The sequence below is a fragment of the Kitasatospora sp. NPDC023120 genome, assembly GCF_055560835.1.
The window spans coordinates 112,305-169,975 of record NZ_JBVHHY010000019.1 but is presented as its reverse complement, the minus strand read 5'-3'; the positions used below and the strand labels follow the sequence as shown (position 1 = coordinate 169,975).

The 57,671-nt window shown below is 73.5% G+C and carries 41 protein-coding genes, 1 pseudogene and 1 riboswitch (2 of these 43 cut by a window edge); of the genes and pseudogenes, 13 read left to right on the top strand and 29 right to left on the bottom strand.

All coding sequences use genetic code 11. The features are described from left to right. Together ACZ3TI_RS26965 and ACZ3TI_RS26960 are read right to left on the bottom strand one after the other, a co-directional pair. Positions 1–1,535, bottom strand: partial view of an MDR family MFS transporter gene (locus tag ACZ3TI_RS26965; protein WP_465730478.1) — the 5' portion only. It extends 43 nt beyond the left edge of the window; 1,535 of the gene's 1,578 nt are visible here — the first part of the coding sequence; the start codon lies at positions 1,533–1,535; the stop codon falls past the left edge of the window. A 190-nt stretch (positions 1,536–1,725) separates the two neighbouring features. Beyond that, positions 1,726–2,319: a TetR/AcrR family transcriptional regulator gene (locus ACZ3TI_RS26960; protein ID WP_465730476.1), complete on the bottom strand. Its 594-nt coding sequence runs from the start codon at positions 2,317–2,319 to the stop codon at positions 1,726–1,728. A gap of 405 nt (positions 2,320–2,724) precedes the next feature. Between ACZ3TI_RS26960 and ACZ3TI_RS26955 the strand changes: the two genes are divergently transcribed. Together ACZ3TI_RS26955 and ACZ3TI_RS26950 are read left to right on the top strand one after the other, a co-directional pair. Then, positions 2,725–3,852, top strand: coding sequence for an agmatine deiminase family protein (locus tag ACZ3TI_RS26955; RefSeq protein ID WP_465730474.1), 1,128 nt, complete (start codon positions 2,725–2,727; stop codon positions 3,850–3,852). Next, positions 3,849–4,739 carry a DUF4436 family protein gene (locus ACZ3TI_RS26950; RefSeq protein WP_465730472.1) on the top strand — a complete coding sequence of 297 codons (891 nt, stop codon included), beginning with the start codon at positions 3,849–3,851 and terminating at the stop codon, positions 4,737–4,739. The genes ACZ3TI_RS26955 and ACZ3TI_RS26950 overlap by 4 nt, the downstream gene beginning before the upstream one ends. Before the next feature lie 384 nt (positions 4,740–5,123). On the opposite strand, the gene ACZ3TI_RS26945 is transcribed toward ACZ3TI_RS26950, so the two are convergent. Further along, on the bottom strand, positions 5,124–5,702 hold the full coding sequence (locus tag ACZ3TI_RS26945) for a TetR/AcrR family transcriptional regulator (RefSeq protein ID WP_465730470.1): 579 nt from the start codon (positions 5,700–5,702) through the stop codon (positions 5,124–5,126). A 123-nt stretch (positions 5,703–5,825) separates the two neighbouring features. Here ACZ3TI_RS26945 and ACZ3TI_RS26940 point away from each other — a divergent pair, with 123 nt between their 5' ends. Continuing rightward, positions 5,826–6,809, top strand: a complete 984-nt coding sequence (locus ACZ3TI_RS26940) for an aldo/keto reductase (protein WP_465730468.1) — start codon at positions 5,826–5,828, stop codon at positions 6,807–6,809. Positions 6,810–6,865: 56 nt separating this feature from the next. On the opposite strand, the gene ACZ3TI_RS26935 is transcribed toward ACZ3TI_RS26940, so the two are convergent. Genes ACZ3TI_RS26935 through ACZ3TI_RS26925 form a run of 3 tightly spaced genes read right to left on the bottom strand, consistent with a single transcriptional unit; the run spans position 6,866 to position 12,113 of the window. Next, positions 6,866–8,281: a patatin-like phospholipase family protein gene (locus tag ACZ3TI_RS26935; RefSeq protein ID WP_465730466.1), complete on the bottom strand. Its 1,416-nt coding sequence runs from the start codon at positions 8,279–8,281 to the stop codon at positions 6,866–6,868. A 2-nt stretch (positions 8,282–8,283) separates the two neighbouring features. After that, complete coding sequence (locus ACZ3TI_RS26930; RefSeq protein ID WP_465730464.1) at positions 8,284–9,378, bottom strand: ComEC/Rec2 family competence protein; 1,095 nt, start codon at positions 9,376–9,378, stop codon at positions 8,284–8,286. Next, entirely contained in the window at positions 9,375–12,113 is a 2,739-nt protein-coding gene (locus tag ACZ3TI_RS26925) for a hypothetical protein (RefSeq protein ID WP_465730462.1), read from the bottom strand. The genes ACZ3TI_RS26930 and ACZ3TI_RS26925 overlap by 4 nt, the downstream gene beginning before the upstream one ends. 228 nt (positions 12,114–12,341) lie before the next feature. Here ACZ3TI_RS26925 and ACZ3TI_RS26920 point away from each other — a divergent pair, with 228 nt between their 5' ends. After that, positions 12,342–13,223 carry a hypothetical protein gene (locus tag ACZ3TI_RS26920; RefSeq protein ID WP_465730460.1) on the top strand — a complete coding sequence of 294 codons (882 nt, stop codon included), beginning with the start codon at positions 12,342–12,344 and terminating at the stop codon, positions 13,221–13,223. 19 nt (positions 13,224–13,242) lie between these two features. On the opposite strand, the gene ACZ3TI_RS26915 is transcribed toward ACZ3TI_RS26920, so the two are convergent. From ACZ3TI_RS26915 to ACZ3TI_RS26905, 3 genes are all read right to left on the bottom strand, one after another. Beyond that, positions 13,243–15,969, bottom strand: coding sequence for a winged helix-turn-helix domain-containing protein (locus ACZ3TI_RS26915; protein ID WP_465730458.1), 2,727 nt, complete (start codon positions 15,967–15,969; stop codon positions 13,243–13,245). A 121-nt stretch (positions 15,970–16,090) separates the two neighbouring features. Further along, positions 16,091–16,981, bottom strand: a complete 891-nt coding sequence (locus ACZ3TI_RS26910; protein WP_465730456.1) for a YhjD/YihY/BrkB family envelope integrity protein — start codon at positions 16,979–16,981, stop codon at positions 16,091–16,093. A 108-nt stretch (positions 16,982–17,089) separates the two neighbouring features. Next, the gene (locus ACZ3TI_RS26905; RefSeq protein WP_465730454.1) at positions 17,090–17,332 is read right to left on the bottom strand and encodes a hypothetical protein; all 243 of its coding nucleotides are present in this window, start codon (positions 17,330–17,332) and stop codon (positions 17,090–17,092) included. Between the two features lie 215 nt (positions 17,333–17,547). On the opposite strand from ACZ3TI_RS26905, the gene ACZ3TI_RS26900 reads away from it, so the two are divergent. Beyond that, positions 17,548–19,113, top strand: coding sequence for an MFS transporter (locus ACZ3TI_RS26900; protein ID WP_465730452.1), 1,566 nt, complete (start codon positions 17,548–17,550; stop codon positions 19,111–19,113). 63 nt (positions 19,114–19,176) lie between these two features. On the opposite strand, the gene ACZ3TI_RS26895 is transcribed toward ACZ3TI_RS26900, so the two are convergent. From ACZ3TI_RS26895 to ACZ3TI_RS26875, 5 genes are all read right to left on the bottom strand, one after another. Beyond that, positions 19,177–20,523 carry a DUF2252 domain-containing protein gene (locus tag ACZ3TI_RS26895; RefSeq protein WP_465730450.1) on the bottom strand — a complete coding sequence of 449 codons (1,347 nt, stop codon included), beginning with the start codon at positions 20,521–20,523 and terminating at the stop codon, positions 19,177–19,179. After that, on the bottom strand, positions 20,520–20,870 hold the full coding sequence (locus ACZ3TI_RS26890) for a hypothetical protein (protein WP_465730448.1): 351 nt from the start codon (positions 20,868–20,870) through the stop codon (positions 20,520–20,522). Before ACZ3TI_RS26890 ends, ACZ3TI_RS26895 begins: the two co-directional genes overlap by 4 nt. 62 nt (positions 20,871–20,932) lie before the next feature. Then, positions 20,933–22,348 (bottom strand): MFS transporter, encoded by a 1,416-nt coding sequence (locus tag ACZ3TI_RS26885; protein ID WP_465730446.1) that lies wholly within the window; start codon positions 22,346–22,348, stop codon positions 20,933–20,935. Next, on the bottom strand, positions 22,345–22,755 hold the full coding sequence (locus ACZ3TI_RS26880; protein WP_465730444.1) for a DUF7144 family membrane protein: 411 nt from the start codon (positions 22,753–22,755) through the stop codon (positions 22,345–22,347). Before ACZ3TI_RS26880 ends, ACZ3TI_RS26885 begins: the two co-directional genes overlap by 4 nt. A gap of 52 nt (positions 22,756–22,807) precedes the next feature. Further along, positions 22,808–24,637, bottom strand: coding sequence for a glycoside hydrolase family 15 protein (locus tag ACZ3TI_RS26875; protein WP_465730442.1), 1,830 nt, complete (start codon positions 24,635–24,637; stop codon positions 22,808–22,810). A 260-nt stretch (positions 24,638–24,897) separates the two neighbouring features. Between ACZ3TI_RS26875 and ACZ3TI_RS26870 the strand changes: the two genes are divergently transcribed. Beyond that, positions 24,898–25,419 carry a hypothetical protein gene (locus ACZ3TI_RS26870; protein WP_465730440.1) on the top strand — a complete coding sequence of 174 codons (522 nt, stop codon included), beginning with the start codon at positions 24,898–24,900 and terminating at the stop codon, positions 25,417–25,419. A 156-nt stretch (positions 25,420–25,575) separates the two neighbouring features. After that, entirely contained in the window at positions 25,576–26,019 is a 444-nt protein-coding gene (locus tag ACZ3TI_RS26865) for a DUF7144 family membrane protein (RefSeq protein WP_465730438.1), read from the top strand. Positions 26,020–26,095: 76 nt separating this feature from the next. Here ACZ3TI_RS26865 and ACZ3TI_RS26860 read toward each other — a convergent pair whose 3' ends face one another. Together ACZ3TI_RS26860 and ACZ3TI_RS26855 are read right to left on the bottom strand one after the other, a co-directional pair. Beyond that, positions 26,096–26,374 carry an SHOCT domain-containing protein gene (locus ACZ3TI_RS26860; protein WP_465730436.1) on the bottom strand — a complete coding sequence of 93 codons (279 nt, stop codon included), beginning with the start codon at positions 26,372–26,374 and terminating at the stop codon, positions 26,096–26,098. Positions 26,375–26,420: 46 nt separating this feature from the next. Further along, the gene (locus tag ACZ3TI_RS26855) at positions 26,421–26,900 is read right to left on the bottom strand and encodes a DUF6325 family protein (RefSeq protein WP_465730434.1); all 480 of its coding nucleotides are present in this window, start codon (positions 26,898–26,900) and stop codon (positions 26,421–26,423) included. 314 nt (positions 26,901–27,214) lie between these two features. Between ACZ3TI_RS26855 and ACZ3TI_RS26850 the strand changes: the two genes are divergently transcribed. From ACZ3TI_RS26850 to ACZ3TI_RS26835, 4 genes are all read left to right on the top strand, one after another. Then, a complete protein-coding gene (locus ACZ3TI_RS26850; RefSeq protein ID WP_465730432.1) occupies positions 27,215–28,453 on the top strand; it encodes a hypothetical protein in 1,239 nt (412 codons plus the stop codon). A gap of 175 nt (positions 28,454–28,628) precedes the next feature. After that, the gene (locus ACZ3TI_RS26845) at positions 28,629–29,030 is read left to right on the top strand and encodes an STAS domain-containing protein (protein WP_465730520.1); all 402 of its coding nucleotides are present in this window, start codon (positions 28,629–28,631) and stop codon (positions 29,028–29,030) included. Positions 29,031–29,066: 36 nt separating this feature from the next. Further along, positions 29,067–29,495, top strand: a complete 429-nt coding sequence (locus ACZ3TI_RS26840) for a DUF7144 family membrane protein (protein WP_465730430.1) — start codon at positions 29,067–29,069, stop codon at positions 29,493–29,495. A 141-nt stretch (positions 29,496–29,636) separates the two neighbouring features. Next, a riboswitch (SAM riboswitch) is annotated at positions 29,637–29,779 on the top strand. Between the two features lie 197 nt (positions 29,780–29,976). Further along, positions 29,977–30,690 (top strand): IclR family transcriptional regulator, encoded by a 714-nt coding sequence (locus tag ACZ3TI_RS26835; RefSeq protein WP_465730428.1) that lies wholly within the window; start codon positions 29,977–29,979, stop codon positions 30,688–30,690. A 30-nt stretch (positions 30,691–30,720) separates the two neighbouring features. On the opposite strand, the gene ACZ3TI_RS26830 is transcribed toward ACZ3TI_RS26835, so the two are convergent. From ACZ3TI_RS26830 to ACZ3TI_RS26820, 3 genes are all read right to left on the bottom strand, one after another. Then, complete coding sequence (locus tag ACZ3TI_RS26830; protein ID WP_465730426.1) at positions 30,721–31,008, bottom strand: hypothetical protein; 288 nt, start codon at positions 31,006–31,008, stop codon at positions 30,721–30,723. A 65-nt stretch (positions 31,009–31,073) separates the two neighbouring features. Then, positions 31,074–32,108 (bottom strand): NAD-dependent epimerase/dehydratase family protein, encoded by a 1,035-nt coding sequence (locus ACZ3TI_RS26825; RefSeq protein ID WP_465730424.1) that lies wholly within the window; start codon positions 32,106–32,108, stop codon positions 31,074–31,076. Between the two features lie 245 nt (positions 32,109–32,353). After that, the gene (locus ACZ3TI_RS26820) at positions 32,354–32,737 is read right to left on the bottom strand and encodes a hypothetical protein (protein WP_465730422.1); all 384 of its coding nucleotides are present in this window, start codon (positions 32,735–32,737) and stop codon (positions 32,354–32,356) included. A gap of 82 nt (positions 32,738–32,819) precedes the next feature. Here ACZ3TI_RS26820 and ACZ3TI_RS26815 point away from each other — a divergent pair. Beyond that, a pseudogene (locus ACZ3TI_RS26815) lies at positions 32,820–33,161 on the top strand (AMP-binding enzyme); the annotation flags it as partial. 45 nt (positions 33,162–33,206) lie between these two features. On the opposite strand, the gene ACZ3TI_RS26810 reads toward ACZ3TI_RS26815, so the two are convergent. Genes ACZ3TI_RS26810 through ACZ3TI_RS26790 form a run of 5 tightly spaced genes read right to left on the bottom strand, consistent with a single transcriptional unit; the run spans position 33,207 to position 44,837 of the window. After that, positions 33,207–33,902, bottom strand: coding sequence for a formyltransferase family protein (locus ACZ3TI_RS26810; RefSeq protein ID WP_465730420.1), 696 nt, complete (start codon positions 33,900–33,902; stop codon positions 33,207–33,209). After that, positions 33,899–35,137: a cytochrome P450 gene (locus ACZ3TI_RS26805; RefSeq protein WP_465730418.1), complete on the bottom strand. Its 1,239-nt coding sequence runs from the start codon at positions 35,135–35,137 to the stop codon at positions 33,899–33,901. The genes ACZ3TI_RS26810 and ACZ3TI_RS26805 overlap by 4 nt, the downstream gene beginning before the upstream one ends. Further along, complete coding sequence (locus tag ACZ3TI_RS26800) at positions 35,134–36,915, bottom strand: beta-ketoacyl synthase N-terminal-like domain-containing protein (RefSeq protein ID WP_465730416.1); 1,782 nt, start codon at positions 36,913–36,915, stop codon at positions 35,134–35,136. The genes ACZ3TI_RS26805 and ACZ3TI_RS26800 overlap by 4 nt, the downstream gene beginning before the upstream one ends. A 60-nt stretch (positions 36,916–36,975) precedes the next feature. After that, positions 36,976–38,805, bottom strand: a complete 1,830-nt coding sequence (locus ACZ3TI_RS26795; protein ID WP_465730414.1) for a non-ribosomal peptide synthetase — start codon at positions 38,803–38,805, stop codon at positions 36,976–36,978. Further along, on the bottom strand, positions 38,802–44,837 hold the full coding sequence (locus tag ACZ3TI_RS26790; protein ID WP_465730412.1) for an acyltransferase domain-containing protein: 6,036 nt from the start codon (positions 44,835–44,837) through the stop codon (positions 38,802–38,804). Before ACZ3TI_RS26790 ends, ACZ3TI_RS26795 begins: the two co-directional genes overlap by 4 nt. Before the next feature lie 682 nt (positions 44,838–45,519). Between ACZ3TI_RS26790 and ACZ3TI_RS26785 the strand changes: the two genes are divergently transcribed. Continuing rightward, entirely contained in the window at positions 45,520–46,887 is a 1,368-nt protein-coding gene (locus ACZ3TI_RS26785) for an MFS transporter (RefSeq protein WP_465730410.1), read from the top strand. A gap of 57 nt (positions 46,888–46,944) precedes the next feature. Here the strand turns inward: ACZ3TI_RS26785 and ACZ3TI_RS26780 are convergent, their stop codons facing one another. The 5 genes in view from ACZ3TI_RS26780 to ACZ3TI_RS26760 are tightly spaced (at most 29 nt apart) and all read right to left on the bottom strand, a layout consistent with a single transcriptional unit that may run on beyond the window. Further along, on the bottom strand, positions 46,945–48,366 hold the full coding sequence (locus tag ACZ3TI_RS26780) for a DUF6519 domain-containing protein (protein WP_465730408.1): 1,422 nt from the start codon (positions 48,364–48,366) through the stop codon (positions 46,945–46,947). Between the two features lie 29 nt (positions 48,367–48,395). Continuing rightward, positions 48,396–50,615, bottom strand: coding sequence for a hypothetical protein (locus ACZ3TI_RS26775; RefSeq protein WP_465730406.1), 2,220 nt, complete (start codon positions 50,613–50,615; stop codon positions 48,396–48,398). Then, a complete protein-coding gene (locus ACZ3TI_RS26770; protein ID WP_465730404.1) occupies positions 50,612–54,391 on the bottom strand; it encodes a putative baseplate assembly protein in 3,780 nt (1,259 codons plus the stop codon). The genes ACZ3TI_RS26775 and ACZ3TI_RS26770 overlap by 4 nt, the downstream gene beginning before the upstream one ends. Continuing rightward, the gene (locus ACZ3TI_RS26765) at positions 54,388–57,615 is read right to left on the bottom strand and encodes a putative baseplate assembly protein (RefSeq protein ID WP_465730402.1); all 3,228 of its coding nucleotides are present in this window, start codon (positions 57,613–57,615) and stop codon (positions 54,388–54,390) included. The genes ACZ3TI_RS26770 and ACZ3TI_RS26765 overlap by 4 nt, the downstream gene beginning before the upstream one ends. Further along, positions 57,612–57,671, bottom strand: partial view of a GPW/gp25 family protein gene (locus ACZ3TI_RS26760; RefSeq protein ID WP_465730400.1) — the 3' end only. It continues 336 nt past the right edge of the window; the window shows 60 of its 396 coding nt (coding positions 337–396); the start codon falls outside the window, past its right edge; it ends in the stop codon at positions 57,612–57,614. The genes ACZ3TI_RS26765 and ACZ3TI_RS26760 overlap by 4 nt, the downstream gene beginning before the upstream one ends.

Here is a 57,671-nt window from a genome sequence, read left to right as displayed (position 1 = left end):
TGGGCGAACTCGCCCAGCGGGACGCTCTGGTCGAGGTGGACGTTCCTGAGGAAGGCGGAGAGGATCAGCACCCCCACCATCACCGGGGTGAGCCAGAAGAAGACGTCGGTCAGGGCGTCGCTGAAGGCCGGCCGCAGCCCGTCCCGGACCGCCGGGGGCAGGGCGTCGACCACGGTCGGCGACACCGAGCCGTCGGAGGGGACGGCCGCGGCCTGGGCGGCGGACAGGTGCTCGGTGAGGCCCTTCTCGTACTGGTGGCTGAACAGGGCGCCGAGCGCGGCGAGGCCGATCGCGCCGCCGATGCGCTGGGAGAACGCCGCGGTCGCGGTGCCGACGCCGAGGTCGCGACGTTCGACGGTGACCTGGACGGCGATCACCAGGGGCTGCATCATCAGGCCGAGGCCTGCGCCGAGGACGGTGACGTAGACGGCGAGCAGCCACCAGCCGGTGTTCTCGTCCATCGTGGAGAGCAGGAACATGGTGAGCGCGCCGATCACGGCACCCACCATCGGGGACCACTTGTAGCGCTCGGTTCTGGTGATCAGGTTGCCGCCGACCACGGAGGAGAACATCAGGCCGACCATCAGCGGCAGGGTGAGCAGCCCGGTGTTGGTCGCGGTGATGCCGGTGACCAGCTGGAGGAACATCGGGATGAAGGTGGCCAGGCCGTTGACGCAGGTGAAGACCAGCATGCTGGCCAGGCAGGCGAGCACCACCGTGCGGACGGTGAACAGCCGCAGCGGGATCAACGGGTCGGTGGCGTACCGCTCCGCGACGACGAAGGCGGCGACGAAGACCGCCATGCCCGCGAACAGTCCGAGGACGGTGGTGGAGGACCACGCGTACCTGGTGCCGCCCCAGGAGGTGGCCAGCACCAGGCAGGTGAGCGCGCCGGCCAGCATGACGAACCCGGCGTAGTCGATCCTCCCTCCGCGGCTGCGCACCGGCAGCTTGAGCGCGCTCCCGGCCACGGCGAGCGCGACCAGGCCCAGCGGAAGGTTGATGTAGAAGACCCAGCGCCAGGTGGTGTGGTCGACGAAGTAGCCGCCGATCAGCGGGCCGGCCACCGAGGACAGGCCGAGGACGGCGCCGTACAGGCCCATGTACCTGCCGCGCTCACGGGTGGGCACGATGTCGGCGATGATCGTCAGGGTCAGCACCAAGAGCCCGCCGGCGCCCACGCCCTGGATCGCCCGGAAGGCGATCAGCTGGAAGATCGACTGGGCGGCGCCCGCCAGGGCCGAGCCGGTCAGGAACGCGACCAGGGCGAACAGGTAGAGCTTGCGCCGCCCGTAGAGGTCGGCGAGCTTCCCGTACATGGGCGTGGAAATGCCCGACGCGAGGATGTAGGCGGTGAACAGCCACGAGGTGTACTTCAGGCCGTGCAGGTCCCCGACGATCGCGGGCAGCGCGGTGGCGACCACCGTCTGGTCCAGCGCGCCGAGGGACATGGACAGCAGCAGGGTCGACATGACGACGGCCAGTCGGCGGCGGCTCAGCGTGCTCCGGGCGGCGTCGCCGGTGGTTGGTGGCACGGGTGGCTCCTTGATGCGGCTGGTCACGAGGACGGATGGTCGTGGGTGGTGCCGACAAACAGGGGGGAGCGGTGCAACGGTGCAGCGGTGGGGCGCTGGTCCGGCGGGAGCAACTGGTCTGGCGGGTACGGCGGGTCTGGCGGGTACGGCGGGTTGAGCGGGTCGAGCGCGGCGAGTGGGCCTTGCGGGTTCAGAGGCCCCGTTCGAGCAGGTCGAAGGCCTCGTCGATGAGGTCGGCCGTGGTCCGGTCGTCCTCGTTGATCCAGGAGAAGCGGACCGCCCACTGGATCACCGAGAACGCCGAGGTGACCACGACACTCGGGTAGCTGTCCGTCATCGGGTCGACGCCCGTCCGCTCGGCGACCGCCAGGATGAGGCTCCGGAAGATCTCCTCCTCGTCGCCCGAGCCGCGCTTGGCCAGGAGTTCGGGGTGCCGGCGCCACAGTTCGCGCCAGAGCTCGGACTCCTCGCGCGCGGGGACGAACGAGTCGGCGATCTCCTGGGCCACCACGCGCATCGAGCGGAACACCGGCTCGTCGGCGGGGCGGGCCTGGAACAGCGCGGTCAGGGACTCGGCCGACCAGGACGGCCGCATCCGGAGGGCTTCGTCTTTGCTGGAGAAGTAGTTGAAGAAGGTGCGGGGGCTGATGTCGGCGGCCTCGCTGATGGCCTCGACGGTCATCGCGTCGAGGCCCTTGTCGAGGACCAGCCGGACGGCCGTGAGGGTGATCGCGTGCCTCTTGGCCGCCTTCTGGCGTTCTCTGCGTTGCTCGGATGCGCTCATCACCGCTGCACTCTATGCAATCTCTGCACGTACTGCAATACATGCAGAAGTTGCATACTCATCGGACAATGCAAAATTTGCAGTGAGCGCAACGGGCTGCGAGGTGAGGGGCTGCCCGCAGCCCGCGGGCGCGGCGGGCGCGGGTGGTTCGGCGGCGGTGAAGATCAGCACCCGGGCCGTCTGGGCCGGTGCCCCGGAGGACGACCGCAAGACGGCCTTCGACCACCTCACCCCCACCGCCCAGGACCTCGACCGGGCCAAGGCCCCGGTCCGGCGGGGCCCACCGCCTGCCGGACCGGGGCCGCGGCCCGTTTCACCCCGATGGCGGGTGCGTGCCGTGCCGGAACCTGACCTTCCTGTCAGTAGCCTGCGGAGCCGGACCGACCCCTACCGGAACGAGGCCCCATGGCTCACCCCCGGCCGTCCCGCCGCTCGATCCTGCAGTCCGGGGCCGCGCTCGCCGCGCTGACGCTGACCGGCGGCTGCTCCTCCTCCGGCGGCGGGGAGCAGCCCGGCCCGAGTGCCACGGCCCCGGGCGCCGCCCCGGCGGGCAGCCAGGGCAGCCCGGGCGCCGCCGGGCGGGCCATGCCGGCCGAGTCGCGCCCGCACACCCGCACCTTCATGGCCTGGCCCGCGCTGGAGGAGGTGTGGGGCGACCAGCTGCCCGGCGTCCGGCAGGACATCGCGGGGCTGGCCCAGGCGATCGCCGGCTTCGAACCGGTCGTCCTGCTGGCCCGCCGGGACCAGGCCGACCAGGCCCGGCAGGCCTGCGGCCCCTCGGTCGAGGTGCTCGAGCTGACGGTCGACGACCTGTGGGCCCGGGACACCGGCCCGACCTTCGTCACCGGCCCGCAGGGGCTCGCCGGAGTCGACTTCAACTTCAACGGCTGGGGCGGCAAGCAGACCCACGCCAATGACAGCCTGGTCGCCCGCTACCTGCTCGACCACTACGGCATCACCCGCGTCCAGGCGCCGATCACCGGTGAGGGCGGTGGCATCGAGGTGGACGGCGAGGGCACCCTGATGGCCACCGAGAGCTCCTGGGTCAACGACAACCGCAACCCCGGCAAGTCCCGCGCGGAGATCGAGGCGGGCTTCAAGGGGCTGCTCGGCGTGGAGAAGGTGATCTGGTTCAAGGGCGTCGCCGGGCAGGACATCACCGACTGCTACGTCGATGCCCTCGCCCGCTTCGCCGAGCCCGGCACCGTCGTCCTGCACCGCCCCGCTGCCGACACCCCGCCGGACGTCTGGACGACGGCCACCGAGCAGGCGCTGCAGGTGCTGCAGTCGGAGACCGACGCCAGGGGCCGCACGCTCAAGGTGGTCGACCTCCCCGAGCCCGACATCACCCTGATCCAGGGCGCGGGCAAGAACTTCCTCGCCACCTACATCAACTACTACGTCTGCAACGGCGGCGTCATCGGCGACCTCCACCCGGACCGCAAGGTCACCCAGGTCTCCATCAACCACATCGCCGCGGGCGGCGGGGGGATCCACTGCAACACCCAGCAGCAGCCGGCGACCGGCGCGTGAGCGCGCGCCGGTGGCGGGGCAACCGGCTCCTGCTCGCCCTGCTGATCGTGGCGGTCCTCTGCTCGGCCGGCACCGCGCTGTACCTGAACGAGCGCAACACCCGGGAGGAGCCCCACGGACTGGCCCTCCCGAGCACCGGCGACTGGATCGAACTGGACGTCACCGCCCAGGACATCGACCCCGGGACGGGCTCGCTCACCGTCTTCGTCGTACCGGTCCCGCACGGCGGCCTCGCCGCGGAGCCGGGCTCCGCCGCCTTCAGCCGACAGGTCGTGATCACCGTCCAGTCGGCCACCCGCACCGAGCTGCGGGCGGCCCCGGGGGAGGCCGCGACACCCCAGCCGGTGCCGGCCGACTTCTACGACGGCACCGTGACCGACTACCCCTTCGACCGCCACCACTTCGCGATGTCCTTCGCGGCCTCGGACACCACGGGCGGCGTCCCCGTCGGCGTGGTCTTCACGGACGCCGACCCGTTCTTCGTCGTCCACCCGACCAGCACCCCGGCCCCCTCCGGGGCGACCCTCCTGAAGGGCACGGTCACCAGGGCGCGCAGCACGTCCATCCTGGCCTGGTTCATGATCGCGGCCATGTGGGCACTCGCCCTGGCGGTCCTGGCCGGGGCCGAGGTGCTCTACCGGGGACGGCAGGGGGTGGTGTGGCCCTCGCTCGGGTGGATGGCGGCGACCCTCTTCGCCCTCGTCGGCATGCGCAACGCCGCACCCGGCTCGCCGCCGATCGGTTCGCTCATCGACTACGTGGCCTTCTTCTGGGCCGAGGGCATCATCGCGGCCTGCCTGACGTTCACCGTCGTCACGTCCACCCGCGTCGAGCGCCGCAAGCGCGTGGAGGCCGAGGCCGAGGCCGCGGGCGGTTCCGGCCCGTGACGGGGGGCGTCACGGGCCGGTCGCTCGGTCTGTCGCAGTGCGGTCAGCCGAGGGCGGGGATGTCGTGGGTCGAGCAGTGGATGCCGCCGCCGGGCCCGCCCCGGCGGGCGGCGATGAGCTCGGCGGCCCGGGCGTCGTCGTGGTGCACCTGCTCCGGGTCCGCGCGTGCGGGACGTCGTCCGCCGGCACCCAGGGGAAGGGCTCGTCGGAACGGTCGTCGCGGGAGTGGGTCACGAGGGCCTCCAGTCCTCACCCCGTTTGCCCCTTCAGGCGTACTGACTGAAAAATCAGTCATACTCGCGGGTGTGTCATTGACGCATCCTTGACGACCGCCGAGCGGAGAGCGACCTCGACGCCCTGTGGACGGGCTGCTTGCGACCGGGCTCAGATCTCGAGCCGGGCCACCTCGGCGTCGATCGCGTCCGCCATCAGCGTCCGGGCGTGCGCCAGTGGGAGGCTGCCGCTGAGCCAGCGGGTGCTCAGCCCCTCCAGCAGCGCGGTCAGCCGCTCCGCCGCACCGGCCAGCGCGACCGCCGAGGACATCGGCCGGACGGCGGCGAGCAGTTCGGCGATCTCCTGCACCCAGATCCGGGTGGCCCGCGCCAGGTCCTCGCGCAGGGTCTCGTCGAACACCGCGCTCGCCCGCAACTCGCCCCAGGCGGTGCTGTTCTCCCGCACCTCGGCGGTGTCCTGGAGTCCCAGCAGCAGGGTCTGCTCCAGCTCCTCGCGCGCCGTCAACGGCGGTGCGTCCGCGGCGCGTTCGGTGGTGTAGCGCCCCGCGCGGTCGTTGATGAACTCCAGGGTCTGCCGGAGGATCCCGGTACGGTCCTTGAAGTGGTAGTAGATGAGCGCGGTGGACACACCCGCCTCTGCCGCGAGCTCCTCCACCCGCAGCCCGCGCACCCCGCGGCGGGCGATCACCCGTGCCGCTGCCTCCAGGATCGACGTTTTACGACTGGCCACGGTCCACCACCTTACCGGTGCGTACGGACAAGATCGGAACCGAGGTCTGAGGAACCGGTCAGTCGCCCGCTCGGCGGTCGCGGCGTGCGGCGCGGACGGGGAGCGGCGTGAGAGGCTCCTCCCATGGAACAGCGCGTACTCGGCCGCACCGGTCGGCCCGTCTCGATCGTCGGACTCGGCACCTGGCAGCTCGGTGCGGACTGGGGGGACGTCCGGGAGGAGGACGCCCTCGCCGTACTGGAAGCCTCCGTCGCGGCCGGCGTCACCCTGTTCGACACCGCCGACGTCTACGGCGACGGCCGCAGCGAGCGGCTGATCGGCCGCTTCCTGAAGGACCGCCCGGACGCGGAGGTGTTCGTCGCCACCAAGTTCGGACGCCGGGTCGAGCAGCGGCCCGAGCACTACCACCTCGCCAACTTCCGCGCCTGGGCGGACCGTTCACGCGCCAACCTGGGCGTGGACCGGCTCGATCTGGTGCAGCTGCACTGCCCGCCGACGCCCGTCTATTCCTCGGACGAGGTGTTCGACGCCCTGGACACCCTGGTCGCCGAGGAGCGGATCGCCGCGTACGGGGTGAGCGTCGAGACCTGCGCGGAGGCGCTGACCGCGATCGCGCGCCCAGGTGTGGCGAGCGTGCAGATCATCCTGAACGCGTTCCGGCTCAAGCCGCTTGAGCAGGTGCTGCCCGCCGCCGAGGCCGCCGGGGTGGGGATCCTCGCCCGGGTGCCGCTGGCTTCGGGGCTGCTCTCCGGCCGCTACAGCGAGCGCACCGTCTTCCCCGCGGACGACCACCGCACCTACAACCGCCAGGGCGAGGCCTTCGACCAGGGCGAGACCTTCTCCGGGGTGGACTTCGCGACCGGCGTCCAGGCGGCGGCGGAGTTCGCCGCGCTCGCCCCGGAGGGCGCCACCGCGGCGCAGACGGCACTGCGCTGGATCGTCCAGCAGCCGGGGGTGACGACGGTGATCCCCGGCGCCCGCAACGTGGACCAGGCCCGGGCCAACGCGGCCGCCGCCGCACTGCCGCCGCTGCCCCCGGCCACCCTCACCGCCGTGCGGGAACTCTACGACCGCCGGATCCGGCCCCGGGTGCACGACCGCTGGTGAGGGGCCGACCCCAAGGGCCCGTCGTCAAACTCCCGCCTGCGGGGCGACGACAGGCCCTACCGGGTGAGGCCGAGGAAGTAGTCGCGGTCCGGGAGGGTCGGCGGCAGCGGGTAGTCGAGCAGGACGTGCAGGTTGCACGCGGCGAGCGTGTAGGCGTGCAGGAGCAGGTCGGCGGTGGTGTCGGGGCCGAGCTTGCGCAGTACCGTCCCGGTGGTGCGGCTCCTGGTCGTCCGCTCGTCCCAGAGGGCGCGCCGGTGCGGGTCGTCGCCGAGCAGGTCGAGCACCTCCTTGGCCCGGGCGGCCCGGGCGGCGAGGTCCGGACCGTACCCGGCACCGGTCGCGCCGCCCGTGCCGCCGCCGCCCGCGGCGCCCGCGCGCGCGTAGGCGTCGGCCACGCGGTACGGGGACTGCGCGATGTGGACCAGGGCGCCGACCGGGCCGCCGGTCCGCCCGGCCCGCTCGGACCATTGGACCAGCTCGCTGCGCCGCTGGCTGGTGCTGACGTCGTACATCACGCTCTTGATGCGGACCAGCGCGAGCAGTTCGCCGATCGCGGGGATCCTTGAGGCGGGGAACGGCCGCCAGGTCATCCCGGCCGAGGCGTTGACGACGACGATCTCGTCGACCGCGTAGTCCACCGGCGGGTGGTCCGGGCGCCGCGCCCGTTCGGCGAGCCCGACCAGCCACTGGTCGGCCATGTTGTCGTACACCCCGCCGTCCGTGAGCACCATGGCGGTGGCCTGCTCGGTGGGGCCCGTCGGTGGCGGGAAGCGGTGGGGGGTGGTGGGGAGACGCCGGACGGCGAAGGCGCCGGGCAGGCAGGCCGAAGCCTGGACGGCGGTGGAGAGCGGGAGACCGCCCGGGTCGCCGGTGCCGAAGCGGAAGCCGTAGACGAACGCGGGCGAGAAGTAGAAGTGGTCCCCGCTCTGCAGCTCGGTGGTGCAGAAGACGTGGTCGACGGAGCGCCGCACCGCGGAGAGGTCCGTCGCGGCGCCGTCGCGGTGGAAGAACTCGCGGGCGAGCGCCCGGTCCACGACGGCGCTGCGCCGCCCGAAGTACAGCAGCGCACCGGTCAGGAGCAGCAGCCCCGCGCCCAGCAGCACGCCGGAGAGCAGACGCAGGCCGTCCACGGCGGTGGCGGCGATCCCGGCGAGCAGGGTGAGCAGGGCCAGGAGGGCGAGGGCGAAGAGCGAGCGTACGTACCGGTTGGTCGACGGCCCCCAGAAGAACAGGCCGGTCCGGGCGCAGTGGCGGATCAGCGGGCGGACGCGTTCGGCGAAGGCCGTGCCCGGGTCCTGCCGGTAGTCGGTCTCGTGGGCGACCACTCCGTTGGCGACCGAGCCGCCGGACACCGAGGAGATCGCCACGACGTCCCGGTGCCGACCGGAGTCGGCGAGGTACATCAGGGCGCCGATGCCCCACATGGTGGCGCGGTAGCCACCGCCGGAGAGGGCCACACCGATGCGGGCCATGATCAGACCTCCACGGTCGTGCCCGCCGCGGGCGTCGCCGGGTAGACCGCGGTGTAGCGGCGCTCGCGCTGTCGCGCGGGGTCTGCCCACGGCTCCGTCGTGCGGCTGCAGTAGTTGAAGACGAGTCGGGGCGGCGCGGCGCCGCGGCTTCCCGCCGCGATCATGCGGTCGATCGCCGCCGTGTCGGGGTGGTTGAACTTGTCCCCGTTGGTCGAGACGAGGTAGCGGGGGGTGTCCAGCCGGGACAGCAGGTCGTCCGTGTTGTTGGCCGCGCTGCCGTGGTGCGGGACCTTGAGGGCGCCGACCGCGAGCCGGTCGCCGCCGAACTGCTCCAGGAGCCGGTCCAGCCCGCTCGCCAGGACCTTGCCGTGGCCGTCGCCGGTGAGCAGCAGCCGGTGCCCGTCGTGCTCCAGGAGGAAGGCGATGCTGGAGCCGTTGGGGACGGAGGTGTCCAGCCGCTCGCCGCCGAGGAGGTCGGTGGCGAGGCCGCGCAGGCTCTTGCGCCGGGCCAGCAGGTCCAGGGCCTGGTCGGGGTCGCCGGGGGTCATGCCGAGGCCTCGCACCGTCCGGCCCCACTCCCGCAGCAGCGCGTTCAGTTGGGCGCGGCCGGGGGAGAGCAAGGTGGCCCGGGCGCCGCCGGGCAGTTCGGCGGTCGGCAGCGCGCCCTGGTCGGGGAGGCAGAGGGCGGGCGGCGGCTTGCCCGGGCGGGCCTTCCCGAAGGCGGCGTTCCAGGTGAGTCTCTGACGGTCGATCATCGCCTGGACCATCTCGCCCTGGACGGCGCCGAGCAGGCCGGCCCGCTCGGAGATCTGCGGCCAGCCGTTGAACCAGACGTCGTCGATGGTCAGTTTCAGCGCGGCGCGGTCCTGCAGGAGGCGGACGACGCCCTCGATGTGGTCGGCGTCCACGTGGGTCACGACCAGGACGTCCAGGTGGCGCCGGCGCGGCGGCAGTGCCTTCACCCGCTCGAAGACCGCCGGGTAGACGGGCGCGGGGCCGCCGTCGACCAGCATGCGGTGGACGTCCTTCCCGTTCCCGGGCCATTCGACCCACAGCGCGTCGCCGTGTGCGGCGGGCAGCATCTCGATGGTGATCACGATCCACCTCCCGATCCGGCGGGCGCCGTGGTTCGGCTGCCGACCAGCCAGCGGGCGTCACCGAAGGCCACGACCGCCATGGCCAGCGTGCAGCCCCGGACGAGCAGGTGCCGCCGGATGTCGCGCACCAGCTCGCCGATGCTCAGGTCCTCGCGGACGTTCCCGGCGAGCATCCGGCCGGCGGTGCCCGCCATGACCGTCGCCTGGCGGCCGAGGGTCGGTACGAGCGTGCCGACGACGACCGGGGCGCTCTTCTCCAGGAACCGCGCCGCCACGTTCTGCCAGCTGATGTCCTCCTGGGCGGTGTTGCAGCCGAGCAGCATGACGACCGGGCCGACCTCGGGGCCGCGCCGGTCGGAGACGACGTACTGACGGCCGATCCGGAGCGACGGCAGCGTGCTCTTGCGGCCGATCACCAGGACCGGTGTGCCTCCTTTGTCGCGGTCGTTGTGGGGGACGGCCAGCAGCAGCGGGGGGCCTTCGGCCTGGACGATCTTCCGCCAGCCCGTCCAGTTGTCGGCCTGGTGCAGGGCGCTGGCGCCGAAGGAGTCCAGCAGGGTCGTGACCGCCTGGTCCAGGTCCGGCTTGTGGACGATCCCGCTCGCCGCGAAGAGCGCGCCGTCGACCGGGCGCAGGGTGCTGCGGATGCCCTGCGGGGCAGGTTCGACCACGGTGCGATCGAGCGCGACGCGCTCCACCCGGCGCTCGATCACCATCCGCAGGCCCCAGAAGCCGAGCGGGCAGACCGTCCTGCGGCCCCGGTCGGAGGAGCGGGTCTGCCGGCGGCAGGTGCAGGTTCCGGTCTCGAGCGCCTGCTGCCACCCGGTGCAGAGTCTGGCGGTGTCGGCGGGATAGCCGTAGTCGTAGACGAACTCCAGTGGCCAGAGCTCGGCCGTTTCGGCCGACACCAGCTGGAGCGAGACGGCGTCCTTCAGGTCGCCGAATCCCCGCTTCTCCAGTTCCTCGTAGAGGGCACTGCCCTGCTGGGCGAGGCCGCAGAGCAGCTCGACCGGCGCGGGGGAGTCCGTCCCGGTGTCGACGGCGTCCGCGTTCACGGAATCACCGAGCAGGACCCGGATCCGGGCCCGGAACTCCTCGAGGTCCGGGATCCGCACCCGGCCGCCCTCCCCGACGCCGACCACCAGTTCGCTGTCGTTCTCGATCCGGATCGTCTCCGAGCGGGCGGCACCGGCTTCGTCGTGCCGTTCCGGCAGCTCGGCCAGCGAGTCGAAGGCCTCGCCGTTGACCGAGATCTCCTGCCCGTCGACGGCGTCGTCGGACGTGGAGACCGGGCCGCTGATCACCAGCCGCTGCAGCTGGCGTTTCCGGTAGTAGACCCGGGCGGTGCAGCGGATCTCCCGCTCCCGCAGGCCGACGTCGACGGGGAAGACTGCCTCGCTGGAGGCGCCGCGCTCGGGCAGGAAGACCTTCACGGGCTCGTGGAAGGACGCCTCGTCCCGCTCTTCCTCGAAGGTGACCGTGAGGCGCGCCGCCCCGCCCTTGAACTCCAGACCCTGCTCCGGGAACGCGGCCGCCATCCGGTGCCACTCGGGGCTGTGCGGCCCGACCCGGATGTGGACCTCGTTCACGGTGCCGGCGCGGAAGGCGTGCAGGCGCCGGTCGCCCGTCCCCTTGTCGCTGACGAGTGCCTGGAGGTAGCGGTCGTTGGCCGGGCTGATCGGCGGCCCGGCGCCGCGGACCTGCTGGACGACTTCGGCGACCGCCCCGCCGAGCCGCACCCCGTCGAACCGGGCGTCGACGGCCTCGGCGAGCAGACGGGTGGAGACCTCGGTGACCGAGGGCGGTCCGGCGGAGAGGTGGAAGCGCAGCCGGGTCATCGCCTCCTCGCCCAGGCCGATGGTCGGCGGCTCAGCGGCGTCCAGCGTGAACTCCCGGGCCGCCGCATCGGCGGCCCGTACGCCGTCGACCACCGCGTACCGCTCGGCGAGCCCGGGGTGGGCCACCGTCAGCCAGGAGCCCGCGCGGTCGGCGGCCTCGTCCAGCGCGCGGTTCTCGGAGAGGTTGCGGACGAGCCCGCCGAGCCAGTCGCCGGCGTCGGTCGCGGAGACGTCCGCGACGACCCAGCCGGAGGCGTCGAGGTTGCGCGCCGCCGCGTCCAGCCGCGCCAGCTGGTACGGGGCGGGGGGCCGCGGGGCACACCAGGCCAGGCAGCCGGCGCTGAGTCCGCCGCCCGAGGCCACCGCGTCGAGTTCGGCAGTGCTGGAGACGACCAGGACGTCGCAGTCGCCGTCCTGCTCGCCGAGCACGTACGTGTCGACCACCGGAGCGAGGACCGCGTCCTCCTCCAGCACGTCGAAGAGGTCCCCCGCCGCGGCCGCGGTGACGGCGCCGACCCGCAGCGGCCACTGCCAGTGCGGCTCCGGATCCAGCGTGTCGTCGGCGACGAACACCGCGCCGAGCGCGGGTCGCGCCAGCCCCAACCGCGTGATCAGCGCGTGGCGGCTCCGGTCCGGAACCCCGTACAGCGCGAGCCGCACCGGCTCGGCCCCGCCCGCGGCGTCGGCCCAGGCGCGGCTCAACCGCGCTTGCAGCGCGGCATCCCCCGCCAGCCGGGCCAGCCGGTCCTGCGGCCACTGCCAGCGCCGCGGCTGCCCCGGCTCCGGCGGCTCGATCGCCACCCGCCCGCCCGCCGGGCCCCCGCCCCGCCAGTCCACCACGCCCGCTGCCACCAGGGCTTCGGGGGCGATGGAGCGGATGTCGTACGCCTTTGCCATGGGAGACCTCGTCAAGGGCTCCGGGGGAGGTCGGCCACCGCTCAGGACCGGACTCCCGACCCCTCCACTCTGCCACGGATCGGGCGTCCCGGGGGAGGGTCCGGCTCCCGGCGGCAGCCCCCGGTCGGCGGGGTTATTCTGCGGCTGATGGACGGAACGGAGAGTACGCGGCGGCGTCGACCCGGTCTCGCGGAACTCCTGCGGACGATCCGGAAGGACCCGGTCCGTATGCCCGAGCGGTTGGCGGTCTTCGCGGTCGAGTTCCTGGGACCCGAGGCGGCGGACACGGTGGCGGGGCTGCGCGAGTCCGAGCGGGCGGGGACGGCCCGGAGGGATCCCGCCGAGCAGGTCATCGGCCGGGGCGTGCGCCGTTCCGTGGTGGAGGGCTCCTTTCTCGGCGGCCCGTTCCTGCTGCTGCTGCCGGTCGCGTTCGTCGCGGCGCTGCTCGCCCAGCTGCGGATGGTGCTGGAGCTGGGCGCCCTGGCCGGCCACGACCCGTGCGGTGACGCGGCGGCGGCGGAGATCCTGGTGGTGCAGGGGGTCTACCCGACGACGGCGGAGGCGGCGGAGGCCCTGCGGCAGGCGGCCCGGGAGCGGACCGGCGGTGAGGAGAAGGGCTCCTGGTGGTCCATGGTCCGCCGCCAGGCGTACCTGATCGGCCTGCTGACCCCCGAGGACCCGACCCGCGGGCGGGTCCGCAAGTGGCTCGGCTGGGCCGGCATCGGCGTGCTGCTGCTCGTCGGGATGGTGGTGCCGTTCGTCTGGGTGCCCGCCTGCGGCGAGATGTACCGTCGCGCCACCAACCAGCTCGCCGACCGTGCTCTCCTCCGGTTCGCGCCGGAGGATGCGGAGGCCGCACCGGGCCGGACCAGGACCAAGCCCGCGCTGCGTCCCGGCATGCTCCTGGTGGCGCTGCGGACCCTGCTGGCCTGTGTGACGACGGTGGGCGCGGTGCTGTTCGTGCTGCTCACCGGGGCCCGCGTGGCCGACAACGCGCTGCTCGCGATGTTCCTCGTGCTGCTCGGCGTGAGTGTGGCGGTCATCGGGTGGCACTACTTCCGTGTCCACCGGCACCAGGGCCCGTCCGGACACCGCGGTACGCAGTCCTGAGCGCGCCCGGTTGCGGCACTCACAGCAGGTGCAGTTCGCGCGCCCGCCGTACGGCGCTGCTGCGGCCGGTGACGCCGAGCTTCCGGTTGATGCTCTTGAGGTGCGTCTTGACCGTGTTCACCGAGAGGAACAGCTCGGCGGCGATCTCGTCGGTGGAGAGCAGCTGGGCAGCCCGTTCCAGCACTTCGAGTTCGCGGGTGCTCAGCTGTTCGACCACGTGGTCCGGCACCTCGACGTCCGCGGCTCCGCCCGCCGGGAGGCCCGACAGCAGGTCGGGCGGGAGCCAGTCGTGGGACCTCGCCGGCGTCGGGCGGGCGCGCTGCAGCCGACGCAGCCACGGCCCGGCCTCCCGGAACGGCCTGCGCAGCCGGTCCGGCCGGGCGACCGTGAGGGCACGCGCGAGCAGGTGCTGGGCGCCGGCCTCGTCACCGAGGGCGAAGGCGACCTGGGCTCGGGCCAGCAGGACCCGTACGGTGACCGCGGGCCCGTGGCCGTCGTCGTCGCGGATGGTGTCCAGGATCCGCAGGGCGGTTCGGCTCTTGCCGGTGACGAGCCGTGCCCGGGCGGCGGCGACGGCCGATTCCGGTCCGCCGGTGCCGCTGCGTTCCAGGGCTTCCACCGCGGCGGCCGGATCGCCCTCGGCGAGGTGCGCGGCCGAGACGGCCACCGCCACGCCCTCCCGCATCCAGGGCGGTGGCGGTCCGGCCGTGGCGGGAGCGGCCTCCTCCAGCCGACCGAGGGCGTCGAGGGCCGCCCGGGAGCGGCCCGTGGCCAGCAGGACCCGCGCGCGGACGATCGCGAGGCCCGCGGCGACGGCCGGGTCGCGGCAGGCCGCCTTCGACGCGGCTGCCCGGTCGATCGCGGCCCGCGCCGTGGACAGGTCGTCGCGGTCGACGGCGAGCGCGGCCAGCACGAGCTGGTCGACCCCGGTGCGGGAGGCCGGCGGCAGGCCTGAGCGCTCGGCTGCGGCCGTCGCCTTCCGCAGGTTGATCTCCGCCCGCCCCGGCCTGCCCTGGAGCAGGGCGATCAGGGCGAGTCGGGTGAGCGCTTCGTGGCGCGGACAGGCGGTGGTGGCGCCGTCGGCCGTCCTCGCCGCGGCCGACAGGGCAGCGTCGGCGGCTTCGAGGCTGCCTTCCCAGAGCAGTACCGAGCCGAGGTCGTTCCATCGGAGCGCGGGCAGTTCGGGGTGTTGCCGCAACAGCGCCTGCGGGACCTTCCGTTCCAGCTCCTCGGCCTGTTCGGCGGCGGCCCGGGCCATGTCGGCCGAACCGAGCAGCCGGCCGGCCAGTACCCGGAGGTGGGCCAGGCTGAGCAGGACGGTCGAGTCGTCCTCGCCCCCGTGTTCCGGGAGGAGTGCCTCGGCGCGCCCGAGATGGTCGAGGGCGCTGTCCACGTCGTAGCGTGCGAGGTCGCGGGCCGCCCGGACCAGCTCGGGGGCCGGGCCCCGGGCGTCGGGTGCCATGCCGGCGAACAGGTCGTCGAGCCGTTCCGCGTCGCGGCCGGTGAACAGCTGCCCGATGGCCAGGTGGTCGACGACCTGCGCCGCGGCGAACTCCCAGTCACCGGCCGCCGCGGCGTGCGACAGCGCGTCGGTCAGACGTCCCGCGTCGGTCAGCCAGCGGGCCGCCCTGCGGTGGAGCTCCTGCTCCAGCCCGGGGTGCCGCACGGCGAGGTGGACGCGCAGGATCTCGGCGAACAGCGGGTGGCAGCGGTACCAGGAGTGCCCGACGGGCTCGACGAAGGCATTGGCGCGGGCGAGGTCCGTCAGGATGCGCGCGGAGTTCCGCCGGCCGGTCAGGGCGTCGGCGAGGTCCGGGTGGACCAGGCCCAGGACGCTCGTCCTCAGGAGGAGGTCCTGGGCCTCGACGGACTGGGTGTCGAGGACCTCGGCGAGCAGGAAGTCCGCGACCGTGCTCCGTCCGGCCTCGAACTCCTCCAGGAAGGCCGTCGGGTCCGCGGCGTTCTGGGCGGCCAGGGCCGACAGCCTGAGGCCGGCGGCCCAGCCGCCGGTCCGCTCGGTCAGCGCCCGGCTGCTCGCGGGGGAGAGGCCGAGCCCGTGCCGGCGCAGCAGCACGGCGGCCTCCTCCGGCCGGAAGGCCAGGTCCGCGGCCCGGATCTCGGCGACGCTCCCGGAGGCGCGGTAGCGGTGGATCGGGAGGAGGGGCTCCGACCGGCTGGTCACCACCAGTCGCAGACCGGGGCCCGCGTGGCCGAGCAGGAAGTGGAGTCCGGAGGCCACCTCGCCGGAGGACACGTGGTCGAAGTCGTCGAGGACGAGGACCACGGGCTCTTCCAGGCGGTTCAGGTGGGCGGCCAGCCGGGCCAGCAGCGAGTGGTCGACCTCCTGCGCCCGGGCGGGAGTGCCGATGTCGTCCGGCAGGGCGACGCCGCTGTGGCGAGCGGCTTCCAGCACGTAGGCCCAGAAGACGCCCGGTGCGTTGTCCTCGCGCTCCACGGTGAGCCAGACCGCGGGGCCGGGCAGCCGCGCCGTGGCCAGCCAGTCGGCGACGAGCAGCGTCTTCCCCGCGCCCGCCGGGCCGGTCACGAGCAGGAGGGAGGACCGGAGGCCTCCGTCGAGGCGCTCGACCAGGCGTGGCCTGCGGACGAAGGTCTCCGGCATCGGAGGGACGGCGAAGCGGGCCGCGAGCACCGGGTCGCCGCCGGGTATCCGGGCCGGTCCGGCGGAGTCGTTCCGGGGAGCTTCCACCGGACGGGCGGGGGCACCGACCGCTGGGCTGAGGGCCATGGTGCTCACCTCGAGGTGGGCGGCGCACGGGAAGCGCGGATCACTGACACTCCCATCCTTTCCGACCCGGCCCGGCTCGGCAAAGGGGGCGAGCGACCCCGCCCGCGCGGGCCGCACGCCCTCAGCCCTCGTCGCTCGGCTCCGGTTCCGGCGTTCCCAGCAGCCGGGCCAGTCGGCGCTGACCGGCCACCACGTACCCGGTGCCGATTCCGAGCGTGACGGCCGTGAACACCACGATGAGCCAGCTCAGCAGGGTGAAGACCAGACCGAGCGGGCCGAACTGGGTCACGCTGCGGTTCAGCGAGCGGGGGATGTAGAGCTTCGACACCCAGGCGAGCGCCGTCAGCCCGGCACCGGTCAGCACGGCCCCCGGCAGCAGCGCGAGCCAGGGGACACGGCCGCCGAGCAGCAGGTGCTGCGTCCACCACCAGAGCAGAACGGCCGTGACCAGGTAGAGGACGATCCCGAGGGCCTCGCCCGCCCCGAATCCGTTCCGCACCTTCCCCTGGAGGAGCAGCGCGGTGAGCCACACCAGCAGCCACGTGAGCCACCGCCAGGCCGCCAGGCGTCCCGACAGGTGGGGCAGGTGCCAGCTCCGCTCGCACAGGCGTTGCAGGATGCGGCTGCAACTCGTGGCGGAGAGCAGGATCACCAGGATCCCGATGCCGCCGAAGGCGTCGGTGGTGGGGCCCTCGCCATTGGGCCGGAGCACCTGCTCGACCTCGCCGAGCGAGGAGCCCTGGACCCCCAGGACGGTACGCAGGGACTCGGAGACGGTGTCGCGCACCTCCTGGGGCATGAAGGCGGCCAGCACGAACAGCACCGGGATGGCGGTCAGGAACGCCTGCGCCGCGAGGCGGGTGGCGGTGTCCAGGACGTTGACGTGGATCAGCTGCACCACGAGGCGGCGCAGGAACGGGGCTTCGCGCAGCGTGGCCGTCTGCTCGCGCAGCCAGACGGACCGGGAGCGGATCCAGCGAGTGCGGCCGGACTGACCACGCTGTTCGGTCACCCCGCCTCCCTCCGGTCGATGTCGGCGTCCCGGCCCAAGACTGGGCGACGGAGCGGGGTGCGGCACGTCGGACGGACGGCCGTTCGGCGCAACGGCGACGGGGCGTGCTCAGCCGCTCCGCGCCCGGTGCCCCGGCTGTCCGACCGTCTCCTGGTCGGGCAGTTGGCGGAGCTCCATGATGTGCAACCCGAGCGCCTGGAACCGGCTGAGCAGGCCGTAGAGGTGGGCCTCGTCGGTCACCGGGCCGAACAGGAGGGTCTGGTCCGGCACGAAGACGCTCTCCAGCTCCGGGAAGGCCTGGCGAACGGTCACGTCTGTCATCGCCCCGGCGATTCGGAACTCGTAACGCATAAGCATCCTTCCCTCGAATGCTCCGCCGGTCCTCGCCGATCCCCGTGGGATCAGGCTGCGCGTCGCGGCGCCACGGGGGATCACCCAGCCGGGGTGATCCCCCACCCGTGGGAGCGGTCCGGCGTCGTGACCGGTTCAGTTCCGGGGACGCGAGGGATCAGTGCTCAGTACGGCCACCCGTCGACTGCGCGGGGCGGCGAGCAGGAGGAGACACGGTGAACCGGTGGAGAGCACTGATCGTCCTGGGCACGGCGCAGTTCCTCATGGTGCTCGACGCATCCGTGATGAACGTGTCCATCAGCCAGCTGGTCGAGGACTTCCACACCGACGTCACGGCGATCCAGGCGGTGATCACCCTCTACACGCTCGTGATGGCGGCGTTCATGATCACCGGTGGCAAGCTCGGTGACATGTTCGGGCGCCGCCGGATGTTCATGGTCGGGCTGTGCGTCTACGGCGTGGGATCGGGGATCACCGCGGTCGCCCCCACCCTGTGGGTGCTGGCGCTCGGCTGGTCGGTGATCGAGGGCCTGGGGGCCGCGCTGGTCCTCCCGGCGCTGGCCGCACTGGTGGCCGGCTCCTACCGGGGACGGGACCGCGCGACCGCCTACGGGGTCATCGGCGGCCTGGCCGGGGCGGGCATCGCCGTCGGTCCGATGCTCGGCGGATGGACGACGACCTACCTCACCTGGCGTCTGGTCTTCGCCGGTGAAGTCGTCCTGGTGCTGGTCATCCTCCTGCTGCTGCGCTGGATCGAGCCGCAACCGGCACCGGAGCACCGCACCCCGCTGGACGTGGTCGGCGTGCTGCTGTCGGTGGCCGGACTGGGGCTGGTGGTGCTCGCCGTGCTGCAGAGCAGTTCCTGGGGCTGGCTCCAGCCCCGCAATCCGCCGTTCACCGTCCTCGGGTACTCGCCGACCCTCTTCGCCGTCGCGCTCGGCGGCGTCCTCCTGGTGCTGTTCCGTTCGTGGGAGCTGCGAAAGGAGCATCCGCTGGTCCGGTTCGGTCTGTTCGACATCCCACCGCTGCGCTCCGGCCTGTTCATGCTCTTCAGCCAGAACCTGATCCTGCTCGGTCTGTTCTTCGTCATCCCGCTCTACCTCCAGGTCGTGCAGGGCCACGACGCCTTCGAGACGGGGCTGAAGCTGCTGCCGGTGTCGATCACGATGCTGGCGGCCTCCGTGTCCGGTCCGTTCCTCGGCCGGTTCGCCTCGCCGAGGACGGTGGTGCGGATCGGGCTACTGGTGCTGTTCGCCGCGTCACTGTGGCTGGTCGGCACCGTCAGACCGGAGCTCGACGACCTGTCGTTCGCGCTGGCGATGGCCCTCCTGGGGATCGGCATGGGGCTGCTCGCCTCGCAACTGGGCAACGTCGTGCAGTCGAGCGTGGGGGAGGAGGACCGCAGCGAGGTCGGCGGGCTGCAGTACACCGCGCAGAACCTCGGTTCGTCGCTGGGCACGGCGTTGATCGGCGCCATCCTGATCGGTGCCCTGACGGCCGCGTTCGGCAAGGCCGTCGCCGGGCACCCGGAGATCTCGGACGCGGTGCAGCACGAGGCCGGCATCCGGATCGAGGCGGGCGTCGACTTCGTGCCCGCGGACCAGCTCGCCGCCGGGCTCGCGCAGACCCCCGTCCCGCCGCAGGAGGCGCACGCCATCGTCGAGGCCTACAGCGAGGCCCAGCTCGACGGCCTCAAGGTGTCGCTGCTGGCCACCGCCGGGATCACACTCACCGGCTTCGCCTTCACCGGTCACCTGCCCGCCCGGCGGGCGGGCAGGTGACCGGGCGGTCCCGGAAGGGCGAACGGCCGGCACAGGGCGTGTCGGGCTCGCCCCGGGCCGATCTCACAGGCCGGGCCGTGCGCTGATCCGGCCGTTGTCGATCGCGGTGGTGAGTGCGGCGTGGTCGGCGCGGGTCTGCTCGGCGTACGCGAGGGCGAAGTCGGCGATGGCGCGGTCGAAGGCGTCGCCGGACCCGAGGTACGCCGCGATGGCGACCCGGTCCCCGGTGCGGGCGTGGCCGCGTGCCAGGGTGCGGCCGCACAGGTCGGCGTACTGCTCCAGCAGGGGCCTGGGCATGCCCTCGATGACGGCGGAGCCCTTCATGTCGCGCAGCTGGCGCCAGTAGAACGCGCGCCCGGCGGGCCCGGTGGACCAGCCCAGGAAGATGTCGCTGACGGCCTGGAGCCTGCGCTGTCCGACGACCACCCGCTGGCCCTGGTGCCGGTGGCGGCTGGGGGCCAGATGGGGCTCCAGCACCGACCGCTCGGCCTCCTTCACCTGGAGGAAGAGCGGCTCGCCGGTGTTGAGGCCGCGGAACAGCCCGATGTGGCACCGGGTGCCCACGCTGCCCACGCCGACCACCTTGCGGGCCGTGTCGACCAGCTCGAAGCGGTCGAGGAGCGCCGCGCGTTCCTCCGGCAGGGTGTCGCGGTAGTCCTGGAGGATCTGCCGGAGGCGGGGCACGTCCTGCGGGTCCGCCGGTTCCAGCAGCGGCGGGTCGTGGATGATGCGGGGTTCGCCGTCCGGGCCGCGCTCGGTGAGTTTGGCCAGGGCATGCAGGCTGGTGCGTCCGCGGGCCTTCTCCAGGTTGGCTTCGACGCGTTTGCGGTACTTCGAATTCTTGATCTGTGGCAGCAGGTCGGCGATGTCCACCCGTTCGTACCAGACGTCGAGTTCACCGAGGCCCGCGAGCCGCCGCAGGGCGAGCCGGTACGCGCGGGCGGAGGCGAGTGCCGTGTCCCGCGCGGACGCGTCGGACTCCCCGTTCTCCTGCGCGGCCACGGCGATGCTGGCGGCCAGGCGTTTGACGTCCCACTCGAAGGGGCCGGGCAGGGTCTCGTCGAAGTCGTTGAGATCGAAGAGCAGGGCGCGTTCGGGAGAGGCGAAGACGCCGAAGTTGCACAGGTGCGCGTCCCCGCAGAGCTGGACGGTGAGGCCGGTGTCCGGGGCGGCGGCGAGGTCCGCGGCCATGATCGCGGGCGCGCCGCGCAGGAAGGCGAAGCGGGATGCCGCCATCCGGCCGTACCGGATCGGGACCAGCTCCGGGACCCGGGAGGCGGCCTGCTGTTCCAGGATGTCGACCGGGTCGGCCCGGCCCGGCGCGGGGGCCCAGTTCCCGTGGGCCGAGCGCGGCAGGTGCCGACGGGCCTGTCGTCCGGCGGCGGCCGAGTCGGCCGGTGCGGATGTCATGTCAGCACCCGTCGGCGCGCCGTGTGGATGATCTTCTTGAGGCTCTCGGCGATCACCGTGGCGGTGTGGCCCATGGCGCCGGCCAGGACGACCAGGGTGCCGATGAGGATCCATCCGTCCTTCTCGTTGATGCTGAGGGCGGGAGCGGGCGCGGACTCCGACGCGGGTGCGCGCTGCGCAGCGGTGTGCAGCATGTCCTTGGCGATCGCGACGATGCCCGCCAGCGCGTGCGCGAGCCCGGCGGTGAGGAGCGCCGCGACGCCGAGCAGGAGCCAGCCGACCCGTCCGAGCTCGTCGGGTGCGGGCGCGACGGGACGACGCGATTCGTGGTGGTGGATGCCGGGCATGGATCTGGCCTCCTTCGTCGGGTGCGAGTGGGACGACGGTGCGGTGTGACGGGCGGACGTGCTCATCGGTCGGCTTCCGTTCCCGGCCCTGTTCCCAGTGTGGTCGCGGCCCGGTCGCGCGGCAGGAACAGCGCCGCAAGGAGTCCGATGAGCCCGCAGAGCGCGAGGACGGCCATGGCCGCCGCGTAGGCGTTGCGGGTGAGCTCGGAGACCAGGATGGTGCCCGCGATGGCGGTGCCCAGCGAGGATCCGAGGTTGGACATGCTGCGGGAGAGGCCGGAGATCTCGCCCTGGCGGCTGTCGGGGAAGGCGGACTGGACGATGTTGACCGAGGGGGTGAGCATCACGCCGATGCCCAGTCCGATCAGCAGCAGTCCGGGCGTGAAGGCCCAGACGGAGTCGACCGCGCGCACCAGCAGGAGGAGCACGACGATGCCGGCGGTGGTGACGGCGAAGCCCGTGATGATCAGGGTGCGCTGGGCGAAGCGTTCGGCCAGGCGCTCCGCGGCGAGCGAGGTGGCGAGCAGACCGAGGGTCGCGGCGGTGAAGACCCCGCCGGTGGCGATGGCGCTGTAGCCGCGGACGACCTGGAGGTAGGCGCCGACGGTGAACGAGACGCCCATCAGGACGAGCCACTGGGCGTTCTGGGTGACGAGGCCCAGGTTCGAGATGTGGTTGCGGAACAGGCTGGTGGCCAGCAGCGGCTCGCGTCCGGTGCGTTCCAGGTGGCGGATCCAGCGGAAGAAGCCGGTCAGCACCGCGGCGCCGGCCAGCAGGAGCACGATCATCAGCCAGGTGTTGTTGTCCGCGGCGAGGATGCCGGTGACCACCAGGACCAGTCCGGCCGCGGACAGGACGGCGCCGACGGTGTCGAACGGCCGGGTGGGATCGGCGGGGAGCGGGTCCTTCAGCTTGCGGGTGAGGAGCACGATCAGGGCCACGATCACCGCCTGGAAGCCGAAGTTGGCCCGCCAGTCGATGGCGGTGGTGAGCAGGCCGCCGAGGAGCGGACCGGCTGCCGCGCCGACGCCGCCGAAGGCCATGATGGTGCCGAAGGCGCGCGCCCGGGCGGCGGTACCGGTGAACAGCAGGGTGGTGAGGATGTAGACCGGGGGGATCAGCAGGGCGGTGCCGACGCCCTCCAGGATCGAGTTGCCGAGGATCAGGACGCCGAGCCCGGGGGCCGCCGCGCTGAGCAGGGCACCGACGCCGTAGGTGGTGAGGCCGGCCATCAGGCAGCGCTTGCGGCCCCAGCGGTCGGTGAGCTTGCCCCCGGGGATCATCAGCGCGGCCATCACCAGCAGGAAGACGGTGATGGCGACCTGCACGCCCTGCACGCTGGTGTCCAGGTCCGTGCTGATGTCGTTGATCATCACGTTCATGCTGGAGCCGGCGAAGCTGCAGATGAACTGGGCCAGTGCCAGCGGGATCAGCACCTGGCGTCCGGCCGTGGTGGGGGCGGTGACGGTGTCGGTCATTCCCGGCTCCCGTTCTCCGGGGTGTTCCCGGGGGCGCTGAGGACCACGTAGAGCGCGGCGAGGTCGACGGCGATGATCGTGAGGGACCAGGCCGGGAAGCTCGGCAGGAAGACGAACTGGGCGAAGACGTTGGCGCACAGCACGACCGCCGGGAACCAGCGGGAGCGGAGGTCGCCGGTGAGCAGAGTGATCCCGACCAGCCCCTGGGCGACGGCCAGGGCGAGCAGGGCCCAACCCAGGCTGTGCAGATCGCCGAAGACGTAGCGGTCGGTGCCGGTGACGACGGGGGAGTCGACCAGTGCCGCCATGGCGTCCATGCCGTTGAACAGCGCCAGCAGGATCATCGCGACGCCGGCGAACGGCAGCAGGTTGCGATGCCTCCGTACCGGGTGGGGAGGGGCGACCACGGCCGGCTCCTTTCGTGCTCCTGACGGGCCTTCGGCTGCCGGGTGCGGTGCGTCAGGCGGCGCCCCGGCGGTCGAGCTCCTCGTCGAGGGCGACCGCCGCGTCGATGAGCGCGAGGTGGGTGAACGCCTGGGGGAAGTTGCCCAGTTGCTCACCGGAGGGGCCGATCTCCTCGGCGAACAGGCCCACGTGGTTGGCGTAGGTGAGCATCTTGTCGAAGGCGTAGCGGGCCTGGTCGACCCGGCCCGCCCGGGCCAGGGCCTCGACGTAGAGGAAGGTGCAGAGGTTGAAGGTGCCCTCGGATCCCCTCAGTCCGTCGGGGGAAGCGGTCGGGTCGTAGCGGTAGACCAGGCTGTCCTGGACCAGTTCCCGGTCCATGGCGTCCAGGGTGGACAGCCAGGCGGGGTCGGTGGGGGAGAGGAAGCCGACCTTGGGCATGAGCAGCAGCGAGGCGTCCAGGACGTCCGTGGCGTAGTGCTGGGTGAAGGCCTCACGCTCGGGGTTCCAGGCGCGCTGCACGATCTGGCGCAGGATGTCGTCGCGTTCCGAACTCCAGCGCTCCAGGTCGGCGGGGCGGGCGAACTTCCGGGCGATGCTCACGGCGCGGTCGAAGGCCACCCAGCACATCAGACGGCTGTAGGTGAAGTCCTGGCGTCCGCCGCGGGTCTCCCAGATGCCTTCGTCCGCGCGGTCCCACTGCTCGGTCAGCCAGTCGACCAGCTTGCGGAACGCGTCCCAGCCGCGCAGCGCCCCCATGTCGCTCTCGTCGGCGGCGAAGGCGTAGGCGGCTTCGCCGTAGATGTCGAGCTGGAGCTGGTCGGCGGCGGCGTTCCCGGCGCGCACCGGGAACGAGCCGCGGTAGCCCTCCCACTGGGTGAGGGACTCCTCGGTCAGGTGCGGGTCGCCGTCGATGCGGTACATGATCTGGAGCCGCTCCCCCTCGGCGCCGGCGGCGTCGACCCGGTCCCGCACCCAGCGGCGGAAGGCCCGCGCCTCGTCGTAGAAGCCGAGGCCGATGAGGGTGTGGACGGAGAGCGAGGCGTCCCGGATCCAGGTGTAGCGGTAGTCCCAGTTGCGCTCCCCGCCGACCTGCTCCGGCAGCCCCATGGTCGCGGCGGCGATCAGCGCACCGGTCGGGTGGTAGCTGAGCAGCTTGAGGGTGATCGCCGAGCGGTCCACCATCTGGCGCCAACGGCCTTGGTAGTTGGAGGACTTGAGCCACTCGTACCAGAACTCCCGGCAGGCGTCGAAGGCGGCGAGGTTGTCCGCTTCGGAGGGCGGCGACGACGGGGTGCCGCCCGGCGAGGAGGTGGTGAGGAGCACGGTGGCCAGCTGTCCCGCGTCCAGGGTGAACCGCGCGGTGACGTCGGAGCCGTCGGCCTGGAGCACGACCGGGTCGGTGGCCTGGACGCACAGGTGCTGGTCGGGGCTCTCCAGCACCGCGCAGCGTTCGTCCGGCAGGGTGAGCCGGTGGGTGGCGCGGCCGTAGTCGAAGCGGGGGCGGCACTCCAGCAGGAAGGGCACCCGCCCGCGCACCACCCGGGCCGTACGGATGATCCGGTGCCGGTCGCTCGGCGTCGGCGAGGTGTCGGGGAGCATGAAGTCGAGGACCTCCGCCACGCCCTGCGGGGCGAGGAAGCGGGTGATCAGGATGGCCGTGCCGGCGAGGTAGAGCTGTTTCACCTGGGCGTCCGGCACCGCGTCCCGGTCGACGGCGAGCCGGCAGCGGCCGCCCTTGGCGTGGTCCAGGATCGAGGCGAAGAGGCTGGGGGAGTCGAACCGGGGCGTGCACCACCAGTCGATGTCGCCGTCGGTGGACACCAGCGCGGCGGTCTGCAGGTCGCCGATGACCCCGTGCTCGGCGATCGGAGGGTATGGGTTCACGTCGGGCTCCCCGGTGGACGAGGGAAACGGCCTTCACGGCCACGGTACGAACGAGGGCCGGGCCGCGGATCACCCGGCGTGGGTGAGTGGCGCTCCCCTCCGTCCGCCCGGCGCCGCGAGGAGGCGCCGGGCGGGCGGAGGGGGCGTCGCCCGGGCCCCGGCTCACCTGCCGGGGGTGAGGCCGGGCCCCCGGGAACCGGCGAGGATGGCCGCAACGTGCTCATCGGTCGTCCCCCGGCGCGGGGACGGGAGGAGGCGCCGTGGCAACGTCCCGCAGTCGTTCCCCCGCCCCGCCCGGGCCGGTCCCGGACGGGGCCGCGAACCGGACGGACTACGCCGGCGCGGTCTACGGCTCGATGCTGGCGGCTTCCGTGATCGCGGCCTCCGGTGCCTACGGACCGCATCCGCGGCTGGCTCTGATCCTGCTGCTGGTGATCACCGGGCTGGTCTTCTGGATCGCCCACGTCTACGCGCACGTGGCCGGACAGCGCGAGGTAGGCCGCCGGGTCACGTGGCGCCAGGTGCGCGAGATCGGCCGGCACGAGTGGCCGCTCGTCGAGGCGTCGGCGCTGCCCGCCCTGGCGGTGCTGGTCAGTCCCTGGCTCGACGCGGGGGAGACCGCCTGGCTCGCCCTCGGCGTCGCCGTGGCACAGCAGGTGGCCTGGGCGACGCTGGGCGCCCGCCGCGCGGGCGCCTCCTCGCACCAGGCCGCCGTCGAGGGCGCGGTCAACCTGCTCCTGGGCCTGGTCATCGTGGCGGCCAAGGTGGCCGTCGGGCACTGAATCACCCGGCCCGGGTGGTGCCGCCGCCGTGCGGACCTGACTGAGTGGTGGCATCGGGCCTTTCGCCGCCGCCGCCGACACCCGGCCGGCGGACCCGCCGGTCCGCCGCTGCCACGGTCGAGCGCGGCACGGCCGCACCCCCAGTTGGAGGCAACCATGACCGCCACCGCCCCGCACGGTGCCGCTCCGGCAGCCGGCACCCGCGGCACCGGCTCCGGACTGATCACCTTCGCCGGTGTGCTGCTCGTCCTGCTGGGCTCCCTCAACGCCCTGGACGGCATCGCCGCCATCGCACGGTCGCACGTCTTCGTCGCCGACGCCCACTTCGTCTTCGGCGACCTGAGGGCCTGGGGCTGGGCGATCCTGGCCCTGGCCGTGCTCCAACTGGCCGCGGCGTACGGTGTGCTGGCCACCCGCGCGCAGTGGGCCCGCTGGACCGGAGTCGTCGTGCTCGGCCTGAACGCCTTCGCGCAGATGGCCTTCGCCTCCTCCTACCCGCTCTGGTCGGTGACCGTCATCGCGATCGACGTGATCGGCATCTACGCCCTGACCGCCCACGGCGGACCCGAGCGGGGTTCCGGGCCCGGAAGCGGGGCGTGAGCGCACCGGTTCGACGCGACACGGCGGTGCCCCGTCCCGGTCCGGCCGGGACGGGGCACCGCCGTGTCGACGGCGTTCAGCCGGCGAGGAGCCGCTGCTTCTGCGCCGCGAACTCCTCGTTCGTGAGAACCCCCTGGTCCCTCAGCTCCGCCAGCTTCTGCAGCTGGGAGATCTTGTCGTCCATGCTCGCCGGGGCGGGCGCGGCGGGGGCCGGGGGCGGGGGCGGCGCGGGCTCTGCCACCGCGTCCTGCTGGGCCCAACGACCCGCCTGACGGCGGGAGACCCGGTTGGACACGGCGGTCGCCGTTCCGGCGACGACAGCGGTGCGCGCCATTCCGCGCAGCAGTCCAGGCATGACTCGTTTCTCCTCTCGGTGGCTTGGCCGGGGCGTTACCGGGGCTTCACCCGGTGGCGGACGGCCCGGGGGCGGAGTCGTCCCCGGCACCCTCCAGCGCGTCCAGGGACTGCAGTAGGTCCTGCACGGGCACCCGGCCGGAGGCGACGACCCGGGCGCCGCTGTGGCGCAGGGCGGTGGCGAACGGCGCGGCCCAGGTGTTCTCGTAAATGAGCACACCGGCCGAGTTCCCGGGCTCGATGACCCCGGCGGCCTCGCCCAGGTCCTCGTCGCCGAGCAGCCCCGAGCCGACGCCCTCGAAGACGGCCAGGTCCAGCCGCCCGTCGCCGTCGAAGTCGGCCAGTTCCATACCCGTGACGCTGCCGTCGGTGTCCTTGCGCACGAACGCGAAGTCCAGGATGCGGATCACACCCCGGTCCACCAGGTCGATCAGCAGCGGAAGCCCCTCCCCGGTCATCCGGTTGCCGGGGAACTCGACCACCAGGTAGTCGATGGGCCCGGTCTCGGCGAGGACGTCCTCGGTCATGGGGTGCTCCTTCCACGTGGAGTCCGTCGCCCGGCCCGCCGGGCTGGGCGCTGCTTCGACGGTAGGGCGCCCGGCCCGCGCGCGGATCACCTGCTCAGGGTGAGTGCCTCGTCCGGGCGGCGCAGTCCGGTGTGCCGGACGACGGACCTGCGGCGTGAATGGTGAAGAGCGGCGGCAGGGCCGCCCGCCGACCGTTGGGAGCATCGTTGAACGGGCCACTGGAACCGCCTCCGTCAGAGCCCCCTGCGGGCACGCCGTCGAACGGGGGCGCGTCCCCGGAGCGCAGGCACCGCTCCCGCGCGGTGGGGATCGTCGTGAGCACCGTCTCGGCCGTGCTGATCACGCTGACCTGCATCCTGGTGCCGGTCTCGCTGCTCACGGTCTGGGTGCACGACATCGCCCTGGACACCGACCGGTACGTCTCGACGGTCGCGCCGCTGGCGACCAACCCCGCGATCCAGGACGCCGCGGTCAACCGGATGGCCCAGGCGGTGGACGCGAAGGTGGACGGCCCGGCCGTCGCCTCCGACCTGGCCGCCTGGCTGGAGTCCCAGGGTCTGCCGCCGCGCGCCGCCGGGGCGGTCAAGTCGCTCGGACCCAAGATCGACGACGCGGTCGACCAGGTGGTCACCAAGGTCGCGACCAGGGTGGTGCAGAGCGACGCCTTCGCCACCGTCTGGACGGAGGCCAACCGCAGCGCCCACGCGGCCGTGGTCCATGCCCTCACCGGCCAGGGCCGCGGCGCCGTCGGGGTCAGTGACGGCACCGTCACCCTCGACGTCGGGAAGGCCGTCGACCGGCTCAAGGACGAGCTGGTGGCCGCGGGCCTGACCCCGGCCGAGAAGATCCCGGACGTCAACAAGCAGCTGGTGCTGTTCCAGTCCGACAAGCTGGCGAAGATCCGCGGCGCCGCGCACGCGCTGGACGTGGTGGGCAACTGGCTGCCGGTGGTCACCGTGCTGCTCGGCGCGATCGGCGTCGTGCTGGCCCGGCGCCGGCGCCGGGCCCTGGTGACCACGGCCCTCGGAGCGGCCGGCGCCTGCCTGCTGGTGGCGATCGCCCTGGTGATCGCCCGCCACTACTACCTCGACCACCTGCCGCCCGCCGTGCAGTCCCCGGCGGCCGCCGCGGCGATCTTCGACACACTGCTGCACTTCCTGCGGGTCAGCCTGCGCACCGCGATCGTCCTGGGCGTGGTGGTGGCGCTCGGCGCCTACCTCTCCGGCGCGGGACGGCTGCCGCGCTCCGTCCGCAGCGGGGCCGACCACGCCGCCGACTCCGCCGCCCGCTGGGGCACCGCGCACGGCGTGCACACCGGACGGGCCGGTACCTGGACCGATGCCCACCGCCGCTGGCTCGTCATCGCGGCGGTGCTGATCGTGGTCCTGGTCTTCGCGCTGTGGAACCACCCGACCGTGCTGACCGTGCTGCTGCTCGTCCTGGTGCTCCTCGCGGTGCTCGCCGTCCTGGCGCTGCTCGCCGCCACCGGACGGGCCGATGCGGGACGGGCCGACGCCGGTCGGGCCGACACCGGGAGCGGCGCCGACGTGTGACGTCGCCGGAGGCCGTGCGGGGAACGGCACGAGGCGGGTGGTAGGGCGCCGGGCGGGGCCGTACGGGCCGGGCCGTGGTCCGTCCGGCCCAGGACAGGACGGGTCTCCGGTCCTACCGTGAGACGTAGGGCTCTGTTCCAGGCCCTCCGCCAGCCGAGCTTCCGAGGCGGTTGCCATACGAGCCGACGACGACCTGCTCCGCACCAGAACCGGGCTGTACGGGGACACCGCGCTGGTGTCGCTGGAAGGCGAGCTGGACCTCGCCACCGCGCCGCTCGTGACCCGGGCCGTCGTCCGCGCCCTCGCGGCCCGTCCGCAGCAGCTGAACCTCGATGTCGCGGCCCTCACCTTCTGCGACGCCGCCGGTCTGCGGGCCCTGCTCCAGGCCCGCCGGGCCTCCCGCGTGCACCGGGCCGACTTCCACCTCGTCGGCGTCCGGCCGGGGCTTCGCCGGGTCCTCGCCCTCCTCCGGGCCACCGACCTCCTCCTGCCCCCGCCCGCGCCGGTCGACGGTCGGCCGGGTGCCGTCTCCCCGGAACCCCTCTGTTCAGCTGCCCAGCCCTCCCGTCTCCCGTAGCCCGCGGGGCGGGTTTCCAACGAAGGAGTCAACGCCATGACCAGCAGTGTTGCCGGTTCCAGCCGTACCGATCCGGCCCCCGAACAGCGCCCCTTCGCGACGGGTCTGACGATCTTCGCCGCGATCATGCTGATCGCGGGCGGGATCATGGCGATCTTCCAGGGGATCGCCGCCATCATCAAGGACGACCTGATCGTCATCACGCGTCACTACGTGTACTCGATGAACACCACGGGATGGGGATGGATCCACCTCATCCTCGGAATCGTCATCGTCGTGGCGGGCGTGGCGCTCTTCAGCGGCTCCGGCTGGGCCCGTGTCATCGGTGTCGTCGTGGCCGGGTTCGGGATGATCGCCAACTTCCTGTGGCTGCCGTACTACCCGTTCTGGTCCATCGTCCTGATCGCGATCGACGCCTTCGTCATCTGGGCGCTGTGCGTCGGCACGACCAAGAAGGCGGTCTGATGACCACCGGAACCACCCGGCCCGGGCGCTGACAGCCTGACCGGCCCGGACCCCGGCACCCCGCCGGGGTCCGGGCCGCGCCGTGCCCTCGGTGGTGGGGGGCTTGGCGGGCGGCCGGGGGAGTCTTGTATCGTTCCTCGCGAATCATCCAGAGGGGTGGAGGGACCGGCCCTACGAAGCCCCGGCAACTCCCCGTTCGACCCGGCGTCCGAAGTACGCGCCGCATCGTCCGGGATCAGTGCCAACTCCGGCCTGCCGCCACTGTGGCGCGGGAAAGATGAGGAGACACGGTGCTCTCTGTGCTGTCCTTCGCCCGGGCGCTTCCCGCCCCGGCGCTTTCGCGTACCCGTCTCGTGCCCGGCGCAGGCAATCGGCCGACTTCCGCGGCCCGTCCTCGCTGACCACCCCCGCTCCCCGCGGGGAGCCTCCCGGAGCGAAGCCCACCCGCCGCTCCCGGGATACGAGACTGGAGTACCCATCCATGGAGAACACGAGCGGCGTCGGCGTGCTCGACAAGGTCACCTCGATCCTCGGCACCCTGGAGGCCGGCCCCGCCACCCTGGGCGGACTGGTCGCCGCCACCGGTCTGGCGCGGCCCACCGCCCACCGCCTCGCCGTCGCACTCGAACACCACCGGCTGGTCACCAGGGACGTGCAGGGCCGGTTCATCCTCGGCCCCCGGCTCGCCGAGCTCTCGGCCGCGGCCGGCCACGACCGGCTGCTGGCCGCCGCCGGCTCGGTCCTCACCCACCTGCGCGACGTCACCGGGGAGAGCGCCCAGCTCTACCGCCGGCAGGGCGAGATCCGGATCTGCGTGGCCGCCGCCGAGCGCCTCTCCGGCCTGCGCGACACCGTTCCGGTGGGGATCACCTTCCCGATGAAGGTCGGCTCCGCCGCCCAGGTCCTGCTCGCCTGGGAGGAGCCCGAGCGGCTGCACCGCGGACTGCAGGGCGCCCGCTTCACCGCCACCGCGCTGAGTGGCGTACGGCGGCGCGGCTGGGCGCAGTCCATCGGCGAGCGCGAGCTCGGGGTCGCCTCCGTCTCCGCGCCCGTCCGCGGCCCGTCCAACCGGGTGGTGGCCGCCGTCTCGGTCTCCGGCCCGATCGAACGGCTCACCCGCCACCCCGGCGCCCTGCTCTCCCAGGCCGTGGTGGAGGCGGCGAACCGCCTCACCGAAGCCCTGCGCCACCCCTGACCGTTCCCCCACACCCCTCCCGTGCCCGGCTCAGGCCCGGGGCCGCAGCACGGCGGGGGAGGGGCGGGGGATCCGGCTGACCACCGAGCCGATCAGGGTGCCGATCGACACCCCGAACACCGCGGACGGCTCGAACCGCAGCGCCGCGACCCGTACCTCCGGCGCCCCCAGGGCCCGCCCCAACCCGCGGAGTTCCTCCTCGACCTCGTGCACGGGCAGCCCGCCGCCCAGCAGGGCTTCCCCCAGTTCGAGCAGCAGACGACGGAGCGCGTCGGGCGGGGCGCCGCTGCCCCGGACCGATGGAGACTTTCCGGACATGGCAAGTGTCGTCCCACCCCGCCCGATTCGCTCCGCATGTGCCCCGGTCCGTCCAGGGGGAGCCGTCAGGCGTGGTGCTCGGCCAGCCAGCGGTCCTCCGCGTCGTAGTCGAAGGCCAGCGGGCTGAGCGCGCGGGTGAGCAGGGGGAAGGCGTCCTGCCAGGGGCGGTCGGCGGTGGCGCGGACCATCCACTCGACCGTCTCCGGCAGGGACTCCGCGTAGCCGGTGACCGGCCGGTACCCGAGCTCCCGCTCCGCCGCGCCCAGGTCGAGCAGGACGGGCAGCGGGACGGACCACGGGGTGCCGCCGAGGCCGTCCTCGGGGAGCCCGTCCAGCAGGACGTCCTCGGCCTCGTGCCCGAGCACGGCGTCCACCGCGGCCGCGATCTCACGGACGCTCGGGGTCGCCGGGTCGCCCGCGTTGACCTTGCGGGTGCCGGGCCTGGCGGCGGCCAGCCGGATGACCTCGGCGATGTTGGCGACGGCGGAGGTGTGGAAGCGGCTCTCGCCGCGGTACGGCATCAGGCGGACGCGGCGCCCGTCCAGCGCCCGCTTGACGAAGAACCACTCGCGGGGCAGCGGCGAGCCCGGGCCGTGGATGGCACCTGGCCGGACGATGGTCACCGGGAGGGCGTCGGAGGACAGCAGCTCCCGTTCCAGCGCCGCCTTGCGGGTGGCGTTGGAGGTGTCGCCGGGCTCGGTGGTGGGCTGGTCCTCGGGGATCGGCACCGGGTACACCGGGAAGGCGGTGTCCTGGGTATCGAAGCCCCGGCCGTCGCCGTCCACGTAGACGTTGACGGAGGAGACGACCACGGCCGAGCCGATCCGGTCGCGCAGATCGATCAACTGCCGGGCGTGGCCGTCGTCGTAGGCCACGATGTCCACCAGGACGTCGCAGCCGTCGCCGAGTGCGGCGGCCAGGGCGCCGGGCTCGTTCCGGTCGAGGTGCACCGGGCGCACACCGAGGTCGGCGGACCAGCCGGGGCCGGAGTCGGCGGTCCGGCTGACGGCGGTCACCTGCCAGCCGTCCTCGGCGAGTCGGCGTACCGCGAGGCGGCCGATCTGGCCGGTCGCCCCGACCACCACCGCTGTCCTGCTCATGGGTCCTGCCCCTCGTTCGTCGTCAGGTCGTCACGCAGTCAAGTCTTCACGCAGTCACGCAGCCACGTCGTCATGTCGTCGGAGCGCCCGCGCCGGGCCGTATGCCACCCGCCGGCCGGCCGGCACCGCGATCGCCGCGGGCCGGAGCGAAGGCCGGCCCGCGTCGTCGACCAGGGTGACACACGAACCGTCCGTGTCGTCGAACGGGCCGTTCATCGCGGCCGCCTGACGGGCATTCGGTCGTCTCACACGGCCCGGTCCACCGCGTCGAGGCGCTCGGCCAGGACGGCGGCGATCGCGGCCAGTGGCTCCGGGTTCAGCATGTCGCCGTGCCGGCAGGCGACCGGGTGGGTCTCGATCCGGCCGCCGACGTACGGCGCCCAGTCGGCCGGGTACTCGGTGTCGGGGTGCCCGGCGTCCGGGCCGGGCTTGTCGGCCACGGCCTCGAAGAAGAGCACGTCCCCGTCGAAACGCCCCGAGTCGTGCCGCCGCTGGAGGTTGACGTTGTTCGTGAAGGTCCGGGCCACCGCGGCGAGCCGGTCCGCCGTCAGGGAGCCGAGGGCGCTGCCGCTCTCCTTGGCGATCCGCAGGGCGGACTCGGGGGTGAGCGGCTCGCTGCCGGCCGACAACACCGGCCGCTTCCTGCAGTGGCGGCCGGGCACCCGCGCGGTGATCCACGACGGGACCACCCCCGTGACGGCGGACCACTGGTACCGCACCGGCGACCGGGTCCGCGTCGAGGACGGCGCCCTCGTCTTCCTCGGCCGCCTGGACGACCAGGTGAAGGTGCGCGGCCACCGGATCGAACTCGGCGAGGTGGAGGCCGCGTTGACCAGCCACCCCGCCGTCCGCGACACCGTCGCGGCGGCCGAGGACTCCGACCTGGGAGCCGTCCTGGTCGCCTACTACACCGGCTCACCCACCCCGCAGGCCGAACTCACCGCCTTCCTGCGCGAGTTGCTGCCCGTCCACATGATCCCCGGCCGCCTCACCCATCTCGACCGCCTCCCGGTCAACACCAACGGCAAGGTCGACCGCCGAGCCCTCGCCGCCCTCCGCACCCGGGGGAACTGACGACGAGGGCCCGGCGCGCCGGGTTCACCGCTCGTGGAGGGCCTCCCTGCTGCCGTTGACCCGCATCGTTCCCGGCAGGGCGATGAGTTCGGGCTTGAACAGCGGGGGTGCGCCCATCGCGGGCTCCCAGGTCGCCAGCTTCTCGTCCTGGGGGACCTCGATCCGGCGGTCCGCGGCGAGGTCGGCGACCACCTTGAGGAGCAGGCGCACGCCGAGCGGCGCCAGGTGGTCGCGCCACAGGCTCTGCGCGGTCGAGCCCGGGGGCACGATCAGGTGCTCCTGGGCGGCGAGCGGGCCGGCGTCGGTGCGCTCGGTGAGGTGGTAGACGCTGCCGCCCGTCACCTTGTCGCCGTCGCGGATCGTCCACCGGATCGCGTCCCGGCCGCGGTGCAGCGGCAGCAGGCTGGGGTGGTAGCCGATGGTGGCGACGGCGGCTCTGGCGCGGGTGTGCCGGCCGAGGAAGGCGTGGGAGTGCGCCGCGATGATCACGTCCACCCCGTCCGGGATGTGCATCGCGCGCAGTTCGGCGGAGTCCGTCCACGGGATGTCCCGGGGGAACGCCCAGGCGCGCAGGCGGTCCCAGCACATCGCGTTGCCCTCGTCGGACTGCCCCTTGCGCAGCCGGGGGGCCGCCGCGCCGACGATCTTGTGCCCCTCGGTCAGCAGGGCTTCCGCGACCTGTACCGCGAAGGCCCCCTGCCCTGACATGTAGATGTTCATCGGCACTCCTTCAGCCCGGAGCGGTCCGGCTCGAACCGCACCGGCATGGTGGCGTACCCGGTCAGGAAGTTGGACCGGATCCGCCGCGCCTCCTCGGTCTGCTCGAAGCCGGTGGTGAAGTCCCGCAGGGCCTTGAGCAGTTCGGCGATCTCCACCTTGGCCAGGTACGAGCCGACGCAGAAGTGCGGGCCGTAGCCGAAGGCCAGGTGTTTGTTGGGGGTGCGGCCGAGGTCGAACACCCCGGGCCGGTCGAAGACCCGTTCGTCCCGGTTGCCGGAGGCGTGCCAGAGCGTGACGATCTCGCCGGGCTGCAGCCGTACGCCGTGCAGTTCGGTCTCCCGGGCGACGCTGCGCCCGAAGTGCATGGTGGGCGACGCCCAGCGCAGCACCTCGTCCACGGCGGTCTCGACGGCGACCTCGCCGTGCTTGAACCGGCGCCACTCCTCGGGCCGGGCCGCGAGCGTGCGGACGCAGTCGATCATCGTCAGCCGGCTGGTCTCGTCGCCGCCGATGATCAGGCTGTAGCAGTTGAGCACGATGTCCTCGTCGGACAGCGGCACGCCGTCGATGGAGCTGTCGATCAGCATGCTGATCACGTCGTCGCCCGGCGACTCGCGCCGTTCCTCGACCACGTCCATGAAGTACATCAGGATCTCGTTGCGGGCCATCTCGGAGTCGACCTCGTCGACGTCCTCGTCGTCGGTCGAGAGTGCGGCCTTGGTCAGGTCGAGCAGGTGGTCCCGGTCCTGCTCGGGCAGGCCGAGCAGTCTCGAGATCGTGGTCATCGGGATCCGGCTGGCGATCCGCTCCGCGAAGTCGCAGCCGCCGGACTCGACCGCCTCGCGGATCCACAGCCGGGTGTTGGCCCGGACGGTCTGCGCGACCTGGTCGAGCACCCTCGGCGAGAGCACCCGCTGGAGGATCTTGCGCAGCTCGTGGTGCCGGTGCCCGTCGGTGACGGCCAGCATCCGGCCGGCCCCGGCGTCCCCGCCCTCCAGCAGGGTGACGAGCACGTTGCCGCGCTCGGAGGTGAAGTGCGTGTTGTCGCGGTAGGTGGTCATGATGTCGTCGTGGCGGGAGAGCACCCAGAACCCCCGCCGGCCGTCGACCGGTGGGTTCCAGTGGAGCGGGGCGGTGTCCCGCAGGGTGCGCCAGAAGCCGTCGAGGTCGTGGTCCGCGAAGGTGGCCGGGGCGCCCAGGTCCACGGTGTCCAGTGCCGGTGTGCTCATGCTCACCAGTCCGTACGCCAGAAGCGGCGCGGCTGGAAGGGGTAGGTGGGCAGCGGCACGCGGTGGCCGGCCTCTCCGTGGTGCAGGGCGCCGAAGTCGACCTGCAGACCGGTCACCCAGGCGGCGGCGAGGTCGGACAGGGCCTCGGCGTCGCGGCCGGAGGGCACGATCCCCTGGTCGGTGCGTGAGAAGGAGCCGGGGTCCGCGGGCGGGGCAGCGGCGGTCGTGGCGACCGGGCCGCGGGCGTCCTCGGACAGCGCCGCGATCAGCTCCGCGCGGTCGCGGACCACGGCGGCCCACCGGCGGGGCATCACCTTGCGGCCGAGGTTGAGGGTGAAGCAGACGTCGTCCAGGCGCAGCTCGGGGTCGGCCTCCAGCCGGTCCTTGAGCCGGGCGCGCTGCCGGGCCAGGGCGTCGTCGTCCATGGCGGACAGGGTGGCCAGCCGCGGCCGGCCGGCGTCCTCGGGGGTGCGCTCGGCGGCGGTCGGCGCCTCCTCCAGCAGCAGGTGGGCGTTGTAGCCGCCGCCGCCGATCGAGGTGATGCCCGCGCGGCGGATGCCGGCCTCCGGCTCCCAGTCCGCCGCTTCGAGCTGCGGCACGAAGGGGGTGGCGGGGAAGTCGAGGTCCGGGTTGACCTCCGTCAGGTTGATCGTGGCCGGGAGCTTGCGGTGGTACAGGGCCAGCGCGGCCTTCATCGCGCCGAAGCCGCCCGAGACCACGCCGCCGTGGCCCACGTTGCCCTTGACCCCGCCGATCGAGGTGGTCGCGGTCTGCTTCCCGAACGCCATGGTCGCCGCGTGCACTTCGAGCTCGTCGGTCATCGGCAGGCCGAGACCGTTGGCCTCGTACATGGACACGGTGTCCGGGGTGACGCCGGCCACCTCCATGGCGGCGGCGATGCACGCGCTCAGCCGTTCGGGCTGGGCGAGGCCGTACGCCATCGCGCTGACGCCGTTGTTGTTCACGGCCGAGCCCTTGACCACGGCGTAGACGTGGTCGCGGTCGGCGACGGCCCGGCCCAGCGGCTTCAGCAGCACGGTGACGACACCGCTGGACAGCGCGCTGCCGGTGCCGTTGGCGTCGAACGGGCGGCAGTGGCCGTCCTTGGACAGGACCCGGTTCTCCTCCCACAGGTGACCGCGGGGGTGCGGCAGGCGGACCATCGCGCCGCCGGCGATCGCCAGGTCGGTCTGGCCGAGCAGGAGCGACTGGCAGGCCAGGTGCACCGCGTAGTGGAAGCCCGCGCAGACGGCGGCGACGGTGACGGCCTCGCCGGTGAGGCCCATGTAGTACAGCGCGTTGGAGGTCATGGTGTCCGGCGACCACGCCAGGCTGGCCTCGATCGCCTCGGGGCCGACCGACACCCGGTCCGGCGGGGAGCTGTAGAGCGCGGCGGTCTGCGGGTTGTTGGCGCCGTACATGCCGACCTCGGCCTTGAGCCGGTCCGGGTCGTAGCCGCCGTCCTCGAGCGACTCCCACGCGCTCTCCAGGAACAGCCGGTTCTCCGGGGTCATCGCGGCCGCCATCCGGTCGCTGATGCCGAACACCGACGGGTCGAACTTGTCGTAGGTGTCCAGCACGCCGCAGGCCCGTACGTAGAACGGGCTGTGGATCAGCGTCTCGTCGACGTGGATGTCCTCCTTGGCCAGGAAGGAGACGGACTCCCGGCCGTGGACGAGGTTGTCCCAGAACTCCTCCTTGGTGCGGGCGCCGGGCGCCCGTAGGGACATGCCGATGACGGCCACGTCGCCCGGGTCGTAGTCCTGCTCGGGGCTGTCGGTCATGGAACGGCTCCTGCTTCGTGTCGATCGGGGGTCGAGCGCGGGGCGAGCTGGGGGGGTGAGTCAGCGTCCGGTGGCGGGGCCGCCGCGGCCGCGCAGCGCGGCACGGCGGGCGGTCGCCCGCTGACGGGCGGACTGGACCACCTCGGGGGTGGCGCCGCTCTCGTCGTCGAGCCAGCGGGCGAGGGAGGCGATGTCGCGGAAGCTGAAGAGGTCGGGCACCCGGACGCGCCGCTCGAAGCGCCGGGTCATCAGCCGGGCGAGGCGGACGAGCAGCAGCGAGTCGCCGCCGAGGTCGTAGAAGGCGGACTGCACGTCGATGCTCGACGGTTCGAGGTCGAGCAGCTGGCCCCAGATCTCCGCCAGCGCCACCTCGGTCGGGGTGGCGGCGGCGGTCCGGGGCTCGCCGGTGTCGGCGGCCGGCGGCTCGGGCAGCGCGTTGCGGTCGAGCTTCCCGCCGGGCCCCAGCGGGAGGGCGGGCAGGAACACCAGCGTCGCGGGCACCATGTACTCGGGCAGCCCGACGGCGAGCCGGCCGGTGATGGCGCTCTGGAGTGCGGCGTCCAGCCGGGGGCCGTCCGGCGAGGCGCCGTCGCCCGCGGGCACCACGTAGCCGACCAGCCGGTTGCCGTGGACGGCGGCGGCGGCCTCCCGGACCTCGGGGCAGCCGGTCAGCCGGGCCTCCACCTCCTCCAGCTCGATGCGGTAGCCGCGCAGCTTGACCTGGTGGTCGGTGCGGCCGAGGAACCGCAGTTCGCCGTCCTCGGTGAACCTGACGAGGTCTCCGGTGCGGTACATCCGCTCGCCGCCGCGGAACGGGTCCGGCAGGAAGCGTTCGGCGGTGGTGCGCGGCCGGTTGACGTAGCCGTGCGCGAGGCCGGCGCCGCCGAGGTAGAGCTCACCGGGCTCGCCGGCCGGGACCTGCTTCAGGTCCCCGTCCAGGACGTAGACGCGGGCGCCGGGCGCCGGCGGGCCGATCGTCGGTTCGTCGGTCCCGTCCTCGGGGACCGGTCCGAACGAGCAGAAGACGGTTCCCTCGGTGGGGCCGTAGGCGTTGAACACCCGGTCGGCGGTGGTCTCCCGGTAGGTCCGGTCCACCAGCTTGCGGCGCAGGGCCTCGCCGCCGAACACCACCGTGCGCACGTTCGGGGGCAGGGCGCCGGCGTCGAGCAGGCTGTTCATGACCGACGGGACGACGTTCAGGTGGGTGATCCTGTCGGCGTACCGGCTCTCCGACAGGTGCACGGCGCTCTCGACGAGCACCACGGCGCCGCCGCGGCACAGCGCGTTGAAGATCTCCATCACGGACATGTCGAAGCAGACCGAGCTCGCCGCCGAGACCCCGCTCAGGTCGCAGCCCTCGAGGACCCGGTCCATCGCGGCGAGCATCGCCACGCTGCCGCTGTGCCGGATGGCGACGCCCTTGGGCGTGCCGGTGGAGCCCGAGGTGTAGATGACGTACGCGGTGTCCTCCGGCACGACCGGTACGGGCGTGGCGCCGGGCTCGGTCGTCACGGTGTCCCCCAGGACGACCACGGTCGGGCCGGACGGGCAGCCGGCCCGGGACGCGGGCGTGGTGAGCAGCAGGCGGGTCCCGCTGTCCCGGACCATGAGCTCCAGCCGGTCGGCGGGGTAGTTCGGGTCCAGCGGCAGGTAGCAGGATCCGGCGCGCAGGGCCGCCAGGATGCCGACCAGCAGGTCCGGGGTGCGTTCGATGCAGATGCCGACCGGGACGCCGGGTCCCGCGCCTTCGGCGGCCAGCCGCTCGGCCAGCACCCGGGAGCGCTCGTCCAGTTCGCCGTAGGTCAGGACGCCGGCGTCGGAGTAGACGGCGGTCGCGTCGGGGTTCTTGACGGCTTGCCCGAGGAACTCGGAGTGCAGGGTCTCGGTCACCGGTCCGTCTCCTCGGGGAGGCCGGCCGGCGCGATCTCGCCGAGGGCCAGGTCGGGGCGGGCGATCGAGTCGAAGAGCACGGTGCGGTACAGCGCGAGCAGGGCCGTCACGGTCTGCCTTTCCAGGTAGCTCGGTTTGAACTGGACGTGGCCGGCGACCTCGCCGTCGATGTCGGCCATGGAGATCTCGAGGTCGAACTTGGCGAGGTGCCTGCGCACCTGAACGGGTTCGAGCGGCAGCGCCCCGTCGGGCGTGAGGGTGTCGCCGACGCCGTGGAAGAGCTTGACGGAGCGGGGGAAGGCGTCCGAGGACAGCCAGTTCACCACCACGTCGAACCACGGGGAGCGGCCTTCGGCCCGCGGCGGCTTCAGCTGGGACGCCAGTAGGTCGAGGGGGTAGTTCATGTGCTCGAGGAGGCCGAGCGAGAAGGCGTGGACCTCGCGCAGCAGGTCGCGGAAGCTGCGGTCGGCGGCGGGGTTCGCCCGGACCAGCACGGTGTTGAGGTAGTAGCCGATGGCGGACTCCCAGCCGGGCTCGGCCCGTTGGGCGATGGCGGTGGCCAGCACCGAGTCCTCCGTCCCGACCGCGCGGTTGAGCGTGGCGAAGAACCCGGCCAGCACGACGGTGCTGATCGACACGCCTTCGCGCACCGCGAACTCCCGCAGCAGGCGCGTCTCTTCGGCGCTCCAGCGGAAGGCCAGGTCGCGGCCCTCGTAGGTGACGCCCGCGGGGCGCTCCATGGCGGACAGGTCGATCCGGGCGGGCGGGTCGGCCAGCTTCCGCGACCACCAGTCCAGGGCCGCACCGGCCGCGGGCCCGGCGAGCCACTCCCGCTCCCACGCGACGAACTCCGTGTACGGGGCGACCGGCGCGCGGTCGGCGGGGTCGGCTCCCTCGTAGAACTCCTGGAGTTCGCGGATCATGACGTCGGCCGAGGCCGCGTCCGAGGCGATGTGGTGGACCAGTACCAGCAGGTAGTGGTCGGCCGGTCCGCGGGTCAGCAGGACGATCCGCACCAGCGGTCCGTTGTCCAGGTCGAGCGGCTGGTGCCCGTACCGGGCCAGTTCCTCGCGGGCCTGCTCCTCGTCCAGGTCGGAGCCGTCCACCAGGACGTACTCGTACACCGGCTCGTCCAGGATGACCTGGTACGGGCTGCCGCCGGCCTCCACGAAGAGGGTGCGCAGCGCGGGATGCCGCTCCAGCACGGCCTGGACGGCGCGGTCCAGGGCCTTCTCGTCGACCGCGGTGCGGATCCGGGCGGTCACCATGAAGTTGTAGGGCACGGCGTCCGGCGCGACCATCTGCATGAACCAGAGCGAGGCCTGGCCGTGCGAGGCCGGTGCCAGTTCGAGGCCGAGGCCGGGGGCGAGCAGCTGGTCCCGCGCCGGGTCGTCGGTGGCCTCCAGCAGGCCGCGGGCGTCCAGTTCGGCCAGCAGCTCCTCGGCGTCCAGTTCGGAGAGGTCGTCGAGGAAGCTCCGGTCCGGCTCGGGGCGAGCGGCGGGGGCGGGGGCGGGAGCAGCGGCGGGTGCCGGTGCCGGGGTCGCGGTCGGGGCAGGGGTGGCGGCCGGTCCGTCGGTGATGCCGACGAAGTGGTCGACGACCTCGGAGATCGACCGGCCGTCCAGGAACACCACCGGCGACACCCGGTGCCCGAACAGTGCCTGCAGCCGGTTGACCAGGCGGATCGCCAGCATCGAGTCCAGGCCGAAGTCGAGCAGGCTGGCGTTCCGGTCGAACCTGCCCACGGGCACGCCCAGGGCGTCGGCGAGCTCGGCGAGGACGACCTCCGCCACCGGACGCTCCTCGGCCGCCCCGCTCTCCACCGGAGCGGTCTCGGCCGCGGTGGAGGGGGCCGCGGCCACGGTCACCGCTTCGAGCGCCGGGGCCGGCGCGGGTGCGCGGGCGGGCTCGGTGTCGATCCAGTAGCGGTCCTTCTGCCACTGGACGAGCGGGGTCTCCACCACCTCGACGTCGTCGGCGAACAGCGAGTCGAAGGCCAGCGGCAGGCCCCGGACGTACAGCGAGGCGGCGGCGCCCAGAAGGCAGCGGACGTCGCTCTCCTCGCGCCGCAGGGAGTTGATCGCGTGCACCCGGGCACCGCGGGTCAGCGCGATCTCCTCGACCGCGCCGCGCAGCGTCTCGTGCGGGCCGATCTCGATGAAGGTGCCGACGCCCCGGTCGACCAGCGCGCCGATCGTCTCGGCGAACCGGACCTGGTTGCGCAGGTTGTGCACCCAGTACTCGACGTCGGTGACCGGGTTCACGGTGTCGGCCAGCGCCGTGGAGTGGAAGTCGATGCCGGGGGTCAGCGGGGTGATGCCGTCGATGCTCCCGCGCAGCGGCTGGAGCAGTGGGTCCATGCCGGGGCTGTGCACCGGCCGCTCCACCCGGATCCGCCGGGTCGAGATGCCGTCCCGCTTGAGGTCGGCCTCCAGGGCGGTGACGGCCTCGGGCGAGCCGGAGACCGCCGCGCTGGTGGGGCTGTTGACCACGGCGACGGCCGCGTGGTCGGCGTACGGGGCGAGCCGTGGCAGCAGCTCCGCCTCCGGCAGGTCGACCGAGATCATGGCGCCCGCGGCGGCCTTGCGTTCGAGCAGGTGCGAGCGGGCGACCACCACGCGGGCCGCGTCCTCCAGCGACAGCGCGCCGGCGACGCAGGCCGCCGCGACCTCGCCGAGGCTGTGCCCGACGACGGCGGTCGGCTGGACGCCGAGTTCGAGCCAGACCTTCGCCAGCGAGACCTGAAGGGCGAACAGCACGGGCTGCTGGAAGTCCATCTCCTCGTACCTGGCCTCGGCGGCCGGGGCGGCGAGCAGCTCGAGCACCGAGCGGCCGCCGGCCGCGCGCACCGCGGCGTCGCAGGCCTCCATCCAGGTACGGAAGCCGGCGTGCGAGCGCAGCAGCTCGCGGCCCATGCCGACCCACTGGGTGCCGCCGCCGGAGAACACCAGCGCCACCCGCTGGTCGACGGTGCCGGAGACGGTGCCCGTGACGACGTCGGGGTGCGGTTCGCCGGCGGCGACCCGGGCGAGTCCGTCCAGGACGTCCTGCCGGTTGCGGGCGAACAGCGCGATCCGGTGGCCGTGGTGGCTGCGCCGGGCGGCGAGCGTGTAGGCGAGGTCGGAGACCCGCAGGCCCGGGTCGCGCTCGACGTGGTTGGACAGTTCGCGGCAGGTGTCGGTCAGCGCCTCCGCCGTCCGGGCCGTGACCGGGACGAGGTGCAGCTGCCCGTCGGCCGCGGCGTCGCCGCGGCTCGGCGTGACGTGGCGTCCGCGGTCGCCCGCGAGGAACGGGTGGGCCGCGACGGGGAGTCCGGCGGTGTACAGGGCGCCGAGCGAGCCGAGCAGGGTCGAGGCCTCGTCGGCGCCGCGCCGCAGCGAGGGCAGGGTGGTCGCGGTGAGGATCTCCGACACCGACTTGAGCAGGAGCGGGTGCGGGCTGAGCTCGACCACCGCGTCGATGTCGTGCTCGCGCAGGTTCGTCAGGGCGTCGACCACCCGGATCTCCCGGCGCAGGTTGTCCGCCCAGTAGTCCGGTCCGAGCTCCGCGCCGTCGACGGGTTCGCCGGTGACGGTCGAGATCATCGGGATGCGGGCGGTCCGGGGCCTGATGCCCTCGAGTTCGACCTTCAGCGGGGCGAGGACGTGGTCGACCAGCGGGGAGTGCGGGGCGTGGCCCATCCGCACCCGGTGGTTGGTGACGCCCTCGTCGGTCAGCCGCCGCACGAGGTCGTCGATCTCCTGCGGTGTGCCGGTGACCAGGGTGGAGTTCAGGCCGTTGCGCCCGGAGAGGGTGAGCCCGCCGGTCAGGTGCCGCTGGACCTCCTCCGCGGGGGTCATCACCACGATGCCCTCGCCGCGCCCCACCGCCAGCTGCTGCAGGAGCCGGCCGTGGTGGGCGGCCAGCCGGGAGGCGTCCTCGAAGTCGAGCGCGCCGGCGACGTGGGCGGCGGCGAACTCGCCGACGCTCTGGCCCACCACGACGTCCGGCTCCACCCCCAGCGAGCGCCAGGCCTCGGCCAGCGCGACCTGGATGGAGAACAGCAGCGGCTGGAAGACGTCCATGTCGTCGATGCGGCCGTCCGGGGCGAGCAGCTGCTCGACGAGCGAGAAGCCCAGCAGTTCCCGCATCCGGCGGTCGGACCTCATCATGGAACGGCGGAACACGGGCAGGCCGGCGAGCAGTTGCCGGCCCATGCCCACCCACTGCGAGCCGTTGCCCGAGAACAGGAACGCCACCCGTGGCTTGCGCCCGGTCGCCTCCCCGACGCCGAGCCCGGCCGCCTTCGTACCGCTGCCGAAGGCGTCCAGCTGGGAGCGGAGTTCGGCCATGCCCTGGGCAGTGGCCGCAAGGCGAAACGTTTCAGTACCAGGGGTGCGGCTGCAGAGCGCCCGCAGGTCGTTCCCGTCCCGCACCGCCCGGGCCCGCTCGACCAGCGCCTCCCGGGAGTCCGCGGCCAGCAGCAGCAGCGAGCTCTCGGGGCGCGGGAGTTCCTCGACGGCGACGTGGCAGATCGCGCCGCCGAACCCGAACGAGCTGACGCCGCCCCGGCGGGCGTCGGACCGCCGCGGCCACGGCTCCAGCCGGTCCTGCACGGTGAGGTTGTACTCGTCGAACATGATCTGCGGGTTCGGCGCGCTGTAGTGCAGGCTCGGCGGCAGTACGCCGTTGCGCATCGACATCGCGAGCTTGACCAGGCCGACGATGCCCGCCGCCGCCTCCAGGTGCCCGACGTTGGACTTGACCGAGCCGAGCCGCAGCGGCTCGGTGCGGTCGCCGCCCAGGACCGCGCCGATGGCGTTGGCCTCGATCGGGTCGCCGAGCGGCGTGGCGGAGCCGTGGCACTCGATGTAGTCCACCAGGTGCGGTGCGATGCCCGCCCGCCGGTACGCGGTGCGGAGCATCTTCTCCTGCGCCTGCGGGTTCGGCGCCGTCATGCCGTTGCTCAGACCGTCGTTGTTGGAGGAGCTGCCCTTGATCAGGCAGTACACCGGCAGGTCGCGCTCGAGCGCGACGCTCAGCGGGGCGAGCACGACGACGCCGGCGCCCTCGCCGCGGACGTAGCCGTTGGCGCGGGCGTCGAAGGACTTGCAGCGGCCGTCCGGGGCGAGCGCGCCCATCGCGTCCATGGCGGTGTAGTAGTCGGAGACGAAGCTCAGGTTCACACCGCCGGCCAGCACCAGGTCGCTCTCGCCCAGCCAGATCGACTGGCACCCCACGTGCACCGAGACCAGCGATCCGGCGCAGGCGGCGTCGATGGCCATGCTCGGGCCCTGCAGGCCGAGGACGTAGGAGACGCGGTTGGCGATGATGCCGTCGTGCATGCCGGTCGCGGTGTGCGGGGTGATCTGGCTGTCGGGGCCGCGGTAGTGCGCCAGCGCGGCGTAGTCGCCCCAACAGGAGGCCATGAACACGCCGGTGTCGCTGCCGACCAGGCTGTGCGGCGCGATCCCCGCGTCCTCCAGCGCCTCCCAGGACAACTCCAGGATCAAGCGCTGCTGCGGGTCCATCTGGACGGCTTCGCGCGGCGAGATGCCGAAGAACAGCGGATCGAACCGGTCGATGCCGTCGATGAACCCGCCCCAGCGCACCCGGTCGTTGAGGAGTTCTCTTCGAGCGGCCGGCACCGGTCCGACGGCGTCGCCGCCCTCGACCAGCAGCCGCCAGAACGAGGCCGGGTCCGGCCCGCCGGGGAACCGGCAGCCGATGCCGACGACCGCCACGGGCTCCTGCGAGGGCGCGCTGCGCCCCGCGCCCGCGGCGGGCTCCTCGGCAGGCGGACCCTCGACCAGCGCCCGCGCCAGGGCGTCGACGGTCGGATACTGCCACATCCAGGTGGCCGGCACCTGCCGGCCGAGGAACTCGGACAGCGAGGCCGCCAGGGCCACCGACCTCACCGAGTCCAGTCCGTACCGGTGCAGCGGCGCCCGACGGTCCACCGCGCCCGCGGACACGCCCAACAGCTCGGCAGCACGGGAAAGCAGGAAATCGGTGACGGCTGATAAGTCTCGCGCTGCGCGTTCTCGGGGCATGGCGACTCCCTCGGCGGGGCGGGTGGAATGGAGGGGAGGAACTGCCCGGCCGGTCTCCACCGACAGCGCGCGGGAAACCCCGCGGTGCTTGCCTGCCGTGAATCGACTCCGTGGGCCGAGGCGAACAGCCGGACCGCTACGGCCGGACCGGCCGGGCTCAGGACCGGGCTTGCGGTGGCGCTGGTCTCTTCATCCGCGCCCCGGAAGAGGAGGGCGCGGGAAAGCACGAGAAATACCGGACGACGGAAAAGAGGATGGAGTCTGTGTCCGAACTGTCCATCCGTGACAGCGCCGGGATCGGCACCCCCACGGTCCGCCCGGCGAACATCAGAGTGCCACCGTATGAATCGTGAGACAAGCGTGACTCGAACGCCGGTCGGAGCAGTGGCGAGATCTGGTCTCGAAACTGTCCGGTTCGATCTCCTCGGGCGCCCAAGGCAGTTGGGGCCGGCGTCGGCCGCCGTCCGGTGCGCAGGGGGCGGGGTAGACAGCAGATTCGTGACCGATGCAAGCTGATCCCCATGGCAGTTGTGAAACTTGATACGGCGTCAATCGATGGCGACAGCTCCTTAGTCGGACGTTCCCCGCACGACCGTGTGTTTGTACCCCTTGCCGCGCGCACCCCCGGACGGGTGCCCAGCGCCGGCGTGCGCGCCGGCCGCGACACCGACGGCAGGCCGGCATGACCGATACCGTGACCACGCCGGTGCGCCGGCCGGGACTGGCCCTCGGCGTGCTGGCCGGGGCGCTCGCCCTCGATGTGAGCGGCCTCGGAGTGCTCAACGCCGCCCTGCCGTCCATCGGAACGCGCTTCAGCCTGGACGACACCACGCTCCAGTGGGTCATGACTGCCTACGCCGTCACCTTCGCCGGCTTCCTGCTGGTGGGCGGCCGACTGGCCGACGTCCTCGGACGGCGGCGGGTGTTCGAGGTCGGCGTCGCCCTGTTCACCGTCTCCGCCCTGGTCGGGGCGGTGGCCCCGAACACCGTGGTGCTCCTGGGCGCGCGCGCCGTCCAGGGGATCGGCGCCGCCCTGTCGGGGCCGGCCGCACTGGCCCTGCTCACCGACACGTTCCCGGCCGGTCCGGCCCGCAACCGGGCCTTCGGCGTGTACGCGGCCGTCGGCGCCGCGAGCTTCAGCGGCGGGGTCCTGCTGGGCGGCGTGCTGACCGAGTTCTTCGGCTGGCGCTCGGTGCTGTGGTTCTCCGTGCTGCTGGGTCTCGGGGTGCTGGCCGCGACGCGCATCGGACTGCCCGACGGCGCCGGGCACCGCGGCCGGCTGGACCTGCCCGGCGCGATCACCGGCACCCTCGGCCTCACCCTGCTCATCGTCGGGGTGAGCAGCAGCGGCGCGACGGCGTGGGTCATGCTGGGCGCCGCGGTGGTCTCGCTGGCGCTGTTCGTCGTGCGGGAGCACCGCACCGCGGACCCGCTGCTCCCGCTCGGACTCTTCCGGATCACCTCGGTGCGGGAGGCGAGCCTGGCGGCGTTCCTCCAGTACATGGGCTCGGTCGGGATGCTGTTCTTCGCCCCGCTGTACCTCCAGGGCATGCTGCACTACTCGCCCTTCGAGTCCGGGATCGCGCTGGTGCCGATGTCCCTGGCGGTGTTCCTCACCGCCAACTTCGCCACCGGCCGCCTGCTGGCCAAGTACTCCCCGCGGACGCTGATGGCCGTCGGCCTCGTCCTGATCGGGGTCGGCACCGGGCTGTGGCTCGGTACGCCGCAGGACGGCGACTACGTGCTGCACGTGCTGCCCGGTCTGGTGGTCAGCGGCATCGGCCAGGGGCTGAACTTCCCCTCGATGACCTCCGCCGGCCTCTCCGGCGTCCCGGAACGGCAGCAGGGCGTCGCCGGTGCCGTGAACGTCGTGACGCAGCAGATCGGCGCCAGTGCGGGCGTCGCGGTGATGGTCGTGGTCGCGGCGACCGCGGACGACCAGCTCTCCGGCTACCACCTCGCCTACGTCACCGCCGCCGTCGCCTGCGTGCTGGGCGCGGCGGTCATCGCCCTGAGGCGGCAGACCGGAGGAGTGCCGGCGGTCGAATGACCCGCCGGGAGCGGCTCCGGTGCGCGGCGACGACCGCCGCCCACCGGAGCCGCCCTCTCACGCGTCGCGCTGCGCGGGGGCGGTCAGCGGGGCGAAGGTCTGCCGGAGGTCGACGACCGTGGTCGGGCCCTTCACCCAGGCGAGCGGGGCGTGGTGCACCCGGACCCCGGCCGGCTCCCGGAGCAGCGCCTCGCCGGCCGTGTTCTGCGGCCACTCCACCGAGCCGGTGGCGGTCCGGGCCGGGACGAGCCAGTAGTCGCCCCGGGTGTACTCGCCGCACGGTCGGAAGTACACCTGGACGCCGTCCTCCAGGTCGAGCCAGACGCCCTCCTGCAGCTGCAGGGCGCCGCCGGCCAGCGGCAGGGCGTCCCGGCCGCGGGGCGCCCGGTGGTCCCAGCGGCGCAGGAACGGGTGGCGCTCGGCCAGCCGCCCGACCTCCGGCACCGGTTCGGCGGACAGCCGCACCCGGCGGCCCGGCAGGTCGGTCTCCTCCACCTGCAGCAGGTTCGCCGCCTCGCCCCGGCTGAGGTACGCGCTGTCCGCGACCTCGACCCAGTCGCCGACCGAGAGGCTGAGCTTGTCGTCGTCGCCCAACGTGGTGAGGTCGACCCAGACGCCCTTGATCGAGGCGATCGGCAGGACGACCGAGCCGTTCTCCCGGGACCACTTGAACGTGGCGCAGCCCTCCGCCGAGCCGCCGTGGTGGACCTCCACCCGGTACAGCTGGTTCTCCGGCCCCCGGTAACCGGCCTCGGGGTGGGCCAGGCACGGCTCCTCGCTCGCCCGCTCCGGCCGCCGGGCGCGCGCGGCCAGCAGTGCGCCCGGCCGCTCGTGCGCGTCGGCCCACGCGTCGAAGGCCTCCCGCACCCGGGACGCCCCGCCGTCCGGCACGCTCAACTCCGAGGCCGGCAGGGCGAGTACCTGCCAGACGAGCTTGGCCCGGGCCGCCGTGTCGGGCATCGCCGCACCGAGCGCGACCTCGCGGATCTCCGGGTCCTCGACGGCGGTGACGCTGCGCTCCCAGACCTTCAGGTAGACCAGGAACGGGAACTCGCCGGGCAGCCGGTCGCCGTCGCGCTCCTGGTCCAGGTAGGCGTCCGGCTGGTCCCAGTACGTCCAGGTGGCGGGCGCCTCCCGGGCGTCGCCGCCGTGGCCCTGGCCTCCGTCGTCGGGCACGGCGATGCCGGGCTCGGGCCGGTCGGCCTCGCACAGGATGCCGTCCACGTAGTACCGGCCGCCGCCGATGGTGAGGTCGTCCACCTCGTGGTTGCCCGGCACGTAGCCGATCGCGAACCCGGCCGCCGAGGCCGGCCCGCCGCGGCGCCCGATCAGGTCGGCGGCGAGCGTGCGCAGCTGGTAGCGCTCGATCGCGGCCTGCTCGTTGGCGTCGGCGTCCAGCTGGACCCGGCCCTGCTGGGTCAGCACCGCGGAGTAGTGCTTGCCGGGCCGGAAGGTCAGGCGCGAGAAGTCTGCGTGCACGGTTTCCCTTTCGTCTTCATCAGGGCGGCTCAGGAGGCGTGGAAGATCCCGGCGTCGGCGCCGGCCGGCGTGTACTCGGCCAGCCGCGCCCGCAGGTTGTCCTCGCGCTGGGGCTGGAACAGGTCGTGGAAGGCGCCGAGTTCGGAGCGGTCCTCGGCGCCGCGGGTGATCTCCGGCGCGCACCCGGAGGCCAACTGGCCGTAGCCGGGCGTGCCGTACCGCAGGCTGGTGAACAGCGGGCGGACCCGCTCGGCCTCCACCTCGCGCAGCCGGGCCGCCTGGGCAGGGTCCAGCTCGCCGCGCTCGACCAGCTCGGTCACCGCCGAGCGCACCAGGTCGGGCTGGCACTCGTACCGACGCGGGGTGCGCGAGCACGGCGGGACGTAGCTGAACCGCAGGCAGCCGAGCGAACGGCGGGCCACCCGCAGCCGGCCGGTGAAGACGCAGTCCTCGGCGATCGGCACCGCGTGGGTGTGCACCTCGCCGACCACCGTGGAGCGGTGGGCGTGCAGCAGCGCGTGGGCGTGCTCGCAGTCGGGCCCGGAGAGCGCCGGCCGCTCGGACCCGGTGGCGTCCAGGATGCTGTCGGCGAGGTGGATCTCCAGCGGGTCGGTGTCCACCTCGTCGCCGACCACCTGGATCGTGCCCAGGATGCTGCGCTCGATCCGTACGCAGGCGGTGGTGTGGTCCAGGACGAGGCTGGGCTCCCGCGGCGCGTGCGGTTCGCAGTGCGGCTCCAGCGACCAGCCCGGCACCAGGGTGCAGTGCCGCAGGGTCACGGAGGCCAGCGGTCCGGTGACGTTGATCCCGCGACCGGTGATCAGCAGGCCGTCCAGGACCAGCCGTCCGCCCGGGCAGACGCCCCGGACGTTGAGCGCGTCCGGCCGGTTGCTGTACCAGTCGAGCAGCCGGATCACCGGCCGGGTGCCCTCGGCGGCGCGCAGTTCGAGGCGGTCGTCGGCGGCCAGGTCGAAGTCCAGCTGCTCCTGGTAGGCGCCGCTGTGGGTGATCTCGATGACGGCGGCGCCGCCCGCGCTGCCGGACTCCTGGTCGGCGCGCCACTGCTCGTAGGCGTCGTTGATCCGCTCGTACGGCCTGCCGGGGCCGACCTGGTAGACCGTCCGGTGCCGGGCCTCCGGGCGGTCGCGCGGGTACTCCCCGCCGCCGGTGTCGTCGCCGAACGCGTAGTGGTAGTCGACCCAGACGCCGCGCCGCGGGGCGGAGCGGGCGCCGAAGGCGATCCGGCCGAGCAGCGGGTCGACGGCGACCTGGCCGCGCTGGGGCCGGTACGTCCAGTCGCTCAGGTCGGCCACCGTGATCTCGGCGGGCGGGACGGGTTCCTGGGCGCCGTCGCGCCAGATCGCGAAGCTCTTGCCGGGCCCGTAGTAGTCGGCCAGGCGCTCGGCGAGCTGCCGGCGCCGGATCGGGGCCGGCACGTTGTCGATCGTCGCGAGGTGGGTGGTCGACGGCTCCGGCTCGGGCCTGGTGACCAGCTGGGCGTCGTTGCCGAGGACGGAGAAGGTGAAGAGGTTCCGGGCCCGGTCGATGCAGTACGCCGGCGCCCGGGTGACCGGGTACGGCTTCAGCCGCCAGACGTACAGGGCGACACCGGCCGGGGTGTAGCCGCCCTGGCGGCGGGTGGAGGCGGCCCGGCGGACGTCGGCGGTGTGCGCCTGCCCGTCGAAGGGCCCGCCGAGCAGGTCCAGTTCGGCGCCGCGCCGTACGTCGACCAGCCGGCCCCGGCTCAGCCGCTGCCGGTCGGCCGGCTCCTCGTCCGGGCGCAGCAGCCGCACCGGCTGGGTGCCGCCGAGCAGCCGGGAGAGCTCCACCGCCCGGGCCGGCCAGTCGGCGACCGAGGCGGACAGCTCCTCCAGCAGGGCGAGCGTGCCCTTGCGCCGGCGGTTGGCGACGGTGTTGGCGACGTCGTGCCGCGGCGCCAGCCGGGCGGCGAGCCGGTCGCGGGCCGCTGCCCGCTCCGGGGAGGCCCCGCCGTGCAGTCCGGTGGCGAGCACCTCCTCGTAGCCGGGCAGGATCCGGTAGCCGACCAGGTCGCCGAGGTAGGCGACGGCCCAGTCGGCGGCGGTCTCCACGAACCAGTCCTGGTAGCCCTGTTCGATGCCGCCGCGGACCACGTCGACCTGCTCGGCGATGACGGCCAGCAGGGCGCGCAGCGGCTCACCCGCCTCGGCGTCCCGCAGCCGGTGCCACTGCGGCAGCAGCTCCACCAGTCCGTCCGGGTCGCGGGTCATGCGCGGACCTCCTTGAGGATCAACGTGTCGGGCAGGTTCGGTGACAGCAGGGCGAGTTGGGCCGGGCGGATGCCGCGGAACACCGTCACCACGCGGCCGGGCGGCAGCGGGCGGGTGTCGGTGAGGGACGGGTTGAGGCGCAGCAGCTCGGCGACCGAGATGCCGTTGCGGGCGGCGACCTCGGTGAGGGTCTCCGGGTCGGGGCCCCGCACCCGGTAGCGCTGTTCGTCGAAGCGGGCGAGCCGGGCCGGGACGGTCGGCTGCGGCCGGGCGAGCCGCTCGGACAGCTGCTCCAGCCCCTGCGGGGTGAGGCTGCCGGGCACGCCGGTGAAGGCGTCCACCTCGACCCAGTCCACGCCGGGGACGGCCTGGGCGGCGGTGAGCACCTCGGACAGGTGGGCGCTCTGGCCGAGTTGGCGTCCGGCGTAGCCGAGGCGGTCGAGCAGAGCGCGGCGCAGTGCCGGTTCGACCAGGTCCCAGGAGTGGTCCGGGTCGACCTTGACGCTCAGGGCGACGACCAGCAGGACGAGTTCGCGCAGGGCGACCTCGACCGGCAGTTTCGGGTCGCCGTAGGCGGTGAGCGAGGAGCGCAGGGCGCGGATCAGGTCGGAGTCGGCGGTGAGCGGGATGTCGTCCACCCCGGCGACCGTGACGTGGACCAGCTCCCGCCTGCCGTCCGAGAGCCGGGTGGCGCTCGCGCGCCCGATGCCGGCCCGGGAGCGGGTGAAGTTCTCGTAGTCGGGCACCGAGACCAGCCGGTCCAGGGCGGTGACGGCGAGCGGGATGTTGCGCCGGGCCAGGCCCGGTCCGTCCGGTCCGGCGCCGCCGGTGGCGGGCAGCGGGTTGACGACGGCGGAGACGCCGAGCGGGCGGGTGGTGAGCTGGGTGATCCGGCCGGCGCCGACGTTGCCGCTCTCGCCGATGCCGATCCGGTAGCGGGCGCGGACGTTCTCCCGGCCGGTGGGCAGGCGTGAACCGTGCACGCCGTCGCCGAAGGTGACGGTGGTGCGGCCGTCGGTCGCGGTCGCGGTGACGTAGACCTGTTCGTCCGGGCCGCGCCCGGCGAGGCTGTCCACCTCGTGCCAGCGCACCCCGTCGACCCGGACCTCCAGGGTGCTGAGCGCGCCCCTGGGGGTGTCGGCGGCCAGCCAGGTGAGCGGTGACTGCCACAGCGTGAAGCGCTGGCCGGGGACGCCGGCGTCGCCGCTGCCGATGGCCTCGTCACGGGTGGCGCCCTGGGTGGCGCGGACCACGTTGCCGAGCACCTGGACGGTGTCGCGCCGGTAGCGGAAGGCGAGGCGGGCGCTGAGCGTGATGGTGGTGCGGACGGTGTCACCGGGCAGGTGCGGGTCGACGTTCTGCTCGACGCCGGCGATCATGGCGAGTTCGGTGCCCCGGACGCCGGTGGTGTTCGGGATGTCGGTCCGCTCGCCGCTGACGGCGATCCAGCGGCCGGGGGTCAGCCCGTCGTAGAGCCGGGCGAGTTCGATCCGGTCGCCGTGGACGTCCTCGGTGACGGGTTCGTCGGCGAGCCGCAGCGACTCGCCGCGGGCGTAGACCGTGGCGTCCCTGATGTGCGAGAGCTGGGTGTCCTTCTCGTCCAACCACGGTTGCTGCAGGGACAGTTCGGTCACCTTGCCGGTGATGCCGAAGTCGGCGCGGGAGATCACGCGCACGTCGGTCACCCGGGTGATGACCTCGGCGAGGTCGCGGTTGCCCGGGATGCCGCCGTCGAGTCCCTTGCGGGGGCGCTGGATGACCACCCAGCTGCCGGGCGCGATCTGGTCGTACACGGCGTCGAGGGTGAGGACCGTGCCGGAGACCGGCTGCAGCTTGGTGGTGAACACCACCTCGACCGCGGGCGGCGAATCGTCGGTGGCGGCGTAGCGGTGGACCCGGACGCTCAGCTCGCCGGAGTCGCCGGTCTTCTCCTGGCCCGCGTCGAGCTGGTAGTCGAGCGCTGGTCCGGGCCCGCCGTCGACCTTCACGTGGATACGGCCGTCGGCCTGCGGGCGGGACACGAAGACCGTGCGTTCGGGCAGCTTGGCCAGGAACTTGGCGCTGACCCCGGCCTCCTGGTCGGGAGCGGGCACGGCGGCGCGCACCGCGGCGGCGTGCGGGTTCGGCTGCGGCGCCGGCGGCTCGGTGGTGACCACCTTGACCTGTCCGGGCCCGAAGGGGAAGGTGTGGTCCCACGGCAGCGAGAAGCCGTTGTGGGTCAGGCTGCCGGCCTCGACGTACGTGAAGTCGGCGGTCTTCGGGACGGTGCCGGCGGTGTCGAAGGCGACCCGGACGCCGATCAGCGTGCTGCCGGAGAGCGGCCAGTCCACGTAGCGGTCGATCCGGCCGTCGTTGCCGTAGACGGGCTTGAGCGGCGCGGTGGCGCCGAACGGGGTGGCGACCACCCGCATCGCCTGGATCTCGTGCACGGCGAGCGGCGCCGTCAGGTCGACCCGCCGCCAGGCGGGGTAGAGGCCGTCGCGCAGCCGGGGGTCGAGAGCGGCCAGCAGCTGCACGCCGAGGTCGGAGCCGGACGCGAACAGGCGCTGCGGGTCCCGGGCGAGGTCCCGGGCGCTCAGCGGGGGCCGGGAGGGGGCGGTACGCAGCGCCGCCAGCACCGAGCCGAGCCCGCGGACGGCCGGGTCGGCCGCGCCGGTGCCGGGAGGGTTCGGCCCGGGCTCGTCGGGGGCCTGCGGCGGCTCCAGCTGGTGGGCGCGGTCGCGCAGACCGGACAGCTCCTCGCCGAGGTGCCCGAACCAGTCGGCCACCGGTTTCCGGGAGTGCGCCAGTTCGGCGGCCTCGGCCGCCCGGGCGATCACCGGGGCGAGCCGGTCGGCGAAGTCCGCCGGGGTGTCGAGCGGACCGGAGGGCCGGTCGAGGTCGGCGCGCAGCGGGGCCAGCACCTGGTCGTCGAAGTCCCGGACGATCCGGCTGTGCCCGGGCCTGGGGTTCGGGGCGGTCTCGGAGACGGTGATCCACTCGGCCAGCTCGGCGCGCAGGTCCTTGAGGGTGCGCAGGTCCCGGGGCAGCCCGATCACCGTGACGTCGTTCTCGCGGTCGAGCCGCACCTCGGGCACCAGCCGCAGCGCCCGGTGGACCGGGTCGGCGGCCTTGTCGGCGCTGAACACGAACAGCAGCCGGTCGCCGGGCTTGATGTTGTTGGCGGTGCCGGCGGCGAACAGCTCGGCGCGCCCGCCGGGGTTCAGCTGCCCGGGAGTCAGCTGGTACGGGCGGCGGCGCAGCACCGCCAGTTCGTTCCAGGCGGAGCGGGCGGCGAGGTCCTCGGCGGTCTCGAAGGACTGCGGGTCCTCGCCGGGGCCGGGGACGCTCTGGCTGCGGGCACCGCGCGGGATGGTCACGGTCGGGTCCTCGGCCGCCCGCGGGTCGTGGTCGAGGGTGTAGGCGAGGTAGGTGTCGGCGGCGACGCCGGGCCGGGGCCGGTGCCCGACCAGCCGGCCGAGCAGGGTGAGCGAGCCCTCCTCGGTGGCGGTGCGCAGGTACCCCTCGTTGGCGATCCGCTCCGAGTAGAAGGTGAGCACGTCGGCGAGCACGGCCCAGGAGTCCAGCAGCGCGATCGCCGGGTCGTCCGGGGTGCGGACGGTCAGGTCGCGCAGCGCCGGGTAGGCGGGGCCGGACAGCCGGGCGAGCAGGCTGTCGAGGAAGTCCCCGTGGCTGCCGACCCGGTAGCCGATGGCGTCCAGCCCGGGCGGGTTGAACAGCGGGACCGGCGTCGCGGTGGCGGTGCCCGCGCAGCCGCAGGTGCACTGGCCGTTCATCGGCCACCTCCGATCACGATCGAGAGCCGGCCGTTCTCCGGCCAGTCGGGGTCGTTGTCGCAGCCGGCGATCTCCAGCGCGCCGAGCCGCAGCAGCCCGTCGGCCAGGTCGCCGTCGTCCCGCCCGAACTGCCGCCGCAGCCGGGTGACTTGCGCACTGACCACACCCGGCACGGCGGCGGCCGCGGCCACCAGCCGGGAGACCCGCACCGGCTCGCCGAAGCCCAGCGCGTCCGGGTGGAAGAAGCCGAGGCGGCCGTCCGGCAGGGTGCGGTTGCCCAGCACCCGCCGCAACTCGGCGAGCACGTGGCCGCGTTGGTGGCCGGGGGCGGCGCAGATCCGCAGTTCCAGGTCGAGCGGCACCACCAGGGCGGGGCGGACGACCAGGTCGTGGCCGATCCGGCGGTACGCCTCCAGGCCGTGCCCGACCGCTTCCAGCAGGGCGGTGTCCGCGGTGGCGTGCCCGTACGGCTCGACCGCGACGTGGACCTCCTGGACGCTGCCGGTCCAGCGGAGTTCGGCGGCGGCCCGCCGGACCCCCGGCAGGGCGGCGGCCAGCTCCGCGTAGTCGGCGGCGGTGACGGCGCGCAGCCGGGTGCGGCTCAGCGCGAGCGGGGCCGCCTGCCGGACCCGGTCGAGCGGTTCGGGCTCGGTGCCGCCGCCGGCGGGCATCGGGTTGCGGACCCGGAGCACCGCGTCCTGCGGCGGTACGACGGTGCTGCGCCCCTTCGCGCGGGGCGGCTGGTCCTGGCAGACCACCAGGTGGTTGATGGCCTCCGCGCCCACGTTGCCGGCCGCGCCGTTGCCGATCCGGTACGCGACCCGCAGCTCCGCGCCGGGCCGCGGCGGCCGGCCGTGCCGCCCGTCGCCGAAGCGCAGCGCGAGGCGGCCGTCGTCCTCGGGTTCGCCGACGAAGTGCCGGTCGCGGGGGCCGTCGGCGAGCAGGTCCCGGCGGGGCGTCCACTCCTGGCCCTCGGCGGTGGCCAGGACCGCGGGCAGTGCGGCGCGCGGGTCCTGGACGGCGATCCCGGACGCCGGGCCGGCCAGCGCGGGGGAGTCGGGGTCGAGCCCGGAGGCGTACCGGCCGCCCCAGCTCTGCGCCACCTCCCAGACGCCGGGCCGCCGGAGCACCCCGCCGGAGCGGGCCCGGGCGGTGAGCACGTCGAGGCGGCGCAGCTTGGCGGCGAGCAGTCGGGTGCGGCGGGCCAGGAGTTCGCGCAGTCCGGCGGCGGGCCGGTCGGCGAGGTGCAGCTCGTGCACCACCCGGGCTCCGAACAGCAGGGTCAGTTCGGCGAGTTCGGCGCGGGAGAGGGGGTGGCCGCAGTCCGCCCGGTGCCACAGCTCCTCCAGCCGCTGCCGGACCCGCTCGGGGATGCCGGCGAGCAGGGCGGCCTGCCGGGCGCAGACGTGGGCCCGGTCCGGGTAGGCGGCCGCCTGCGTGACCGGCGCATAGCGCAGCACCGGGCGGAAGGGCTGCGGCAGGACGGGGTAGCGGGTCTGGTCGAGCAGCGTCTCCAGGGTCGCCGCCTGGGCGTCGGCGGTGGGCGGCTCGACCACCGCTCCGTGGCCGTCCTCGCCCTCCGCGTTCGCGCCGGGCGCGAGCTGGATGCTCAGCCCGGCCCGCCGGACGGCCGCCTCGCCGACCAGCGCGTACAGCTCGCGGACCTGTTCCGGGCCGAGCTGGCGGCCGGTCCTGGTCCGGTCGAGCAGTTCGTGGATCGCCTCCGCCGCGGGGCTGCCCCCGGTGCGGTCCGCGCAGCCGGACCCGTCCGGCCCGCAGGGCGCCACCCGGACCGGCTCCGGCGGCACCGCGAAGGTCTCCGGGGCTCCGCCGCAGAAGGTGAGCGAGCGGCCGTGGTCGACCAGGACGACGTTGCCGCGCGCGACGCTGACGTCGGCGATCGGGCCGCAGTCGCTCCCGCCGTGCGCGGACAGGCAGACCGGGAAGGAGAGCGCGTCCTCCGGCGCCCACTCGACCTCGACCAAGGGCTGCTCGTACAACTCGTCGACCAGGTGGGTGACCGCGGTGAGCCGGACGGCCTGGCGGTGCGCGGGGTCGGCGTCGGCGGCGGCGCCGGTGCGCGGCCCGAGCACCTCCTCGATGACCAGCAGGTCGCCGGGGCGCAGCGCCAGGTGCCGGGTGCGGTCCTCGGGGCGGTCGGCCCCGTGCCAGTCGTCGCGCAGGGTGGCGGAGGTCGCGCCCTTCGGCAGCACGCAGTCCTGGTCGCCCCAGGTCCAGAACCGGATGGTGTTGTGCTGGGGGTGCAGCACCAGGTCCGTCCCGCCGAGCGGCTCGAACACCTCGACGGCGGCGGTCCGGGTGAGCGCGTCCAGCTGCTCGTCGGGGATCACCGTGGACAGCTCCGGGCGTTCCTGCGGGCCGAGCCGGCTGACGTCGACGGCGGCGAAGCGGAAGCTGCCGGGGTGCAGGGTCAGCGGGCGGTCCGTCGCCAGGGTGACGAACGCCCGGGCGTTGCAGCCGTCGTGCACGGCGTAGTCGATCAGCCGGACGTGCCGGCGCACCGACACCCGGCGGCGGGCGGTGTCGAGGTACGCCTCGGTGGCCACCGCGTCCTGCTGGTAGGAGAGCTGGTCGGCGGTGTAGGCGAGCAGCTCGACCAGGGTGACGCCGAGGTCGGGCAGGTGCCGCTCGGTCCAGCCGGGGGTGGTCAGGCTCATCCGGTCCAGCACGAGCCGGCGCAGGCTCTCGTAGTCGCGGGCGGTGTAGTCGATGACCGCGGACGTCGGGCTGCCGGGCGGGCAGCCCTCCTCGGTGCGGCAGTCGTACGGGGAGGGGCAGTCGGCGCCGAAGGAGAAGCCGGTGCTCGCGTACCTCGGGTCGAAGCCCGGGTACGGCCGGGTGCCCGGTCGGCCGTAGGCGTCCGGCTCGACCACGGTCAGCCGGTAGCGGGAGGTGTCGCCGACCCGGTCGAGGGTGACGTGCATCCGGTCGTCCAGCTCCGGGTCGTCCGCGCGCTCGATCTCGACCGCGACGGCGCGCAGTCCGGTGATCCGGCGGCCGCCGTCGACGCGGATGTTCTCCGGGCCCAGCTCGCCCGGCGCCCGGCCGAGGAAGGTCACGGTCAGGGTGCGCCCGTCGTCGTCCGGCTCGGCGCCGTCCAGGCCCAGCAGGTGTGCCGCGCGCACGTGGGCGCGCCGCAGTTCCGTGCCGCACTGCACGGTCGGACGTTCGGACCGCCCGGTCGCTTCGGATCGGCCGGTCATGCCGCCACCCCGCCCTCGAACACGTCGTGCCGCTGCGTACCGGTCCGGCGGACCAC

Bases quoted from the DNA above. Each gene is read 5' to 3' on its own strand.
- ACZ3TI_RS26920 (WP_465730460.1), top strand. From the start codon at position 12,342: ATGCCCGAGCGGTTGGCGGTCTTCGCGGTCGAGTTCCTGGGACCCGAG.
- ACZ3TI_RS26810 (WP_465730420.1), bottom strand. From the start codon at position 33,902: ATGAACATCTACATGTCAGGGCAGGGGGCCTTCGCGGTACAGGTCGCG.
- ACZ3TI_RS26915 (WP_465730458.1), bottom strand. From the start codon at position 15,969: ATGGCCCTCAGCCCAGCGGTCGGTGCCCCCGCCCGTCCGGTGGAAGCT.
- ACZ3TI_RS26890 (WP_465730448.1), bottom strand. From the start codon at position 20,870: ATGCCCGGCATCCACCACCACGAATCGCGTCGTCCCGTCGCGCCCGCA.
- ACZ3TI_RS26825 (WP_465730424.1), bottom strand. From the start codon at position 32,108: ATGAGCAGGACAGCGGTGGTGGTCGGGGCGACCGGCCAGATCGGCCGC.
- ACZ3TI_RS26865 (WP_465730438.1), top strand. From the start codon at position 25,576: ATGACCGCCACCGCCCCGCACGGTGCCGCTCCGGCAGCCGGCACCCGC.
- ACZ3TI_RS26895 (WP_465730450.1), bottom strand. From the start codon at position 20,523: ATGACATCCGCACCGGCCGACTCGGCCGCCGCCGGACGACAGGCCCGT.
- ACZ3TI_RS26840 (WP_465730430.1), top strand. From the start codon at position 29,067: ATGACCAGCAGTGTTGCCGGTTCCAGCCGTACCGATCCGGCCCCCGAA.
- ACZ3TI_RS26855 (WP_465730434.1), bottom strand. From the start codon at position 26,900: ATGACCGAGGACGTCCTCGCCGAGACCGGGCCCATCGACTACCTGGTG.
- ACZ3TI_RS26790 (WP_465730412.1), bottom strand. From the start codon at position 44,837: ATGCCCCGAGAACGCGCAGCGCGAGACTTATCAGCCGTCACCGATTTC.
- ACZ3TI_RS26960 (WP_465730476.1), bottom strand. From the start codon at position 2,319: ATGAGCGCATCCGAGCAACGCAGAGAACGCCAGAAGGCGGCCAAGAGG.
- ACZ3TI_RS26830 (WP_465730426.1), bottom strand. From the start codon at position 31,008: ATGTCCGGAAAGTCTCCATCGGTCCGGGGCAGCGGCGCCCCGCCCGAC.
- ACZ3TI_RS26860 (WP_465730436.1), bottom strand. From the start codon at position 26,374: ATGCCTGGACTGCTGCGCGGAATGGCGCGCACCGCTGTCGTCGCCGGA.
- ACZ3TI_RS26925 (WP_465730462.1), bottom strand. From the start codon at position 12,113: ATGGCAAAGGCGTACGACATCCGCTCCATCGCCCCCGAAGCCCTGGTG.
- ACZ3TI_RS26800 (WP_465730416.1), bottom strand. From the start codon at position 36,915: ATGACCGACAGCCCCGAGCAGGACTACGACCCGGGCGACGTGGCCGTC.
- ACZ3TI_RS26935 (WP_465730466.1), bottom strand. From the start codon at position 8,281: ATGGCCCGCATCGGTGTGGCCCTCTCCGGCGGTGGCTACCGCGCCACC.
- ACZ3TI_RS26775 (WP_465730406.1), bottom strand. From the start codon at position 50,615: ATGACCCGCGACCCGGACGGACTGGTGGAGCTGCTGCCGCAGTGGCAC.
- ACZ3TI_RS26835 (WP_465730428.1), top strand. From the start codon at position 29,977: ATGGAGAACACGAGCGGCGTCGGCGTGCTCGACAAGGTCACCTCGATC.
- ACZ3TI_RS26765 (WP_465730402.1), bottom strand. From the start codon at position 57,615: ATGACCGGCCGATCCGAAGCGACCGGGCGGTCCGAACGTCCGACCGTG.
- ACZ3TI_RS26785 (WP_465730410.1), top strand. From the start codon at position 45,520: ATGACCGATACCGTGACCACGCCGGTGCGCCGGCCGGGACTGGCCCTC.
- ACZ3TI_RS26885 (WP_465730446.1), bottom strand. From the start codon at position 22,348: ATGACCGACACCGTCACCGCCCCCACCACGGCCGGACGCCAGGTGCTG.
- ACZ3TI_RS26770 (WP_465730404.1), bottom strand. From the start codon at position 54,391: ATGAACGGCCAGTGCACCTGCGGCTGCGCGGGCACCGCCACCGCGACG.
- ACZ3TI_RS26905 (WP_465730454.1), bottom strand. From the start codon at position 17,332: ATGCGTTACGAGTTCCGAATCGCCGGGGCGATGACAGACGTGACCGTT.
- ACZ3TI_RS26940 (WP_465730468.1), top strand. From the start codon at position 5,826: ATGGAACAGCGCGTACTCGGCCGCACCGGTCGGCCCGTCTCGATCGTC.
- ACZ3TI_RS26955 (WP_465730474.1), top strand. From the start codon at position 2,725: ATGGCTCACCCCCGGCCGTCCCGCCGCTCGATCCTGCAGTCCGGGGCC.